Origin of the sequence: Undibacterium sp. Rencai35W (assembly GCF_049340185.1) — a bacterium.
Taxonomy (GTDB): Bacteria; Pseudomonadota; Gammaproteobacteria; order Burkholderiales; family Burkholderiaceae_D; genus Undibacterium.
This window is the reverse complement of record NZ_JBMPPC010000001.1, coordinates 403,701-461,371: the sequence shown is the minus strand read 5'-3', so window position 1 is coordinate 461,371 and position 57,671 is coordinate 403,701. Positions and strand designations below refer to the sequence as shown.

The following is a 57,671-nucleotide window of genomic DNA, read 5'->3' as shown; positions in this document are numbered from 1 at the left end:
ATGAAGTGGGACAAAAATGGCACCAAGAAATGTAAGGCAAATCAGATCGAGAAAAACAACAGACACAACGTGAACTCACTCCACTCGTGTTGATGAAATGAGTTCTATTTTATATCCGACGCCTTTTTAACTGACTTGGTTGGCGCCGTATTAGCAGAGGCACTCGCGACAGCCACCATTTCGAGTACAAAATCTTTGACTACCTTGCCATCATCAGATTGCCATTTACCGCGCAATACCTTGCCCTCAAGCTTGCCATCCCATTGCCCCGAGACATCAACGCCATCCTCAGATTCCTCCATACTTAAAACATCACCGGTGACTTCACCCGCCAATAAAATTTTGTTACCTTTATTACGGCTGCTGCCAATGACAAGATAATCCCCCTCAACACTATCTATATCCTCAACTTTGGGCTGAAGACGCATTTGCACGGTGTCATCCCCCAATTTGCCGCGCCATTGATGCGCTTGCTTGAGAATAGAAACGGCAGCAGTCTTAACTGGCTGAGCTTGTGCCAGGGCTGTCGGAGATAGGACAATACACATCAGAGCGACGATGATGCCGCTCATGCTAAATCGGAGTTGTTGCATCTGACTATACCGCCTCGCCCCATAAATCATGCGCATCTGCTGCGGTGATGAGAACGTCGGCAAATTCACCGACTTTCAACTTACGATGGGGTTCAAATGGTGGTTTTACATACACAACACCATCAATCTCAGGGGCATCTGCAGCAGAACGGCCAACACCACCGCTACGATCGATTTCGTCAATCAGCACGCGAACGGTTTTACCGATTTTGGCTTGCAGGCGCTTTTTAGAAATACCTTCCTGCAACTCCATGACGCGACGACGACGATCTTCGCGAACCTCATCGGGGACAGGATTCGCCAGTTCATTCGCAGTAGCGCCTTCGACCGGAGAGTACGCGAAACAGCCTAAACGATCGATTTCAGCTTCTTTCAAAAAGTCGAGCAGATACTCAAATTCCTCTTCTGTTTCGCCAGGAAATCCTGCGATAAAAGTAGAACGGATCGTGATCTCTGGGCACATTTCGCGCCATGCCCGGATACGCTCAATATTTTTTTCGCCACTGGCAGGACGCTTCATGCGTTTCAGGACATCTGGATGCGCATGCTGCAATGGCACATCCAGGTAAGGCAAGACGTGACCATTGTTCATGAAAGGAATGATCTGATCCACATGCGGATACGGATAAACATAATGCAAACGCACCCAGGCGTTATGTTGTTTAGCCAAGTCACCTAAGGCTTCAACCAGCTGCGTCATATGAGTTTTCACCGGCTTGCCATTCCAGAATCCCATACGGAATTTCACGTCGACACCATAGGCACTGGTGTCTTGTGAAATTACCAGGAGTTCTTTCACGCCAGCTTTGAATAAATTTTCCGCCTCAAGCATGATGTCAGCGATGGGACGCGATACCAGATCGCCACGCATAGACGGAATAATACAAAAGCTACAGCGATGATTGCAGCCTTCAGAAATTTTCAGATAGGCAAAATGCTTCGGCGTCAGCTTAACGCCCTGTGCCGGTACCAGATCGATGAACGGTTCATGTGGTTTTGGCAAATGCACATGCACCGCATCCATGACCTCGCCCAACGCATGCGGCCCGGTCACTGCCAGCACTTTCGGATGAATGGACATAATCATGTCATCACCATTGGCATCTTTTTTCGCACCCAGACAACCAGTCACGATTACTTTGCCATTTTCTGCCAACGCCTCACCAATCGCATCAAGGGATTCCTGAACCGCGGCATCGATAAAGCCACAAGTATTCACGATCACCAGATCCGCTCCCTCGTAAGACTTGGCGGTATCGTAGCCCTCAGCACGCAACTGCGTCAGGATTTGCTCAGAGTCGACAAGGGCTTTGGGGCAACCGAGGGAAACGAAACCAACCTTGGGATTAGTAGCCGATGGAGTAATCGTCTGAATGGGAGTAGTAATGGACATAATGAAAAAGAGGTACAAAGCAATCCGCTATTGTACCTCTTCCCAGAGACATCTTATTTCTACTGTGATCTATTTCGACTTGTCGTCAGCCCCAAATGGGAAAACACCAAACATATTTTTAGTCTGGTTTTGCATTTGCTCTTGCATTTGTACAAACAGATTTTTGCTTTGCTCGATGTAATTCCCCATCATGCCCTGCATCATCGGTCCCTGTACATTCATAAACTGCGCCCACATCTCAGGACTAAACGGCTTACCTTCGTAGACACCTTTAGAATTTTCGGCAAGCTTATTTTGAATATCGATAAATGCCTGAATATTTTTTTCCAGATAATTCCCCATCATGCCCTGCATCGCGTGGCCATAATAACGAATGATCTGTGCCAGCGCGACACTGGAGAACATCGGCGTGCCGCCAGCTTCTTCCTCAAGAATAATCTGCAGCAAAATACTGCGGGTCAAATCTTCTCCCGTTTTTGCGTCAATGACGGCAAAGTCATCATTCTCAAGAACAAATTGTTTGACATCAACCAAGGTAATGTAGCTACTGGTTTGTGTATCGTAAAGACGACGATTTGGATATTTTTTAATCAAATGCTGCGTCGATTTTTTTGCACTATTCATTGAATTCTCAATTAATAAATCGTTAAGCTGATAAGAAGCAAGGATGGTTTCGCCCTGCTTACGCTAACGCACAATCTAAGCAAACAAATGATGTATTTTTATAAATAAAATAAAAATACGAGATCTGTTTGTCCCCTGTTTTTAATAGTACAACTTTTTTTCTTATAAATGACAAGCCCATCGAAATCTGTCGATTCCGATGGGCATTATTTTACCGCAATGCGACAAATCTCCGTCAGGAAATTAGCCCATATGCAAGCCACCGTTGATAGAGAAGTCGGAACCTGTTGCATATCCGCCATCATCAGAAGCGATCCAGGCAACGATGGAGGCAATTTCGCTAGGTTCTGCCAGACGCTTCACTGGAATACCAGAGACGATTTTCTCAAGCACATCTGGACGAATTGCACGAACCATGTCAGTACCGACGTAACCTGGAGAAACAGTATTAACCGTTACCCCCTTGGTTGCAACCTCTTGCGCCAATGCCATGGTAAATCCGTGAATACCAGCTTTTGCTGTGGAGTAATTGGTTTGACCAAACTGACCTTTTTGACCGTTGACTGAAGAAATATTGATAATACGTCCCCAACCACGATCTGCCATTCCGTCAATCACCTGTTTGGTGACATTGAACAAAGAGTTCAGATTGGTATCCATAACGGCATCCCAATCGGCTTTACTCATTTTACGGAACTGGCCATCCCGTGTAATGCCGGCATTATTCACCAGCACATCAACCTCACCGATCTCCGCTTTGACTTTTTCAAATGCTGCTTTGGTCGATTCCCAATCAGAGACATTGCCTTCAGATGCATGAATATCGTAGCCTTCAGCACGCATATCTGCCAGCCATTTATCTTTACGCGGTGAATTAGGACCGCAACCAGCAACGACAGTGTAGCCATCCTGGCATAAGCGCCTGCAAATTGGAGTCCCGATACCCCCCATACCACCAGTTACATACGCTATACGTTTTGACATTTTTATCTCCGATATTATTAATGAACGACTGAACTGACTAATCTGCTCTTACTTTGACATATCGCCCAGGTGCAGGCTCTATTGCCTTGTAACTTGCATTTCCGGGTTTCGCGGGAGCCTTCACCATTTTGCCACCATGCTCCCCCAAAAAACCTGCCCACTCTGGCCACCAGCTACCAGGATGTTCCGTTGCGCCATCAAACCATTTTTGCGGTTCGGCATCAAGTTTGCTATTGGTCCAATAGCTCCTTTTCTTTTTTGCAGGCGGATTGACGACTCCGGCAATATGTCCTGAAGCACCAAGAATGAACTGATTACGCGTTTTTTTCTTAGGATTCAGCAAAGCCGTTGAGGCATATGCGGCCTGCCAGGGGACGATATGATCTTCACGCGATCCATAGACAAATACGGGGGCATCAATTTTACCCAGATCGATGTGATTCCCCGCCACGGTCAGCTTACCCGGCTGTTTCAAGTTATTCTCAAGATAGGTATTGCGCAGATACCAGCAAAACATAGGGCCTGGCAAATTGGTACTGTCTGCGTTCCAATACAAAAGATCGAATGGCGGCGGGCTCTCGCCTTTGAGGTAATTCGATTGTACGTAATTCCACACCAAATCATTCGCCCGCAAGCTAGAAAAGGTACTGGCGAGATCGCGACCGGGCATCAGACCACCCTGACTTAAGGTCTGCTCGCGCATGCTGACCTGCATTTCATCGACGAACACATCCAGAATGCCGGTATCAGAGAAATCCAGCAACGTGGTCAACAGCGTCAGGCTGCTGGCCAGTTGCTCTCCACGGTCAGCCAGAGCTGCCAATGCGGTTGAAACAATGGTGCCACCGACACAAAAACCAAACACATTGATCTGGTCTTGCTTACTGATGCCTTGTACGACGCGGATTGCGGTGATGGCGCCTTCTTCGATGTAATCATCCCAGGTCACATGAGATAAAGATTCATGCGGATTTGCCCAAGACACGAGAAAAACTGTATGCCCCTGCTCTACAGCGTAACGCACGACTGAATTCTCAGGCTGCAGATCCAGAATGTAGAATTTATTGATGCAGGGAGGAACCATGAGCAAGGGGCGCTGATGGACAGTTTTGGTAAGCGGAGTATATTGAATTAGCTGGAACAGACGATTCTCAAAAACAACGGTTCCCTCGGTGGTGGCGACATTTTTTCCCACTTCAAATGCCGATTCATCGGTTTGTGAAATACGGCCTTTTTGCATATCCGCGAGCATGTGGCTAATACCTTTTGCCAGGCTCTCGCCTTTGCTCTCAATTAATTTCGCCTGCGCTTCAGGGTTGGTAACAAGAAAATTTGCCGGCGACATCGCATCGATCATTTGCTGCACCGCAAAACGAATTTTTTGTTTTACTTTTTCTGATGCATCGACAGATTCTGCCATCGCCATCAAAAAGCGCGCATTCAGCAAATAGGAGGCGGCACTGTAAGCATGCATTGCATGATTGTGCCAATCGGGGGACGAGAAACGCTTATCGCTGAAATCCGGAACTTTGGAGACAAAAAAATCTTGCCAAAGCTTCCCAAATTCTCGCATGTAATCGCCTTGAAGTTGGCTCATGACAGCAGGATCAATCTTTGCTCCCACCTCCTTCAACGCATCCAGCATCGGCAAATGGTTCATCGCCGCGGCAGGCGTCATCCACTCCTGCCATTTATCTTGATTCACTAGCTGTGACATCCAATCGGAGTACATAGCTTGAGGATCATAAGTCTTCATGCGTGCCTCCTGTTTTTCGCGTATTGTTGCGGTTACTGTATGGCTTTACAACGGCTTACTTATTTTCGTGCTTTGTGCTGACTACATGTTGTGGATGAACATAAGTTTATCTACAAATTCTTCTCGCTAACTCTGTTTTACTTATTGAATGAAATATTGGACTACGTAGTATGTATATTATTGCGATTGCCTGGATCTATGTTGTGCTCATGATGTCAATCACTGAGCAGACACCTGTTGCTGGAATTATGACGTTTTTAATGTACTGTGTGTTGCCTTTAGCATTATTTTTATATCTATGGCGCACGCCTGCCCGCAAAAAACAAAGAGAACGCGATGTTCAACTCATGAAAGCGGCATTAGCCAGAGATAAAACCAATGCGGACGACGCGCAATCTGAACAAAATAAACCGGTCAGCGAATAAAACAATTCACGGCGAAATCCAGATCAGGCTCGCCATACGACCAGTAACACCGTCACGCCGGTACGAATAGAATTGCCCTTTTTCTGTCACTGTACAACGATCTCCGCCGTGGACCTGATCCACACCGGCCTTGGCTAACACATAGCGTGCAAGTCCGTAAATATCTGCCAGATATTTTCCTTCTTCTGCTTTTTGTTTAAAAAATTTTTCCGAGGTACGCGCTCGTAATTGAAATGCATCAACCACATCCTGTCCCACTTCGAACTCATCAGGACCAATCGCTGGTCCCATCCAGGCAATAATGTTGTCTGCACCGGCATCCCGCATTTTGATTATCGTGTTTTGCAATACGCCAGCAGCCAGCCCACGCCAACCGGCATGAGCGGCAGCCACCACCTTGCCTTTATCGTCAGAAAACAAAACAGGCAAACAATCTGCAGTCAATACGGCACAGACCGTATTTGGTACGGTAGTGATTACAGCATCCCCCGAATCACCCGCATGCAATGTCGCCGCATCCAAGATAATTGTGCCATGTACTTGTGATAAGAATGTGACATCACCGGGCAAAAATCGATTTAGCATATGTCGATTACGGGCAACAGATTCCGGTAAGTCGCCAACATGATCACCGAGATTGTTGCCACCGCCTCCCTGTCCATCATCGTAGGGCACCTTGCTAAAACCACCCATGCGCGTTGTACAAAATCCCTGTACATGCAAAGGAACACCTTCCCAATCCGGATGAATGATGGGAAGGCTCATCAAGTCATTTACAGATTGCTTGATCGATTGGCTTGCTTGATCTGAAAAACTCATGATGCCCGTATCGACGTAATCCCCGCTTGCAATAGCAACTCAGAGAAATCATCCGCCAGATTTACCTCCCACTCCACGTGCTCATGGGTCTCAGGATGAATCAAGCCCAATTTACGCGCCTGTAAAGCCTGACGAGGGAAAAAGCGTGCCAGATGCTGCTTGCCATATAAAGTGTCGCCTACCAATGGAAAGCCCAAAGAATGCATATGTACGCGAATCTGGTGCGTACGCCCGGTTTCCAGCTGACAAGCAACCAGGCTCACCGGAAAACGCTCCAGCATACCGGCAGCGATTCTTTGATAGTGGGTGACAGCAGGTTTAGCCAGCATGCTCTCTGAAACCGCCATCTTGATTCTATCTTTTGGATGTCTGGCCATTGCGGCATCAACCGTACCAGAAGGTTTAGGCGTACCCCAGACCAATGCATAGTATTCGCGGCTAACCGTCCTGGCCTGTAATTGCCTGACCAGTTCTGTCTGCGCAATCAATGTCTTAGCCACGACCATTAATCCGGAAGTATCTTTATCCAGCCGGTGCACGATACCCGCTCGCGGCACACCTGCCAGCGCAGGAAAACGATGCAACAAGCCATTTAACAACGTACCGGACCAGTTACCCGCAGCAGGATGAACAACTAAACCGGCTGGCTTATTCAGTACAAGCAGGGAATCATCCTCATAAATAATATCCAGATGCATTGCCTCCGGCTTATAAGCACCTTCATCCGGCGCCGCTTGTGGCTGGATGATGATATCCTCGTCGCCGAGCACGGTGGTCTTACCTCGTACTATCTGACCATCCATGCTTACAAAACCCGCCTCTATCCATTGCTGAATACGGCTTCTTGAATATTGCGGAACCAGTTTAGACAAAGTCTTGTCCAAACGCTCGCCACAATCTGCAGGACTTAATTTCAAGGTGATTGTTTCGATTTGGGACGGTAAATCGTCAGGTTCTTCACCATCTTCAAGCTCGACAAAGCCTCCTTCAAGCTGAGTATCGGAGAAAATCGTTGCTTCAGTTGGTATCACATTAATTGCCATCGGCTATAATCCGTAAATTGTTTTCATGCACACGCAAAAATCTATGCAAATTAAATCTATAAAATTGTTTGGCCTCATCCTCGCTATGTCACTGGCAGGTTGCGGAGTATTCGGTGAAAAGACAGATGAAACCAAAACATGGAATGCTGCAAAATTATACGCTGAAGCAAAAGATGAATTGAATAATGGTGGTTATGAAAAGGCTGTTCAGTATTTTGAACGTCTAGAATCACGTTTTCCTTTCGGTACGTATGCCCAGCAAGCGCAGATGGAAATTGCCTACGCTTACTACAAACAAGGTGATCAGGCGCAAGCACTAGCCGCAGTTGAACGTTTTATCAAACTGCACCCTAATCACGAAAGCGTCGATTACATGTATTACCTGCGCGGCCTGATCAATTTTAACGATCAGCTCGGCATCATGAATTTCCTGGCGAACCAGGACATTACCGAACGTGATCCAAAAGCGTCTCGCGACTCATTTGATGCTTTCAAGCAATTAGCAGTGCAATTCCCTGATAGCAAATATACGCCAGATGCGATTGCCCGCATGAAGTATCTGGTTAATGCATTGGCACAATATGATGTACACGTTGGCAACTACTATCTGCGTCGTGGTGCTTACCTCGCTGCTGCCAACCGGGCACAGTCCGCCATTACCGAGTACCCGGATGCACCGGCAACGGAAGAAGCGATGTCGATTCTGGTCCGTTCTTATGATGCAATGGGTATGACAGAGCTGCGTGACGACGCTAATCGTGTGTTTATCAAAAATTTCCCGAACAGCCCTTATCTGAGCGGAAAAGGTAACAAAAAAACTGCATGGTGGAAGCTCTGGTAAGTCGCTCAGACGAGCAACAGATCAGCTGATCTCAGCCCAGCTAAAGTTAAAAGCCTCCTATACAGAGGCTTTTTTTACACCACAACGCGAAGAGAACACACTTAATCCACTAACTTGCGTCGAAAAATCCAGCGCTGCTGGTCTGACTCTTCCGGGTAGTAGGCGTAACCCTCAAGATCGAATTCTTTTAATTTCTCGGGATTGCTGATTTTATGCAGTGCGCAATAGCGCGCCATCAGGCCGCGGGCGCGTTTTGCATAAAAAGAAATGATTTTGTATTGCCCGTTTTTATAGTCTTTAAAAATCGGCGTGATCACGGATCCAGGCAATAGCCTCGGCTTCACTACTTTAAAATATTCTTCAGAAGCCAGATTGACCAGTATTTTATTTTTTTGCTGCGCCAATAGTTGACTCAAAACCTCTGTAACTTTATCTCCCCAAAACGAGTACAAGGTAGTTCCTTGAGCCGTTTGCAAGCGGGTTCCCATTTCCAGACGATATGCCTGCATCAGGTCATACGGTTTTAATACACCATATAAGCCAGATAAAATTCGTACATGATCTTGCAGATAATTCGACTGCGCCACCGTCAACAAAGGCGCTTGCAAACCTTCATAAACATCGCCATTAAATGCCAGCACTGCCTGCTTGACCTTATCACTCTTTGGTGTAGGCGACCAGGCGTGAAACCGCTCCACATTTAACTCGGCAAGACTGGGGGAAATATCCATCAGCGCCGATAACTGATCTGCCTTCAAGGTTTTTGCAATTTTGATCAACTTGGCAGCGTCATCCATTAATTCGGGATGACTCGCTATTTTTGTTTTTGCAGGTGTTTCGTAATTTAGACTCTTCGCAGGCGATAATACAATCAGCATAATATTTTCAAGAAAGATGACAGCCTCAATGATACCTAAGCGTGTGGTGCTTGACACCAATGTATGTCTGGATTTATTTGTATTTCGTGATCCGCGCTGGATTCTGCTCATGAATGGCCTCAATGAAGGCAGCATTAAGGCCATCACCCGTGACGACTGCCGGCAAGAATGGCTGGCCGTTCTTAATTATCCTCATTTGCCGGTTCAAACAGAGCAGAAAGAAAATATCATTCAAGAATTTGATCGTCTGATCGAGGTACAGACTCCACCAGAACCACTAGCCATCAAATTGCCTGTCTGCAGCGACAAGGATGATCAGAAATTTCTGGAAATAACAAGGGATACCAAAGCCGACGTACTCGTCACAAAAGATAAAGCCCTTTTAAAACTCGCGAGAAAAACCCGTCAACTTGGTCTGTATGAAATCGAGACTCCCGAGAAATTTATACTCAGGCTCACTCAATTCGCTCATGGAGTGTTGTAACTGGTGCGACAAGTCAGCATCAACTGACAAAGTCTTGAATAAATAGATGACAAATTTTATTTCCCGGGGTTATTCTAAGAGCATGCAAGTCCTGTTACCATGGAGTGAAATTACAAGACCCCGTGCTCCGGACAATCTAGTAAGATTAATCTGTATGAAATACCATGATGTTTGTGGACAAATTCACAAAATTATCACAGCGATTATGGAGAATAGAGAACTATGACCGATTCAGCAGATGATTTGGACGCATTATTCGAAGAGATGGCCAATCAGCGTGTCGAGGCAGCGGTTCCGCCTTCAGTTGCTACTGAGCCAGTTGCGGCCGCTCAAGACATTCCCCCACCTGCCAAATTAAATTTACACAGCAGCACTGAAGGCGACTCTAGCAAGCCCATGTTTGATCGCTTAGGCGGACTTGTCAGGATGATGCACGATTCTATGCGTGAACTGGGTTATGACCGTTCACTATCAGACGTCGCATCACAAATTTCAGATGCGCAAGGACGACTTGAATATGTCGCCTCCCTGACAGAACAGGCCGCCAACAAAGTATTGAACGCAACTGATGCCGGTATGCCAGAACAAGATGCCTTAGCAAAAAGTGCAAAGGACTTGGACAGCCGCTGGAGCAATGTGTTTGCCGGCACAATGAGTGTCGATGATTTCAAAACACTCGCAACAGACTCAAAACAATTTACACATACCGTGGTCGCCTCCACAGACGCAGAAAAAGCCCGGCTGTTAGACATTATGATGGCGCAAGATTTCCAGGATCTGACTGGCCAGCTCATCAAAAAAGTGCTGATTATTACCCAGGCAGTTGAACGGGAACTCGCACAAATTCTCATTGACAACGCACCTACCGAATTGAAAGAAAAAGCCATCGAATTGATGGAGGGTCCTTCCGTTCCAAATGCTGCACTAGAACAGGACGACGTAGACAACCTACTTGATAGTCTGGGCTTCTAATGGATGACATGCTAAAAGAATTTGTTGTCGAGGCTTTGGACTTGGCGACAAACGTAGAAGAGCATCTGCTGACTCTGGAGCGGAATCCGGGCGACATGAACACATTGAATGCCGTGTTCAGGTCGTTCCATACGATCAAGGGTGGTGCCGGATTTATGAATCTAACTGCCATGGTCTCGGCATGTCATTTAACAGAAAACCTGTTCGATGCGCTCAGGACCGGTCAGGCACCGGTAACACCCATTGCAATTGAAGCCGCACTGGAAGCCAGTGGTTTTGTGGCAGATCAACTGACGGCTTTATCCAATGGCACACACCCGGATCAGTTATCTACCATGCCCAAATCCTTGGAGCAGGTATTGACTGATGCCATTGAAGGCAAGATCACCTCCAGAAAAAAATCCAATGCTGTACCCGCCGCACCAGAAAAAGTAGTCGAGGTTGCACAGACGGCAGTCGCAAGCAAGGAGCCAGGCAGCGATGGCGTCAACTGGGAAGCGTATTTCCGTGCAATCACACCACCGGGCACTTTGCCAGAGCCGGCAGCAGCAGAACCGGTCAAGATCAGTGAAGAACACGAGGCGGTCAAAACCTCACTCGCTACGGCAGAAACAGTCAAACAAAACGCACCGGCTAAAGAAGAAAGCATCCGTATTGATGCGGTAAAACTGGATGTCTTACTGGAAGTCGCGGGCGAATCTGTGCAAGCGGCAAACCAAGCCGCCGTTCTGCTGGAAAAACTATCTCAATTCAAATTCGACGGTCAGGCAGCGCCGCTGATGTCGGCACTTACAGAAACCCTGACCCGCGCCTCACGTTACTCAACCGAATTGCAGCGCGCCACGCTGGCTACCCGCATGCAACCGGTGGGTCGGTTGTTCCAAAAATTCCCGCGGCTGATTCGTGAACTTGCACGTGACCTTGGCAAAGATGTCGATCTGAATATTTCGGGTGCAGAAACAGAAGTGGATCGCGTTGTGGTTGATAGCCTTTACGATCCTTTGGTCCATATGCTGCGCAATGCGCTTGATCACGGCATAGAAACGGCAGAAGAACGCACAGCAACGAAGAAATCACCGCGCGCCACGATTTCCCTGAAAGCCTGGCAAGAAGCAAGCAGTGTAATGATAGAAGTAACGGATGACGGAAAAGGTATGGATGCCCAACGTCTTCGTGACAAAGCAGTATCAAAAGGCCTGATCAATGCACATGATGCGCGCACTGATGACGAAGCCTTCCAGCTCGTCTTCCTGCCGGGTTTCTCCACTAAGGAAGTTGCCTCCAGCGTATCCGGTCGTGGTGTCGGCATGGATGTGGTCAAAACGGCCGTAGAGCGTCATCGCGGTGCCATTCGTATTTCGTCGAATCTCGGCACTGGTACTACGTTCCTGATTCGTTTGCCGATTGAACTGTCGATCGTACCGACGATGCTGGTACGTACCGACGGTGCTTCACTGGCATTGCCAATGGCCACGGTGCAAAGGGTCGTCGAATTGCCGGAAACCTTTGAAAGCGTTGGCGGTCATCCGGTGTTACGTGATTTAGGAAGACCATTACCGGTGCGCTCGCTCGGACAAATTCTGGGTTATGAAAAGAGTTCAGAGAGAGTTGGCATTGTGATTGCCGCGCCAAATCCGTACATCTTATCGGTCGATTCTGTCGATGGCACTGCCGATCTTGTTATTAAGCCACTGACCTGCATTACGACACCAGGCATCACCGGCACCGCCCGCTCTGCCGAAGGTGAACTGGTTCTGGTAACCAGCCTGTCATTTTTGCTCGACGGATGCAAAGTCGGCGAAAGACTCAGCGCGTAATCTATTTAGCGGCGCACTAAGCACTTCCTGGCTCTTGTGTTGATGAAAATCACAAGAGCCAGAAAATCTTAATTTACCGTATCAAACTCCTGTACAAACACATACTCCCCCACATAAATAGAAAAACATGCCTCACTCCGCATATTTTTCTAAGATGTTGAAAATATACTCAGATGGGGTATATAAAAACACACGCTATCCCCAGTTTATTTTGCAGATAAAAAGTCGCCAAACTGTGTGAACTCAACGAAGTTCGCCTTAGTCTGTCAAAATGGCAGCACTTTCCATGCATCTGCCCTCTCACGACTATTCAGCAATGTCCGACCACACCGATATGACCGCAATAACGCCAGTAACCGAACATGCCGAACTGACTAAACTCAGTCTTGCCAATCAATTCGCCCAACTACCCGCTGCTTTTTTCACTGAATTACAAGCAACGTCGCTACCTGAACCTTATCTCGTCGGCGCAAGTGCCAAAGTAGCGGATATTATCGGCTTGTCATCTGCTGTGTTTGACGACGGATTATTCACAGAACTGTTCACTGGGAATCAGATAATCGATGGCAGCAAACCCTTGTCGGCCGTGTATTCGGGACATCAGTTTGGTGTCTGGGCTGGTCAGCTGGGCGACGGACGAGCGATCTTGCTGGGGGATATTGCGGCAAAAAATATAGCTGATTCGGCAAACGGCAGGATAGAAATCCAACTCAAAGGCGCGGGCATGACGCCCTACTCTCGCATGGGCGATGGCCGCGCTGTCTTGCGCTCATCAATTCGAGAATTTTTATGCTCGGAAGCCATGGCTGGCCTGGGCATACCTACTTCCCGCGCGTTGAGCGTCACAGGTTCCGATCAGTATGTGATGCGCGAAACGCCCGAAACAGCGGCGGTCGTGACTCGTCTGGCACCTAGTTTTATTCGCTTCGGATCGTTCGAACACTGGTACTACAATAACGCGCCGGAACATCTGCAAACACTGGCAGATTTTGTACTCAACAATTACTACCCCGCATTACTCAAACAAGACAATCCGTACCAGGCGTTATTGCAAGAAGTCACACAGCGCACGGCAAAACTGATGGCGCAGTGGCAGGCCGTTGGCTTCATGCATGGGGTAATGAATACGGACAATATGTCGATACTGGGCTTGACGCTCGATTACGGCCCGTTCGGCTTTATGGAAGCATTTAATCCGAATCACATTTGTAACCACACCGATACGCAGGGTCGCTACTCCTACCGCATGCAACCTAAAATCGGCCACTGGAATTGCCATGCACTGGCGCAGGCACTTTTGCCATTAATCGGCACCGTGGACGATACACAAGCTGCGCTATCCGCCTATCAACCAGCATATCAAGAGGCACTAGATCATTTATTACACCTGAAGTTTGGTCTGACTCCTCTCTCCGGGCATGCCAGTGCTGACGGTAAACTATTCGATCAGTTTTTCGATCTGATGCAGAAAAACGGTGCTGATTTCACGCATAGTTTCCGGCATCTCAGTCACATCAACATCGACAAATCCGCACTGGATGATCAACTCCGGGATGGCTTCCTTGACCGTTCGGCTCTGGATCTCTGGCTGGAGCAATATCGCCAGCGCTTACAGGCAGAGCAAAGCAATGACCAGACACGTCAACATGCCATGCAAAAGGTCAATCCTAAATATATACTGCGCAACTACCTCGCACAGATTGCGATTGAAAAAGCACAGAAAAAAGACTACTCCGAAGTGGCGACCTTATTACAAATTTTAGAAAACCCCTTTGATGAACAAGCCGAGCATGACGACTATGCCGCCCTTCCACCCGACTGGGCTCGCGAATTAGAAGTCAGTTGCTCATCCTAATAAAGGAAACACCATGTCAAAAGTCACCAAAACCGATAAAGAATGGCGCTCCATGCTCACAGACATGGAATATGAAGTTACCCGCCACGCAGCGACAGAACGGGCCTTCACCGGCAAATTCTGGGATCACCACGAAGCGGGCATTTATACCTGCGTATGCTGCAACACACCTTTATTCGAATCAGACGCCAAGTTTGATTCTGGCTGTGGCTGGCCAAGTTATTTCAAAGCTCTCAATCCCGCCAACGTACTAGAAAAAGTAGATCGTACTCACGGCATGACGCGCACCGAGATATTGTGTAATATCTGCGACGCCCATCTAGGGCATGTGTTTCCCGACGGTCCGCCACCAACGGGATTGCGTTATTGCATCAATTCCGCGTCCCTGCGATTTGAGCCTAAAGCATAATCAGGCTGATTAAATCCTTGTTTTGAAAAGTTGCTATGAAATTTTTGTTTGATATTTTTCCGGTACTCCTGTTCTTCATCAGCTTCAAGCTTGGAGAGCGCAATCCGGAAATCGCACAGAGTCTGGTAGATCAATACCTGTCCGGATTTATCTCCGGAGGCAAACCAGTAGCGGATCTGGCTCCCATATTAATGGCCACGGCTATCGCCATCATCGGCTCCGCTCTGCAATTTAGCTACCTTGTCATCCGGCGCATAAAAATTGATGCATTGCTATGGATCTCTTTTATCGTCATCGTTGGCTTCGGCAGCGCAACGATCTATTTTCATAGTGAAACTTTTATTAAATGGAAACCGACCGTCATCTACTGGTGCTACGCCATTGCATTTTTGCTAGGACAATTTTTATTCAAAGCCAATTTACTTAAAGCAACAATGGGAACACAAATTACGCTGCCCGAGGATGTCTGGTTTAAATTGAGCCTCGCATGGATCGCGTATTTCAGCTTGATGGGCATCCTCAATTTATATGTTGCCTTCTCTTACCCGACGACGACCTGGGTCAATTTTAAACTCTACTCCGTTGGTGCCTTACCGGTATTTATTGTCGTCCAAAGCCTGTTTTTGGCAAAATACATGGAAGAACCGACATGAGCGATCGCCCGAACCGTATTGAAAAACGCCTCAAAGAAACTTTGCAGCCCCTCAGCTGTCAATTACAAGACGACTCTGCCGCACACCATGGCCACGCCGGCGCCGCCTCCGGTGCCGGTCATTTCAGTGTAAAAATAGTTTGTTACCAATTTGAGGGGCTAAATCGTATATCTCGACATCGACTAGTGTATGATGCCGTTGGCGATATGATGCACACGGAAATTCATGCACTTGTAATTGTTGCGCTGGCTCCGTCAGAGATACCGACCTAACCACTTTGTTTTTACTTACTTTGTTATTTTAGGAACAGATAATGACCTTTAAACCTGCTCATTTGCTGGTAGTACTTCTCGCAACTGCCTTGCCTGCAATGGCTCAAAATCTCGCCGTAGTTAACGGTAAAGCTATCCCGTCCAGCCGCGTTGACGCTATGGTCAAACAATTGGCAGAACAAGGCCAAAAAGATTCTCCAGAACTGCGCGCGATGGTAAAACAAGAATTGATCAACCGCGAAGTCCTGATGCAAGAAGCGGACAAAGCTGCCGTAGCGGCAAACCCAGATGTCAAAACACAACTGGAAGTAGCGCGTCAATCGATATTGATCCGTGCACTGATGATCGACTTCGTCAAAAAGAATCCGGTCACTGATGCTGATATCAAAGCTGAATACGACAAAGCAAAGTCTCAGGCTGGCGACAAGGAATACCACGCTTACCATATCCTGGTAGAAAAAGAAGACGAAGCAAAAGCAATCATCCTGAAATTGAAAGCTGGCGCAAAATTTGACGAACTGGCAAAACAATCCAAAGACCCTGGCTCAGCAGCCAAAGGTGGCGATCTGGATTGGGCATCACCAGCAAGCTATGTAGCACCATTCTCACAAGCTCTGGTCGCACTGCAAAAAGGTCAATTCACTGAAACGCCTGTCAAAACAGAATTCGGCTTCCACATCATCAAACTTGACGATGTACGTACTGCTAAATTCCCAACGATGGAAGAAGTAAAACCACAGATCGTGAACAACCTGCAACAGCAAAAAGTTCAGGCTTACCAACAGTCTCTGTTGAAAAAAGCAAAAATCCAATAATTGACGCTGATTAATCTACAATGATTAATCGACGCCAATGAATGGTTTGCTTCAATAAAAAAGACGCTTCGGCGTCTTTTTTTATTTTGTCGTCGCCATTCAGAGGCATGATTAAAAAATTTAAAGAAATTTAAAAAATATAAATAAAATCTATGTTCGAACTGTTCATCAGAGGCGATTGACGCTCCAGTTTTATCGATCAATTTTGTCGCTCAAGATAGCTGTTCAAACCTTGTAGTATCAGCCACTCTCAAAATATACTCCCTTCGCACCCATCTCCCACTGCCTATCACGGCGCTTCCTGCACTCAAAAGTTATATCCAAACTTATTTTTCTTCATAGGAAAAATATGCATAAACACATCTAAATATCTTCGTGTACGGAATAAAAACGCAATGTAATACTCGCTTCACATTCGTTTTTTTCAGGTCTTAGCATGACTCCAGTACTCAATCGATTGCCATATCCGGCGCAATCTTCAACACCAGCTTTTGCTCCGCTCTCCAAACCCGTATCAGCAGATTCACATGCAGGATCAAACGATGCCATCATCATCGCCCGGCATCTTGCCGAACGACTCGCCACCACCGCATCAGAACGCGATCAGATTGGTGGGCACGCAGCTAAAGAGCGCGAATGGATCAGAGAATCCGGTCTGCTGACGCTCTCAATCCCCAAGGAATTTGGTGGCCAGGGTGCCGACTGGTCGACCGTATATCAAGTGATTCGCATCCTTGCCAAAGCCGATAGCGCGCTCGCACATATTTTTGGCTTCCATCATTTGCAGCTCGCCGGCATTCAGCTCTATGGCAACACACAGCAACAGCGCCGCCTCCTCACCGCATCGGCAGAACAGCAATTTTTTTGGGGGAATGCACTCAATCCATTAGACAAGCGCACCATCGCGTCCCCTGGCAAAGGTGGCTACATTCTCAATGGAGTAAAAAGCTTCTCCTCAGGATCGGTCGGTTCAGACTGGCTCACGATCTCAGCCTGGGATGAGACAACACAAAGCGCGCTCGTTGCGGCCATTCCGACAAACCAGCCGGGTATTACCGTGCAGGCAGACTGGGATGCCTTTGGACAAAAACAAACCGATAGCGGCAATGTTCATTTCGCTCACGTGTTTTTACCAGACGAATGGGTATTGCAAGGCCCTGCACAAACGCCGACACCACAGGCAACGCTACGATCACAAATCGCACAATTAGTCATGGTGAATCTCTACCTTGGCATTGGTCTGGGCGCATTCGACGCTGCGCGCAACTACACCAACGATGAGGCAAAAGCCTGGTTTGCCTCAGGCGTCAATGCGTCTGCTGAGGACCCGTTCATTCAACACCGCTATGGCCAGCTATGGATGCTGTTGCGCCCGGCAATTGCGCTAGCGGATCAGGCAGCAGCGACTCTCGACCAAGTGTTCGATAAAGGCGTATTAGTCACGGCCAATGACCGTGGAGAGCTCGCGATTGCTATCGCAGAAGCCAAATATCTTGCGCATCAGGCTGGCATTGAAGTCAGTTCGCAAATGTTTGAACTGACCGGAGCACGTTCCACCTCGTCCCGGCACGGCTACGACCGGTTCTGGCGTAATGCACGTGTGCACACTCTGCATGATCCCATCGACTACAAATTGCGTGATCTTGGTCGCTATGTACTCGATGGACGGTTGCCTGAACCAACGCCATATTCTTAAGAAAACGAAAAAAGACATGAGCAAACCCATCATACAAATACGATCCGCAGCGAAGGTGTATGCACTGCCGGGCGGCGAGACTTTTCATGCAGTACAGAACGTCAGCCTGGATATTGCAGAAGGCGATATTTTTGGTCTGATAGGTAAAAGCGGCGCAGGCAAATCTACCTTGCTGCGTCTGATCAATTTATTAGAACGTCCAGATGAGGGCAGCATCACTGTCGCTCAGAGAGAGTTGACTGCACTGAATAAGAAACAGTTACGTGAAGCACGTCAGGACATCGGTATGATCTTCCAGCAATTTAATTTACTACAGAACGCAACCGTCTTCGAGAACATCGCTTTTCCATTAAAAATCCATGGCCTGTTGAGTAAAAAAGAGATTGCGGATCGCGTCACAGACTGCCTGAAAATCGTTGGACTCAGTAATAAAACCAGCAGCTATCCGGCGCAATTATCAGGCGGACAAAAACAACGCGTCGCGATTGCCCGCGCCTTGGCCAGTCGCCCGCATGTTTTACTCTGCGATGAACCTACCTCGGCGCTAGATGCAGAAACTACACGCGAGGTGTTAGAAACACTACGCGAAATCAATCAAGAACTTGGAGTCACCATTGTGATCGTCAGTCACGAACTATCTGTGCTCAGCACTATCTGCAATAAAGCTGCCGTCATCGAAGACGGCAAAATCGCCGAAATCTTTGCCCTCGCAGATACCAGTCTGGTGCGCAAGACGGCTCTGGGCAGAGAACTTGCGTATTACTGCAACGAAGAAAATCATGCGGAACATTGGAAAGATCTTGCCCATGTTTGAGAATCTGATGTCACTGCTACCCGAACTTGGCACCGCTATCGTGCAGACGCTCACCATGCTGGCGATAGGATTATCGGCCGCCATATTGATCGGTGGCCCTTTAGGTATTGTGCTTTTTTTAGTGGCGGATGGACAGTCATTACAACACCGCCCACTCTCACTCGCGCTGGGCTGGCTGGTGAATACCGTGCGTTCATTCCCCTTCATTATTTTACTGGTCGCGCTGGTGCCTTTTACGCGCTGGATTGTTGGCACATCGATCGGGCCACTCGCTGCCGCAGTCCCCCTCTCTTTCGCCGCTATCCCCTACTTCGCCCGTCTGGTAGAGCAAAGCTGCAAAGACGTTCCGCGCGGCGTCATTGAGGCCGCACATGCAATGGGTGCGAGCGAATTGCAAATCGTGTTCCGTGTACTACTGGTCGAAGCACGATCTGGTCTGGTGCTGGCGCTGACCGTGTTAGCAATCAGCTTCTTGTCCTACTCCGCCGTCGCTGGCGTTGTGGGTGGCGGTGGCATCGGGGATCTGGCGATTCGTTATGGCTATTACCGCTTCCAGACAGACATCATGTTCTTCACCGTTGCCGTTCTGATTCTGCTGGTCCAGCTTATTCAGTTCACCGGCAACTATGTCGCAAAACGTTTGGATAAGCGTTAAAAAAACATCCTAAATATGTAGCACTCACTGCACCACTCATTACTCATTTTGCTCATTCATTAGTCACCCATTGGCGCAGTCAGCCCCAAGACATCCATATTTTAAAAAGGAAATTTTATGCTACGCTGTCGTCTCATTTTTAGCCTCATTGCGAGCTTCTCACTGACAGCCACCAACATCAGCCTCGCCAAAGATCCCAAAGAACTGGTCATCGGTACCAGCGCTGGCCCTTATGCGGATCAGGTCAAACTCGGGATTAAACCTATCCTCGAAAAACAGGGTTATAAAGTCAAAGTTGTTGAATTCAATGACTATATTCAACCAAATTTCGCGCTGGCAGAAGGCTCACTCGATGCAAATGCATTTCAACACATCATTTACCTGACGAAATTTGCAACGGAAAACAAGCTCGCTTTAAGCGAACTCATCAAGGTACCAACTGCGCCTATCGCGATTTACAGCAAAAAACACAACTCATTAAACGAGGTCAAAGAAGGGAGCACGGTCGCGCTGCCCAACGATCCTACCAATCAAGCCCGCGCCCTGGTTTTATTGGATCAGCTAGGCTGGATCAAGCTGAGGGCGAATATTGATCCGATTCGCGCATCTGAAAAAGATGTAGCGGACAATATCAAAAAAATTAAACTCGTCCCGCTGGAGGCTGCGCAATTGCCGCGCTCGCTCCAAGACACGGATTACTCCTTTGTGAATGGAAATTTCGCACTGGCCTCAGGCCTGAAATTGAACGACGCCCTGGCACGCGAAAAGATTTCGGCCAATTACCAAAATATGGTGGCAATACGGACGGAGGATAAAGCCAAGCCTTGGGTCAAAGATCTCGAAGCAGCCTATCGCTCCAGGGAATTTTTAGCGGTGACCAATAAACACTTTGCCGGGTTTGCCAAACCGGATTACCAACAAGCACTCGAAGTCGCTGCGAAATAATCATCGTCATGAGCAAACTCATCCGCTTTAACGCGTTCCAGATGAATACGGTCGGGCATCAGTCACCAGGATTGTGGCGTCACCCGCGCGATCACAGCGATCAATACACGAGCGCCGAACACTGGACGGAGCTGGCACGCCTGCTGGAATACGGCTTATTCGATGCCGTGTTTTTGGCCGATGTGCTAGGAGTCTACGATGTCTATGAGGGCAATGCGGACGCTGCCTTGCGCCATGCGGTTCAAGTGCCTCTCAACGATCCTCTGGCATTGGTTCCCTTAATGGCAAACGTGACCAGACATCTGGGCTTTGGCGTGACCTGCGCCCTCACTTATGAACACCCCTATACCTTTGCCCGTCGTATGTCGACGCTTGATCATCTGACCAAGGGGCGCATAGGCTGGAATATCGTTACCGGTTACCTCGATAGTGCCGCACGCAATCTGGGATTGCAGCAGCAACTCAGTCATGACGAGCGCTATGACCTCGCCGATGAATATCTGGACGTGGTGTATAAACTTTGGGAAAAAAGTTGGGACAAGCAGGCCGTCGTCAAAGATAAAGTACGCGGCATTTATACCAATCCTGCCCATGTGCATCCAATCAGACATGAAGGACGTTATTTCAACGTACCTGGCATCCATTTATCAGAACCCTCACCGCAAAGAACGCCACTATTATTTCAAGCAGGTACTTCGGCACGCGGCACGGCATTTGCGGCACGTCATGCCGAATGTACGTTTGTCAGCGGGCCAAGCAAAAAAATCGTCAAACGCTACGCCGACGACATCCGTGCTGCGGTTGTCAACGCAGGTCGTCAGCCGGAACAGATTTTGATTTATGCGCAAGCGCTGATCATCACGGCAGACACCACAGAACAAGCGCAGGAAAAATACCAGGACTATCTGCGCTATCTCGACATTGATGCCTCACTCACCTTGCTATCCGGATGGACGGGCGTAGATTTTTCTGCCTTACCGCTGGATGCGACGATCGATTACATAGAATCAGAAGCCGGTCGCAGCGCACTTGCCTCATTCAGTGCAGCAGATCCGGATAAACGATGGACCGTCAGGGAAGCGGCAAGCTTCATCGCCTTAGGTGGCCGCGGCCCGGTATTTGTGGGCAGCGCCGCAGAGATCACAGATCAGCTTGAGAGCTGGGTGGACGATACCGGGATTGATGGCTTCAACCTCGCTTTTGCGATCGCACATGAAACCATGCGCGACGTTGTTAATCTCGTCGTGCCGGAGCTGCAACAACGTGGGCGCTATAAAACGCAGTACAGCACGGGCACCCTTCGACAACAATTGTTTGGACAAGGAGATTACCTGCCATCTAACCATGCAGGACAACAAGTCGAGATTGTTGTGCCATTGGCTACAGCTGCCTGAAATCGCTTTTTTTACACATTGCCTGCACTTTACTTTTTACACCTTACTTCAGTATTAAAGGTTCACTATGAAACGCCGACATTTTTTAGAAATCGCCTCCGCAGGCGCAGCAATCGCCGTACTGCCAACGCTGGCAAAAGCAGCCTCACCCTCATCATCATTACAGACATCAGCGCAGTCATCGCCATCGCAACTCAAGGAATTACGCCTGGATTATGCGTATTATTCACCCACCAGTTTAGTCTTGCGTCGCTTTGGCTGGCTGGAGGATGAATTTAAGGCGGATGGCACCAACATTAAATGGGTGCTTAGTGCTGGCAGCAATCGTGCGCTGGAATATCTGAATGCAAATAGCATTGATATCGGCTCCAGCGCCGGACTCGCTGCCTTGCTGTCAAAAGCAAATGGCAATCCCATCAAAACACCTTATATTTTTTCCCGTCCTGAGTGGACGGCTTTAGTAGTCCGCAAAAATTCGCCGATTCGCAGCATTGCCGACTTAAAAGGCAAAAAGGTTGCTGCCACCAAAGGAACTGATCCTTATTTATTCCTGTTACGGGCGTTAAAAACTGCTGGCTTAAAAAGAAGCGACATTGAGCACGTCAACTTACAACATGCCGACGGGCGCATCGCGCTGGAGCAAGGCAAAGTCGACGCCTGGGCAGGACTAGATCCTCACATGGCAGCAAGTGAACTCGAAGCGAATTCAACATTAATCTACCGTAATGTCGCGTTCAACACGTATGGTTTTTTAAATGTCAGGGAAGAGTTTTTAAACAATCATGCGTCCGAGCTGAATCGTGTCATCCGCTCTTATGAGCGGGCACGCGCCTGGATACGTAGCAATCCTAGCGACGCTGCAAAAATACTGTCGGAGGAAGCGAAGGTTAGCTTGCCCGTGGCCTTATTGCAGATTAAGTTGCGCAGTGATTTCAGTCAGCCTTTACCAGGCACTGAGCACCTGCAAGCACTGCAAGTCGCGGCGCCGATACTGCTCGATGAGGGTTTAGTCAAACCGGGTACCGATCTGGCAAAGACCATCACCGATTTGATTGATGTGCGTTTTGCTCAACACTTAATCATACGCACCTGACAATCCGTATCTGAAAAACTGTACCTGAAATAAATACGCCATGACACGTATCCAGCACACTCAACAACTATGAACTCACCCAGCATTACTATTCAGCCCAAAAAACTGGACGCATTCAATCGCCCGGTCAAAGCGGCGAAGGGCATTCCACGCGTCGTCACCGGAATGCTGCTACCGCTTGCGTTAATCGCCTTTGCCGAAATCGGTGTACGCACCGGCCTGATCCCTGCGCACCAGCTGCCCCCACCGTCAGAGATTGTGAAAACCTTGTCCTTTCTCGGTGAACATGGTCTGCTAAATCACATCGCGATGAGCAGTGCACGAGTCGCTGCAGGTTTTATCTTTGGCGCTGGTCTGGCAATAATGATCGGTGTGCTGGTCGCGCTAAGCCAGCGGCTGGACGCTCTGCTGGATCCGAGTTTTCAGGCATTACGCGCGATCCCGTCGTTGGCTTGGGTACCGCTGCTGCTGTTATGGCTGGGTATTGATGAGGCGCCCAAACTGGTATTGATTGCCATTGGCACTTTCTTTCCCGTGTATATGGGCGTGGTATCGGGTATTCGTGGCGTCGATCGGCGATTGGTTGAAGTGGGCAGGCTATATCGGCTCACGCCGTTTGCCTTAGCGCGCCGGATTCTTCTTCCAGCGGCGTTACCGGCAATCATCACGGGACTACGGAATGGTTTGAGCCTAGCGTGGATGTTTATGGTCGCAGCAGAACTGATCGCTGCCAGTCGGGGATTGGGATATTTATTAACCGACGGACGCGAGACCAGTCGCGCCGATATTGTGCTGGCTGCGATTGTCTTGTTAGCGGTGTTGGGCAAAGTCAGTGACTGGGGCATGCAATTGCTAGAACGACACCTGCTGGCCTGGCGTGACAACTTTACATCAGAAAGTCAGCCCGCATGAGTGCGTTCTTGAGCGTACGGATTGATGAAAAGCGATATGGCGAGGATCAGATATTGCAGCGTCTGCGACTCGATGTGAGGCAAGGCGAGATTGTCAGCCTGATCGGTGCCAGTGGTTGCGGCAAGAGCACTTTGCTCTCCATCATCGCGGGTCTGGATCCGCACTATCAAGGCAAAATTCAGCTTGCTGGCAAGGACATCACAGGCACCAGCAAGGAGATTGGTTTCATATTTCAGGAGCCACGTTTATTTCCTTGGCTCAGTGTCGCTGAAAATATCGCCTTTGATTTCACTCAATCAGGCGATCATGAAGCAGCAGTTCAGCAATTGCTAAAGGAAGTTGGCCTCGGCAGCTATGGCAAGGCCTTACCAAAGCAATTGTCAGGCGGACAGGCGCAACGGGTCGCCATTGCCCGCGGCCTGTTCAGCCGCCCTCGCCTGTTGTTACTGGATGAACCATTTTCAGCGGTTGATGCATTCACGAGAATGAAGCTACAGGACTTGCTGGTAAGGATCGCGAAGGAACACGCGTTAACCGTCGTCATGGTCACGCATGATATTGATGAGGCTCTCTATCTGAGTGACAGAATTGTGCTGCTCGATCATCGCGCCGGACCGGTACGTGCAACATTTGCACTCTCCTTGCCATGGCCGCGCAACCGAGCAGAGGCGACGCTATCACCGGTGAAAGCAGAAATCCTGGAATGTCTGCACGCGGCACATACTTTTTAAAGGTCAATGGCCTTGGTGATTCAGGTGAACTCAAAGGAAAAATTACATACTCCTACTAAGTATATTTTCAATCACTAGGTAAATATTGCGGAAATCGATCTATTTCCATTAACTATAGGGGGAGTATATGCATTTCATACAAGCGCATGATTGCTGAAGTTCCATAAAAAATGCCACAGATATCTGTGGCATTTTTCATTCAAAGTAGCGCTCAGTAAGCAGCAAATGATCTCCGCATCAGGCAACCCATTGACGTGCATTACGGAACATACGCATCCACGGCGAATCCTCACCCCAGCCTTCCGGGTGCCATGAATGCAGTACAGAGCGGAATACACGCTCTGCATGCGGCATCATGACAGTGAAGCGGCCATCAGCATTGGTGACCGACGTAATACCTTGCGGCGAACCGTTCGGATTGTATGGATAGGCTTCGGTGGCAACGCCAGCGTTGTTCACGAAGCGCATGGCAACCTGCGCTGCAGTGATATCGCCCGTGATAGAGAAATCAGCAAACCCTTCGCCATGAGCAACCGCGATCGGCGTCTGCGTACCGGCCATTCCCTGGAAGAAAATCGATGCCGACTCTTGTACTTCAACCATGGCAAAACGGCCTTCAAATTGTTCCGATTTGTTCTTGGTGAATTTCGGCCAGGCTTGAGCGCCCGGAATAATCGATTTCAGATTACTCATCATCTGGCAACCATTACAGATACCTAACCCAAACGTATCTGTACGATGGAAAAAGTCGGAGAACTGTTCGGCCATCATCGCATTGAACAAAATCGTTTTCGCCCATCCCTCGCCAGCACCGAGCACGTCGCCGTACGAGAAGCCACCGACCGCAATCAGACCTTTAAAATCGGCCAGACGGGCGCGACCGGCGATCAGATCGCTCATATGCACGTCCACCGCGGTGAAGCCGGATTTATGCATAACATACGCCGTCTCAATATGCGAATTCACGCCCTGCTCACGCAAGATCGCGACCTTAGGACGCACACCAGTGTTGATGAAAGGTGCGGCGATATCTTGTTGCGGATCAAAAGTGAGTGCAGGCGTCATACCTGGATCGTTCAGGTCAAGAATGCGCGCATATTCCGCGTCAGCACAGGCAGGATTGTCGCGCAGACGAGCGATTTGCCAGCTAGTTTTACTCCACAACTGATGCAATACCGTTCGTGGCTGGCTATAGATTTGTTTAGCGTCACGGGTGAATTCAATCACATTGCTAGTATTCACCTTACCGATGATATGGCTGCAAGCACCGAGATTGTGTGCGCGTAATACATCCATGACCGCAGTGCGTTGCTCAGTACGAACCTGAATCACTGCACCCAATTCTTCGCTAAATAAAGCACGCAAAGTCAGGTCATTACGACGTTCAGCAACCTGTCCGGCCCAGTTCTTCGCATCGCCCCAATCCGCCGCCTCATCCATCGTCAGGATGTCGAGATTGATCGACAAACCTGTGCGACCAGCGAACGCCATTTCACATAAGGTCGCATACAAACCGCCATCGGAACGGTCGTGATACGCCAGCAAATGATCTTCACGATTCAGTTGCTGAATCGCCGCAAAGAAGGCTTTCAAATCATCGGCGCTATCCACATCCGGCGTCTGATCGCCAAGTTTTTGCATGACTTGAGCAAAGCAGGATGCACCCAGACGATTTTTGCCGCGTCCCAAATCGATCAGGATCAGGCTGGTGTCGCCAGCGTCCAGGCGCAATTGCGGCGTCAGGGACTTACGTACATCGAATACAGGTGCAAACGCAGAAATAATCAGTGACACCGGTGACGTGACGGATTTAGATTCGCCCTCGTCTTTCCATGTGGTGCGCATGGACAAAGAGTCTTTGCCGACAGGAATGCTGATGCCGAGCGCGGGGCACAGCTCCATGCCGATGGCCTTGACTGTATCGAACAGTGCGGCATCCTGACCAGGCTGACCGCAAGCGGCCATCCAGTTAGCGGACAACTTGATATCAGAAATATCGTTGATCGGTGCTGCAGCGATATTTGTGATCGATTCACCAATCGCCATACGGCCAGATGCCGCAGCATTGATTACGGCCAACGGTGTACGTTCACCCATGGACATGGCTTCACCGAGGTAACCTTCAAGACTCATGGTGGTCACGGCGCAATCGGCGACCGGCACTTGCCACGGGCCGACCATCTGGTCACGTACCGATGTCGCACCGACAGTACGGTCACCGATGGTGATCAGGAAGGATTTATCCGCAACCGTAGGCAAGCTCAGAATACGTTGCGCGACCTCTTGCAAGTCCATGCCGGTCAGATCAATTGCAGGAAAAGTGTGCGTGACATGTGTGACATCACGATGCATCTTAGGCGGCTTGCCCAAGAGTACGTTCATCGGCATATCAACCGGCGTATTACCCTGTTCAGGGTCGATTACCTTGAGCTGACGCTCTTCAGTTGCTGTACCGACGACGGCAAACGGACAACGCTCGCGCTCGCAAAAATACTGGAACAAAGCCAGGCTGTCCGGTGCGATACCCAACACATAACGCTCTTGCGACTCGTTACTCCAGATCTCTTTCGGCGCCATGCCGCTTTCTTCAAGATGTATTTTACGCAAATCAAAGATCGCGCCACGCTTGGCATCATTGGTGATTTCCGGGAAGGCATTGGATAAACCACCGGCACCAACGTCATGAATCGACAAAATCGGATTGTCGTCGCCCAACTGCCAGCAGGAATTAATCACCTCCTGAGCACGACGTTCCATCTCAGGATTGCCACGCTGAACAGAATCAAAATCCAGATCGGCGGTGTTAGTACCCGTCGCCATTGATGAGGCTGCGCTGCCGCCCATGCCGATACGCATGCCAGGACCACCTAGCTGTATCAACAGACTACCAACCGGCAGATCGTCTTTTTTGGTGTGTTTATCGGAGATATTGCCGATACCGCCAGCGATCATGATGGGCTTGTGATAGCCGTACACAGTGCCGCCCACATTTTGTTCAAAGGTACGGAAATAACCACCCAGATTCGGCCGGCCGAATTCATTATTGAACGCAGCACCGCCTAAAGGGCCGTCAATCATGATTTGTAATGCCGAAGCGATACGGTCGGGCTTGCCATAAGCTTGCGCTGAAGACTGACTTGCAATCGTGTTGGCAATCGTGTCGCTGGCGTTTTCCCAGGGCTGCACGGCGCCTGGCAACATCAGGTTGGATACCGTAAAACCCGTCAGTCCAGCTTTTGGTTTGGCACCACGGCCCGTCGCTCCTTCATCACGGATCTCACCGCCAGCACCTGTCGACGCACCAGGGAACGGAGAAATCGCAGTCGGATGATTATGCGTCTCTACCTTCATCAAGGTGTGAGTGAGTTCTGTTGTAGAGGTATATTCATTACCGTTCGCAGCACCGTTAGGATAGAAGCGCGTAACGGTTGCTCCCTCCATGATCGACGAATTATCGCTATAGGCAACGATGGTGCCCTTCGGTTGCAGCAAGTGCGTATTCTTGATCATGCCGAACAGAGAAATATCCTGTGCGACGCCATCAATTGTCCAGTCAGCATTAAAGATTTTATGACGGCAGTGTTCGCTATTGGCTTGCGCAAACATCATTAATTCGACGTCAGTCGGGTTACGACCGGCAGCGACAAAGGCGTCAACCAGATAATCAATCTCATCACCGGACAAGGCGAGACCTAATTCACTATTTGCCTGCAACAGAGCTTGCTTACCACCGCCAAGGACATCAACGGACGCCAGAGGTTTCGCATCGAGTTCGGAGAATAATGCGCTGGCTTCCTGCACATCTGCCAGTACCATTTCTGTCATGCGATCATGAAGTAAAGCAGCAACTGCCTGACGTGATTCCTCGGCTAATTTTTTTGCGCCGCCGAGCAAACCTGATTTAACTTGCACCGTGTAACGGATGCCACGCTCAATCCGCTTGATGTGCTGCATGCCGCAATTATGTGCGATGTCAGTTGCCTTGCTGGCCCACGGAGAGATCGTGCCGAAGCGCGGGATAACAACGAAACTATCGCCCTCTTCCTTGCCAGTAAAGGCGTCGCCGTAAGTCAGCATCGCATTGAGCCGGGCAGCATCGTCATCCGACAAACTGTGTGCCGCATCAACAAAATGGGTAAAGCGACCGCTAATACCGACAATATGCGGGTCAGCAGCTTGCAATTTGCATAATAGACCTTGGGTACGAAAAGCAGACAAGGCATTAGAGCCTGGCAATATCAACATGGCGAGAGAGTAGTTGAAGCAACGCGCCCGGAGTTCAGAAATGACAGCGGCGACATCACAGGTTGGAACGGAAAGCGAGATTATACCTTGATGCCCGCGCACACTCCAGCCAGAAGCGGACTTCGCTGGCAATCTAAAGCAAAAACAGGTGATAAAAAAAGATAAGAAAAGATTTAACAGAAGATAAAAGAATGGGACTTACCTAAAATCCAAGACTGCTCACCACAAAGATATCGAGACCCGGGAGACGTATAGGAAAGACGGGAGTAGAGGGAGTAAGTGGCTCAACGAAATATCGGTTAAAAGTTTTATATATTCCCAAAAATCAATCCGTAAGCGGAATGCGGCTGCTGGCACGAAATGTCTTTGAAAGCCGCATCCAGCCTGCGTGTTTCCTTTGACGGATGCTTAACAATTGTCGTTTTTAGCAAGTCGTGAAGAATAGATAACTTGCCAAACAACAGCGATCAGTCTCAATCAGACTAAGGGGGGAGGATCAATCGGCTCACAGCAAGTTAATTGACAAAAATACTCGCATTCGCAAACTGTCTGACCAGCTTCATGGACGCTGCATAGCTTTTTTTCCTAAAAAGCGGAATGTCACGATTCATCACAACGATGGCGATGGGCTCCGCGGCGACCAGGACATCCAACTCCGAAGCGCTGAGTACGATATCGTTATTATGCAGTTTGTCACCCCAAAACAAATCATTGCTGCGGCTTTCAACCACATACACAGGTTTTTTCAGGTAAAAAGTCAGGGACGACTGATCTTCAAACACTTGAAATAACATGATTTTTTGAGCTGCATGTTCTTGCTTCAACACATCAGCAATCGGCCGGGTGGAACTCCATTCCGCCGAGACATGCAACACATTCAGCAGAATAAACAAGGTCATTATTGGCAATGGCAGATAGGCCAGCACGCCAATTTTTGGCATACGCCAGGACAGCAACGTCGCCATCACGGCAAGTGCAGTCAGGCACCATAGTGCATAACAGAGGAACAACTGCGCCCCGATACCCACAATCTGCAAGCTTTGCAATTTCTCCTGCGGATGAGTGGAGACAAACCAGGCCAGCACAGCAAACAGTGCTGACAAACCCAGGCCCGTGAACATCCGCCCCCACCTGCCACCATATTGTCTGTCCTCAAGCCAAATCGCCAGTTGCAAACTGGCAAGCGGCATGACGGCGACCAGATAATAATTAGCCTTGGCGCTAGAGCTGGAAAAAAATAATACGGGCATGATCCAGGCAAAGCTCAGGAACCATTGCAAAGGACGGGACGCTCTGTTAACTCTTTTGGCAAAAAAAGCACCTAGCAATAAGAATGACCACGGAAACAGGTAAATCACCATTCTTGGCAGGTAATACCACCATGCTCCGGCGTAGTAGTCGTGCGGCTCACGCTTGCCAAGAAACCGTAATACATGCTCATTAATGAAATAAAACCAGGCAAAAATCGGCTCAGTCAAACTGGCGACAATATGCCAGGGCAAGGCGATGAGCAAAAATACGCTGATTGCTTTTTTATCCCAGAATTGCCACAAGTTACTCAAAAATTGCCTGATTGTTGATGACTGAGTCAGGACAAAACTCCCTGTTACCGCACAAAATAAAACTCCGGCAACAAAGCCTTTTGCCAACACAGCCAGCGCCAGAAATGCATACGAGTAGCAAAGCGCACGCTGCTCTTTCAGCACCACAAAAAAATACATCCACATCAGAGACGCGGTCAGCAATGCTGTTAGCAACATGTCGAACATCAGGGTTCGCGACATGGCCGTTACGCCAAGGCCCGAGACAAACATCACCGCCGCCAGCCGTGCCGTCTGCACGCGTTGTAAGCGTCCGCCGAACCAGAGCATCAAGCCCACACAAGATAAAGAGGATAAGGCCGGAATGAACCTGGCTGCCCATTCGGATTCTCCGAATATGCCAAAGGATAAGGCCGTCAGCCAATACAACAACGGCGGCTTTTCCATGTACACCAGACCGTTCAGGTGAGGAATAACCCATTGCCGCCAGTCGCCAGATTGCAGCATTTCCCGCGATATCTCGGCGTAAAGACCCTCGTTATTATCCAGAATGGCGTAACTACCTAAACCCGCACCGGTAAAGATCAGCGCCACGATCCAGACCAACCATAGAGGGATGCACAAAACTGTAGCGTCTTGATCGGATTGCTGGGATGGTGTCGGTCGGGATTGCTGCATTCAGTGACGTGGTTAAGTGTGTGTTGAAGTGGCGTATTACATTAAGTTACGTGTTTAATTAAGTTCAGCGATTTAAAAGCTTCGTTTGGTGCTCAGCCTGGTGACCTGAGAACGAAAGGCAACAACAAAAGACAACGGCATGCTATACGCGCTGCATTTAAATCACGTTGTGATGCAGCTAAATCAAATAAACTAAGCAAACTATTTTTATCTCTCCAGCAAGGTTCTTATTTTCGCATGAAGCTCCCTAATTCCAAATCAATAAACTCGCCAATCTTGCAATCACGTCTAGCTTATGTCGAGGCAAGTCTTGAAGTAGCGAAACAGAGCCAGTCAATTTTCACCCGACTTTATCCGGAATCGGCGATCGCTGCAGCAACTTATGCGGATACGCTGCGTGCGCAAAAGATGACTCCACTGTCACCGATTGCAGGCTTACCCATATCGATCAAAGACTTGCTTGATGTCGCAGGAGAACCGACCCTGGCAGGGTCTACTGTGCTACGTCAGACGCAGCCAGCAAAACAAGATGCCCCCGTGGTTACGCGACTCCGGCAGGCAGGTGCTGCGATCATAGGCAAAACGAATATGACGGAATTTGCCTATTCCGGCGTTGGCATTAATCCGCATTATGGCACTGCACCGAACCCTGCTGACACAGCAATAGCCAGAATACCCGGCGGTTCGTCATCCGGTGCGGCGGTATCCGTCGCAACTGGTTTATGTGTCGCAGCGATCGGCTCAGATACCGGTGGCTCTATCCGTATCCCCGCCGCTCTTTGCGGATTAACCGGTTTTAAACCAACCGCGTCCCGGGTTTCCAAAGCAGGCACGGTGCCACTGTCCTTCACCTTAGATACGATTTGTGCGTTGGCACATACCGTCGATGATTGCATCACGATGGACAGTATCATCGCTGAAAACTTGCTCTCCATCACAGCATTGCCACTAAAAAGTTTGCGTCTAGCAGTACCGCAAACCCTGTTTCTGGAGGATATGGATCAGCATGTATCAAGTGCCTTCAGTAAAGCATTGACCTGCTTGTCGGCTGCGGGTGCCTCCATTATTGAAACACCGATGCAGTTGCTGGCTGAGTATCGGTCGATGGCGATGTTTTCTGCACCTGAGGCGTATTCCTGGCACAGACACTTGTTAGCAGAAAATTTTGAAGAATACGATCCACGGGTTGCCCAACGCATCCAGCTTGGAGCGCATGTATCCGCTGCTGATTATATCGATATGCATACTGCACGCGCAGAGTGGATTACCCGTATGGGAGCGCTGCTAGCCCCGTTCGATGCGATTTTGATGCCAACCGTGCCTATCGTTGCACCTGAGATTGCCCCATTAATCGCATCGGATGACGCCTTCTTTCACGCTAACGGTCTGTTATTGAGGAACACCGCGTCAATCAATATTCTGGATGGTTGCGCCATATCAATCCCCTGCCATGAAACGGGAAGTTTACCTGTGGGTTTAAGTATTGCGGGAGCTGCTGGAACTGACGCGCGGATTCTGGCGATTGCCAGAGTAGTAGAGAGTGCTTTATCAGCGATCAGAAGAATGTAGGTTGTCTCTGATCGCCGACAAGAATTAGTTAATGTAATTAAACAACGATAACGCCGAGGTTTTGACAAAAGATTGCTGAGCCGCCTGCAGAGTGACTTGCTGCTGGTTCAATTCAGTAATTGCTTTTGCATAGTCAAGATCACTAATCTCAGAAATAGCTTGTTTATATACTAGGCCAACGCTGTCTCCGGCGCTGTTAAGATCATCAATTTCTTTTAAGCTGGTGCCAAGCGTAGCTCTGGACGTCAAAACATTGGACAATGATTTGTCGAGATTATTGTTAGCCTGCGTCAAGCCTGCAGTGAGATCCAGTCTGGCGGCAGAGGTATTGGCAGGCGTTTTTAAGATATTGATTAAATCTGTCAAGGTCTCAAAAATATTTTGATTACCAGGCTGGATAGAAAATTTATCTCCGGGCCCAGGTGCTCCAGGTGTATTGGTCAGAGTAGTTGTGATGCCATCAAAAGTCACCGATTGAGGACTGACATATGGTGTAGACGGAACAACTGTTGTATTCGTGGTTTTATTGACGATAGTAAAATTGGCAGCGGTATTATCAAAGACAACTTCGTAATTATTCCCTGTCAATGCATTCGCAGTTGCGGGATCAATTACTGCAGTAGCAACTAACTGTCCGGCATTTGATGGGTTAGCGACAACATTGAACTGACCATTAGATGTTTTAATATTGCCAAATATTGCTGGCCCAATATCGCTGACGGCTAACTGTCTTGATGTATCCACTTGCAAATAGCGCTGTCCCTGGTCACCGCTATAGGCTGCACCGCCTGCCGTTTTTGTATAAGGCGCTGTCGTGTTTGAAAATCCCGCAAACAAATAATTCCCGGTGCCATCGGTCGCATTAGCATAAGTCAACAGGTCATCCAGATTACCTTGCAATTCAGTCGCGATATACCCTCTATCGACATCAGACAGAACACCGTTACCTGCATTAATGATCAGAGTTTTTACATTGTGCAGCGTCGTTGTAACGCTTTGCAATGACGTCTCTGCCGTGCTCAGACTATTTTTAGCATTCTGACGATTGACCGCATATTGATCATTAATTGCGCTTGACTGCTGCAATACCAAAGCCCTGGCTGCACCCACAGGATCATCTGACGGCGTCAAGATACGGGTTCCGGCAGAAATCTGCTGCTGTGTTTTATTCAAACTAGATTGCAAATCACTGATTCTGGTGCCGCCAGTTTCATAAATAGTGCTGGTACTGATACGCATGATTATTCCTTACTACTTAATAGACAGCAGGACGTCAAACAATTGACTCGCTATTTGCATGAGCTTTCCTGCAGCCTGATAGGCTTGCTGGTAACGCAATAAATTTGCAGCCTCTTCATCAAGGTTGACGCCGGACTCTGACTGCTGTGCCTGTACAGACTGCGCTAACAACTTGGTCTCGGATGCGCTCGTCACCTCAAGTTCATGTGTCTTGTTCCCGACCAGACTAACGAATTGGGCGTAAGCGCCTTGATAACTGGTTGTACCGCCAGCGACGGTATTCGCAGTTTGCAAAGCAGCAAGAGAAACCGCATTTCTGCTATCACCTGTACCACTCGTATTTTGGGTAACTGTGAACGTATCACCATTTTGCGGTGTTCCGGTAACGCTAAAACTTACTCCGCTAAAACTGATCGTCGCACCGCTTGTGTAAGCAACTGGCGTGTTGGCAACATAAGGTGAATAAGATGTCGTGACACCGTTATTTGTTACGGTAACGTTTGAGCCGACAGGGAATCCCGTAAATGCGCCGCCGGTATATGATAATTTGACCGGAGTTGCGAGGCTAGCCAAGGTATACGTCGAATCGACTGTGCCTGCACTAATCTTACCGGATCCGGTATTTGTGCTGGGCGCAGCCGTAGTTGCGGGTCCAGCCGCCGCTATTTTTGTAATGTCAGAGATCGCCACACTCAGGCCGCCAGCACCGTTGACGGTAGGCTGAATCAAAAATTCATCTCCGGCGGCTGGCACTGCCGCAGCTGGCGGAGGAGTCAGCTGAAATGTGACGCCATCAATCACCAGCGGCAAGGTAGCAGAAGTCTGCGCAGCGCCATCCGACAAACGGGTGATTTTATAATTCGTACCGTCAAATTGCAGACGATAATCACTGGTAGTCAAAGCACTGGCGTTGGTAATCGTTGCATTGATACCGGCAGTGCTCGTATTCAGGCTACTAGGAGTACTGACTGGAGTCGCTACATTGAAAAAATTACCACCCAACTGACCATTCAGGTCTTGCCCTAATTTATGTTGGTCATTAAAAGTCGTCGCGAGAGTAGTCGCGACACGACCAAGTGAGTTTTGTGCGACATCTAAGGTATTGCTTCTGAAATCGAATAATCCACCCAATTTACCGCCGGGCAGACTACTTTCAGACAACAAGACTGATTTACCGTTCGCAACATAAGCAACATCCAGACGAGAAGGATCGGTAAGCGAGGGCGTGGCAGACAAACTATTTACGGTATCGCCAACGACAAGTGGCTGACCGCTACCAATATAAATATTGTACTTAGATCCCTGCTGAATAACTGAGACCTTGGTCAACTTGCTCAGGTCTGTGACCAGCTGATCGCGCTGATCCAGTAAATCGTTTGGCCCAGCACCATTAGAAACGCTTTGTGCCTTTTCTATCGTGTCATTGAGCTCAGATATTTGGGTGGCATAGCTATTGATCGTACCGACCGTAGTCTGTATTTCACTATTTACTCCGCTGCGGATTTCAGTAATACGGTTTTGCAAACCAGTAAAACGCGAGACCAGCGCTTGAGCTGACGATAAGGCAGACTGTCTGGCTGCGGATCCGGCTGTTCCATTCGGACTGGTCGCCAGATTCTGTACCGATTTAAAGAAGTCCTGCAAGGCAGGAGATACGCCGGCGGATGAGTCTGCAACCAGATTATTAATCTGGGAAATTTGTGAATAATATGTACTGATTTGATTGCTGCTGGATTGCGAATTATTCACTTGCTGCGCAAGGAATTCGTTATACACGCGAGCAATTTGATTGACTTGCGTCCCCTGCCCAACAAAATTACCACCGAGATTTTGCGGTGCGGCCGCACTTTGAAACAACACTTGCCGGTTGTAACCAACCGTGGAGGCATTCGCAATATTGTGTCCGGTAGTGGCAATGCCCAATTGCGCAGCAGCTAATGCGCTTTGTCCAATGCCTAAAATATTTGAACCCATGATTGATCCTGCTAAGTGTGGTTGCTGCTCTTTTGAGCGGTGTCAGTCTTGTTTTCGGAGAAATTCAGCAAAACTTTAATCAGTTGCTATAAAGACTATTTTGCAAAACAACTGGTAAACCTGGTCATTTCTCATGCCCTTACTAGAACAACCAGCAATATCCGTTGGCAGTCATTAAAGTCTGTTTTGCTCAGGTAGATAAAGTCTGATTAATAATCTTAGACAGTTTGTTCGCATATTGAGGGTCAGTTGCGTAGCCGGCTTTTTGCAGGCCGTAGGCAAAGCTAGTCGCATCTTTAGCATTGGCGATCACATTTTCATAGCGAGGATTTTTTGTCAAAAGCTTTGCGTAGTCTTTAAAAGCTTCGCCGTAGGAGTCGTAAGCTTTGAATTTCTCAAGCTTACGGTAAGCGACACCATTCACGTACTCAGTGGTGACAGCATCGACCGTCTTGCCTTTCCATTGGCTCGTCGCCTTCATGCCGAAAATATTGTGGCTAGGGGTACCGTCAACAGACTTGATCTCTTTTTTACCCCAGCCACTCTCAAGCGCAGCCTGTCCCAACATGAATTTAGCGGGGATGCCAGTTTCAGCACTGGCCTGCTCAGCGTGAGCGGCTAACTTCTGTTGAAACTCTTTGACATGCGTTGCGTTGCTACCGGATGTTTTTCCTTGTGCAACAGCTTGCTGTCCCAGTTTCATACTATCCAGATAAGATTCGATTCCACGAACACTACTTTGCGTTGATAACCCGGATTGACTGGCACTATCACTCTGTAACACCTGATTGACCTGATTACTCGACAACTGCCTAACCAGCGCATCAGCCAAGCCCATACCGCGATTTGCCATGTTCTGTGACAGCTGCTGATCCAGCATCGATGTGTACATCTTGCTTTGCTCGTTATCAAATGGCCCATCCTGACCGCCCGCCTGACGCATCGATTTCAGCATCATATTCATAAACAAGGCTTCGAATTGTTTGGCCGCCGCTTTGAGCGCCTCGGGAGAATTGTCCTTTGAGGATTGCTTAAGTCCATCCAGGCTTTTAGAATCAAAAGCCAGTTTGTCCGTGAGATCAGTGCGTCCTATCATGGGGAATCCCTAGATGATTTCAAGCTCAGCACGCATGGCGCCAGACGCTTTCATTGCCTGCAAAATAGCGAGTAAATCTTGTGGGGTCGCACCAATCGCGTTAAGTGCCTTTACAACATCACTCAAATTTGTACCGGCTTTTAAAGTCACTAACTGACCTGCGTCTTTAGTAATACTGATATCAGATTTTTGCGTGACAGCGGTCTGCCCTCCAGACAATGCGTTCGGCTGGCTAACTGTCGTATCGTTATTGATGACGACAGATAAATTACCATGAGCGATTGCACAGGTATCCAGAGTAACTGCTTGATTCATGACGATGGAACCTGTTCTCGCATTCAGAATCACTTTGGCAGCAATTTGTGCAGGTGTAACGTCGATACTTTCCAAGTTCCCTAAAAAAGCAACGCGCTGATCGCTGCCCAGCGGAGAACGTACTTGTATCACGCGACCATCCATGGCGGCGGCAGTTCCTGCACCAAATTTTTTGTTGATTGCATCAACAACCTTGGCTGCGGTGGAAAAATCCGAGGTATTCAGTTCAAGATGAATAACCCCATCTTGTCCTAATAAAGAAGCAACGGCTTTTTCTACGGTTGCGCCTGAGGAAATGCGCCCGACACTCAAATGATTCACCTGCACCTTGCTCCCGCCCGATGCAGCGCCGACACCACCCACCAGGACATTACCTTGTGCCATGGCGTAGATCTGATTGTCAGCGCCTTTTAGCGGCGTCATCAATAAGGTCCCGCCTCGCAAGCTTTTTGCATTGCCTATCGAAGACACCGTGATATCTAGCGTCTGTCCAGGTTGTGCAAAAGGAGGCAACGATGCGGTCACCATTACCGCCGCCACATTTTTTAATTGCAAACTTGTGCCCACGGGAATACTGACACCAAGTTGCTGCATCATGCTGATAATGCTTTGAACAGTAAATGGTGTCTGCGTTGTCTGATCGCCGCTTCCATCCAGGCCCACCACGAGACCATAACCCAGCAACTGATTTTGACGAACGCCTTGAATACCTGCGATATCTTTGAGGCGCTCGGCGTCACAAACTTGTGACGTCATTACAGTCAGCAGGCACAGAATGGTCAGGCAAAATTTAATCCTATGTAATTTCATCATGGTCTCACCTGCCAATACTCATCAATCATCATAACGGGATAAAACTCAGGAAGAACCTGGTCAGCAAGGAATTTGCTTCTGCTCTGTCGATTCTTGCGGTTGAGCGATATTCAAAACGTGCATCGGCAACCTGCGTCGAAGGAACAACATTCGCAGCGGTAATCGTTGTTGGATTGACGATGCCGGAGAACCGTACATATTCTGCACCTTTATCAAAGGCAAGCTGCTTCTCTCCACTCACCAGCAAATTGCCGTTTGGCAGAACATCAATCACCGTCACCGAGATCGTTCCTGTGAAATTATTACTGGCTGTCTGAGCACCACTCTCATCAAATTTATTGGCCGATGTTGATGACAGGCCTGCATTGCTGGTGACGGCAGAAGACAATCCTAAAAATGAAGGCACATTAAAACTCGTGCTGCCACTTTTATTGGCAGAGCTTGCGACGGTTTTACCGGCACTGGTTTTTTCACTGATTGTGATCGTCAGGATGTCCCCTAACAATCGCGCCTTCTGGTCTTCAAACAGAGGGCGATAAGAAGCTGATTGATAGATTGCACCATTCAGTTCTTTTTGCGGCTTCGCTGACGCAGGGGATACGCTCATCGGCTGATGCACAATCGCCGGCGGTACAACAGCACAACCTGTCACCATCAAGACGCCAATCAACATTGAGAAAAAACCGGATTTCATACTAACCTCACAGTTGCGCTAATTTTTGCAGCATTTGGTCTGCGGTGGTGATTGCTTTACTGTTGATCTCATATGCACGCTGGGTCTGTATCATATTGACCAGTTCTTCAGCTACATTCACGTTCGACGTTTCAATAAAAGCTTGACTCAACAGACCGGCACCATTCGTGCCGGGGGTATTAGTGCCAGGATTGCCTGAAGCCGCTGTCTCTACATACAAGTTCTCACCCATCGACATCAGTCCGGCCGGATTAATGAAGGTAGCCAGTTGAATTGACCCTACCTGTACAGGCGCGGCCGAACCCGGCTGGGTAACAGATACTGTGCCGTCACGACCAACCGTAATCGTTTGTGCATTCGCCGGAATCGAAATAGCGGGTTGAATGACAAATCCACTTGACGTCACCATCTGGCCTTGACTATCTACCTGAAAAGAACCGTCCCTGGTATATGCAGTCGAACCATCTGGCAGCAAGACCTGAAAAAATCCTTGCCCTTGAATCGCGAGGTCTTTGCTATTTCCGGTTTGCTGGAGATTACCTTGCGTGAATATTTTCTCGGTAGCGACAGGACGTACGCCGACACCAAGCTGCAAGCCCGATGGCAGTTGCGTCTGCTGGGAGCTTTGCGCACCAGGCTGACGAATTGTTTGATAAAGCAAATCTTCAAATATCGCTCTGGAGCGTTTAAAACCCGTTGTACTGACGTTGGCCAGATTATTGGTAATTACATCCATTTGCGTTTGCTGCGCATCCAGACCTGTTTTTGCTATCCACAGTGAACGTATCATGTCATTTCTCCCTGATCTAACGAATGCGCAATTTCTATAACGCTTACAATTTTCACATCTACCTGTTTATCAATATTGTGTCGTATTCAAACTCAACTCAATGACAAGATCTGACTGGCTTTTGTTGCGTTACTCTCGGCGTTTTGTAGCAATTTCATATGCATATCAAACTGACGAGCCTGAGTAATCATCGTCACCATTGACTCAACGACGTTAACATTACTGCCTTCAAGCATGCCACCTGCCACACCCACGGCGGGATCTGCGTCTACGGCACTACCATCCTTGGTTTTAAAGAGCCCGTCATCACCACGTACTAGATTTTCTTCAGGAGGATTGACCAGTTTTAACCTGCCGATAACTTGTACGCCGTTCGGCTTGCTACCAGTCGGGATTGTGGAGACTGTACCGTCTTTAGCAATCGCGACCGAGACCTCAGGTGGAATGGTGATGATGCCGCCATCGCCTACCACATTGAGCCCGGCCTGCGTTTGCAAAACACCGTTTTCATTGAGTTTTAAACTGCCATGACGTGTTAACGCTTCACTGCCATCTTCTCGCTGTACAACCAGCCATCCCTTACCCTGCACGGCAACATCTAATTCTCGTCCGGTCATTTGCAAGGACCCGGTGGAATAATCCGTCCCTACCGTTGCGTCAACGACATAGGTTCTGGTCGGAAGACCATCACTGATAACGGGAACGGCACGAAAAGAGTCGAGCTGCGCACGAAATCCTGTTGTAGTCGCATTAGCCAGGTTATGTGCTGTCGTTGCCTGCTGCTCCAGCACATGTTTTGCACCTGTCATCGCTGTGTAGATCAACCGATCCATTGCCAACCCCTGTTAAATAACTAAGCACTAAGAAATACTGCGCACATGCAATACCGGACTAGAATTAACGCAAGTTGACCAGCGTTTGCAGTACCTGATCTTGCGTTTTAATCGTCTGGGCATTGGCCTGATAAACACGTTGCGCCGTAATCATATTGACCAGCTCACCCGTCAGATCGGTATTGGAGTCCTCGACTGCCGATGATGTTAATAGCCCCAGTCCACCAGCCCCTGCATCTCCAACCAATGCCGGACCGGAAGTGGCTGTCTCTGTCCACTGGTTGTCACCTAATGATTGCAAACCATTTGGATTAGTGAAATTTGCCAATACGACTTGACCTAGTACGGCTGTTTTACCATTGGTATAGCTACCAACAATCGTGCCATCTTTTGCAGTATTAAATTTTGATAATTTCCCTGAAGTGTAGCCGTCTTGTTTTAACGAACTGACACTAAAATCAGAGCCAAATTGCGTACTGCCAGTCATATCCAGTTTGATACTTAACGGGGTCGAAATCGGCGTAACAGCGCCGGTCGTGACCGGGATTGTGACTTTCAATGCCTTAGGATCCGTGACAGCAAATGCCGGCGTTGCCGCTACCAGTTTGCCAAGATTATCGAACCCTAATTTACCGAGAGGTACGGCTGCCGCAGGTGGTACATATCCGATCGGTACACCGTCACTCGTTGCAAACACATTCCATTCAGACGTCGATGGCGCAGTAGGAGGCGTCACAGCCGGGTCGATTTTTACGAAGAATGTTTGCAGTACGTGTGAGTTGCCAAGGCTGTCGAAAACTGCAACCGAAGTTGCCTTATTGTAGGATGTAGGATCGGTAGCAGAAAAAGCGATTGGCGTAGCGCCACCCGGCACGGTATTTCTGGAATCCAGATTTAATACAGCATTGACAGCAGCTGTCTGCGCAGGTGCGATGTCAGAAGTGTTGATATTGATGGCTGTTGCTGCACCGGTAGCCAGCACACCACTGGCATTGGCAACGTAACCAGTTAATTGCGCGCCCTGCGCATTCACCATATAACCGTTTTTATCTAACTGAAACTGGCCATTCCTTGTGTAGGTAACGGCGCCGTTAGTCGACATCCGAAAAAAACCGTTACCGTTAATCGCGATATCCAGTGGATTATTAGTTGATGTGATATTGCCCTGCGAAAATTGCTGTGCGATGTTTGCGACACGGGTACCAATACCAACCTGAGCTCCGCCAGCACCATTTAATGAATTCGCAAATACGTCGGCAAACTGCACTTGTGCCTGCTTAAAACCCACGGTACTCGCATTGGAAATATTATTACCAATCACGTCCAATGATTTGGATGCTGCATTCAAGCCACTTAAACCTTGTTGAAAACCCATGATATTTCTCCTTTTACTGGAAATTAATTAGCTTGCTCGCGAATTAGTAGATTTTTTTCACGTCGGCCAGACCGATATCGCCAACATTTGCTACATTCAACTTAACCCCTTGCGCATTCGACGTAACACTGGAAACCATCCCAAAACTTAATGCGGTGGCATCAATCGCCTTACCTGCAACGCTAGCGCTGACCTCAATCTGATACTGTCCATCAGCGGCGACGCCACCTTGATCATTCGTACCATCCCATGTCAACGCGTTGATACCACTTTCCATTGCACCAAGACTCAGTTTTTTCACCACGGCACCAGACGCATCTTTAATCGTGACATCAACTTTGTCTGCACCTTGAGCAAGCTCAACGCCATAGACACCCTTACTTTGAGAAAGACCTAATTTATTTCCTGCGGCAACCACACCGTGACCAATCATATTGGCTGCTTGCAAATTTTGAGCTGACAGGAAATTGGCATTCAGGGACGTCACGGTAGCATTCAACTTATCAATTCCCGTTACTGTGGACAATTGCGCTAACTGACTCGTCACCTGAGCGTTATCCATAGGATTTAGGGGATCCTGATTTTTCATCTGCGTTACCAGCAGGGTCATAAAGCGATCTTGCGCCTCCTGCGTGCTCGATTTTGCGGCAGTACCGCCATTCATCGTGGTCAGCAAGCTTGGGTCAACGGTATTAGTCTGTACGGTAGTCATTTCAATTTTCCTTTAACTTCTAACGAAGATCATTGACCCAGCGTGAGCGTTTTTAACAGCATGGTCTTTGCAGCGTTCATCGTTTCGACATTGGTTTGATAAGAACGGGATGCGGAGATCATATTCACCATCTCTTCAACGACATTGACGTTTGGCATCGCCACATAGCCCTTTTCGTCCGCCAGCGGATGCTTAGGGTCGTACATCAGTTTAGGCGGGTTATTGTCTTCCACAACCTCTTTTACCCTTACCGCCGTAGAGACGGAATCAGCAACAGGCACCGCGCTGAAAACAACTTGCTTTGCTTTGTATGGCTGACCATTTGAGCTAGTGACACTATCCGCATTAGCCAGATTGCTCGACACAACATTAAGCCGTTGCGCTTGTGCGCTCATTGCAGAACCAGCTACATTAAAAATATTGAAAAGAGACATAATCTATTACCCCTGAATCGCCGACAGCATATTGCGTATCTGCATATTAAGAATCGTCAAACTCGCCTCGTATCGCAACGCGTTGTCTGTAAATTGATTACGCTCCACATCCATATCGACAGTATTACCATCAATATTTCCCTGGACCGTTGTCCGGTAAAGTTGCGGACTACCGCCAACGGCTCCTTGCGTGTCGAGATGCTGGGGAGCTGTTTTTGCGAGTTCAGATGGCGCCTGACCAGCATTTCTTTGCAAGACGTTATTCATCGCGGTAGAAAAATCAATATCATGCGCTTTATAATTCGGTGTATCTGCATTGGCAATATTGGAGGCGATCATCTGCTGGCGCTGTCCTCTGATGGACAATACAGCCTCATGGAATCGCAAATAATCATCGACTTTGCTACTCATCACCCCTCCCTCACCTGCTCCACAACATCTACGGTAACCAAAACGGTTTTTGATGTTTTGCATCTTATCTCTGCAAAAGCAAGAACAATCATTTGAGAAGAACAGGAAAAAGCCTTCTATTCCCCGATTAGCTAAGGGAGAAATTGACTACACTCCAATGACACGTTTTCAGTTGAGTTCCGATGAAAAAGCTAATTGTTTTATTGTTACTATGTCAGTTGATGCCGGCCGTAGCTTTTGCACAGCCGGAGGATCCGCAGCGGATTCGACAAGCAGCTGAGGATTTTTTGAGGAAGCAAAGTGCGGGATTCAGTGGTGAGCCACAGATTACTGTAGGTGCTGTCGACAATCGCCTTAATCTGGCTACATGCACAAATATTGAACCATTCTTACCTCCAGGTAGCAAACCATGGGGCAAAATTACGATGGGTGTGCGCTGCAGCAGCCCTGTAGCATGGGTCGTGTACTTGTCTGCCAGTATCAAAGTATCAGGCGACTATTATGTTACTTCAGGCAACATAGTCCAAGGACAAACAATCACAGCCAATGATTTAATGAAAGTGACCGGGGAACTATCGAATCTGCCATCCGGAACCATCACCAATCCGAATCAGGCAATAGGCAAGTCATTTAACGTGTCTGTCACGTCGGGTACCGTAATAAAGAGCGATAGTCTAAAGAGTCCGATGGTCGTTCAACAAGGACAGTCGGTTCGCGTCACCAGTACTGGCAAGGGATTTCAGGTAGCAACTGATGGGCAGGCTTTAAACAATGCTAGCGAGGGACAAGTTGCCAAAGTTAAAATTTTATCAGGACAGGTCGTTAGCGGAATTGCGAAAGCAGGCGGCGTTATTGAGATCACTTATTAATCAGGTAATTTCTCAGCAGCACAATATTTCCGCAAATGAAGTTAAAGTTTAAAATATCGCAGCCGATATACATAATGTAGATGTATAAAAATCCCAACATAGAGGGTGATGCTGTGAAAATTAATGATGCACTAAAGAGTACCACTGGACTGCCAGCGGGGCCGCAACAGGTTCGCACCGACCAGCAGGCAGAGAAAACAGAAGTGTCGTCGACGCCCTCTGCGAAGGTACAGATTTCGCCTTTGTCGACGCAACTACAGGCCCTACAGAACACACAAGCAAGTAGCGCTGTATTTGAGGCAAAGAAGGTAGAAGAAATTAAGCTGGCCATTTCTGAGGGACGCTTCCAGGTCAATTCGGAAAAAGTCGCAGATGGCTTATTAGAAACCGTCAAAGATTTATTAAACGCAAGAAAACGATAATCATGAATCTCGTCAGCGCAAAATTGCCTCAATTGAATCAATCTCTGCAGAATGAATTGTCAGCAATGACATCACTGACTGAGATATTGAAATTAGAGCAAGCTGCGTTGATTGAAGGCCATGTCAATGACCTGAATGAATTCACTAAGCGCAAGGGTCAATGTATTGCCCAAGTTGCAGAATTGGAAAAAATTCGCAGCACGCATCTTGAAGAAATGGGGTTCTCAAGTGACTTGAACGGAATCAATGCGTTCCTGGCGCAAGCACCTGCTGAAACAACGATTGCAGATAACTGGACTCAGCTTCTGGCAATCGCTGAAAAAGCAAAAGAAATTAATCGCACCAACGGTATCCTGATCAACCGTCAGCTAATGCGCAATCAAGGCGCACTCAATGTTCTCCAGCAGAGCAATCCGGCAGGTGCGATGTATGGCCCAAATGGACAGGCTAAAATACAAAACATTACAGGACGCGGCCTGGTTATCGGCTAACAACCCACTGATAGTCCGAACGAAATATTTATTTCTTTTCGGCATTTACTGCACTAGCTGAATTCGCCAAGGGTACATCAATAACAGGTTCCGGCAAAATAGCCAGGATAGTAACTGTCACCCGCCGGTTCCTTGCTCTTCCCTCGACAGTAACATTCGATCCTACAGGTAATTTTGGCCCCTGACCGATAGCGGTCATTCTGTTTTCATCGACGCCATTTTCAGTAAATAAACGCACTACCGTGCTTGCACGAACAGCAGATAATTCCCAATTAGACGGAAAACTGGAATTCTTAATTGGTAAATTATCAGTATGCCCCTCAACCTGAATTGCATGATTATCTGCCTTGAGCACCGACGCTATCGCTTTTAACGCCTGATATGAATCAAGGTTCAATTTCGCCTCACCCGGCGCGAACAAAACACTCGCGTTGATCTCAATCGTAATACCGCGGCTGGTCTGACTGACACTCACCTTACCTTCGCGCACCAAAGGCTCAAGGACACTCAAAATATCACGCGCCATACCCGTCATCTGCTCACGTTCTTTGTGCAAAGTTTCGAGATTTTTTTGCTTAACGGGACGAATAGGATCAAGTTTGATTGCAGGCTCTACATCACTGTTGGCAGAATGCATCACCATCGCCTGACCAAATGCACCTGTGAGCGAATTAGATAAGACACGATATTTGCCTTCATTCAAAGAAGATATCGCATACATCACAACAAAAAAAGCGAATAGCAAGGTAATAAAATCAGCATACGACACCAGCCAGCGATCATGATTATCACTCTCATCATGATATTTTTTCCTGGCCATGGCGGGCTTATTTTTTGTGGTTGGCAAGGCGCTCTTCCACGACCCGGGGACTATCACCCAAGGCAATGCTGTAAAAAATATCCGATAACATTTCACGTCGCGTTACTTCACTGCTAATGATTTCCTTTAACTTATTACTGACCGGCAGAAAAAATAAGTTGGCTAGTCCTACACCGTAGATCGTTGCGACAAAAGCGACTGCAATCCCGCTACCTAATTTACTCGGATCGGACAGATTTTCCATCACATGGATCAGACCAAGAACTGCCCCCAGAATACCGATAGTTGGAGAGTAACCCCCAGCGGCATCCCATATTTTGACAGCCTGACGCTGTTCAATTTCATATAAAGAAATATCAACATCCAAGATTTCTTTTAAACGAACAGGATCAATTCCATCGATGACTAAGCGCAAACCTTTGCTGATGAAAGGATCTTTACTTGCCCCCATATAACGCTCTAAGCTAAGAAACCCCTCGCGGCGAGCAACAACGCTCCAGATCAGCGCCTCTTGTATCGTTTTTTTACTCGTGTCGATTGGCATGGATACGATCCATTTCAACATTTTGACGCCACGGATAAACGTAGGCATCCGGCTCTGCAACAGCACTGCCCCAATTGTGCCAATGACGACAATCACGAATGCGGCGGGCTGCACTAATGATGACAGGCGTCCGCCCTCGATGAGCTGCCCAGAGAAAATTCCGGTGATAACTAATACAAGCCCAATTATGCTAGCCCAGTCCACGCTTTCTCCCTTAAAGATGCTCTTAATCGAGCTACTGCCTGGCTGTGTAGTTGGGAAACCCGCGATTCAGATACCCCCATTACCGCGCCGATTTCTTTTAAATTCAATTCTTGTTCGTAGTACAGCCCCATTAAGAGCTTCTCTCTCTCGGGAAGGCTGTCAATTGCAAAGATAACCGCATCACGAAAATCTCCATGCAACAAATCCTGCAGAGGATCACCCGACTGATCGGTACAATAATGATCCAGAAAATGTTCTTTGGTATCGGCGTCATGAAAGTCTTCATAGTAGACCAATTGGTGTCCACCACTTTCACTCAAAACATCCTGATATTCAGCCAGGCTTAACTTCAATTGTTTGGCAACTTCCGTTTCTAGCGGAGGTCTGCCTAACTTTTGTTGAAGCGTGTTCATTGCCGTCTCAATCTTACGCATATTCTGACGGACTCCACGTGGCAACCAGTCACTATTCCTCAACTCGTCAAGCATCGCGCCGCGTATGCGCTGTACGGCATAAGTCTCAAATTGAGCACCATGATTATCTTCATAGCGGTTGACCGCGTCGAGCAAACCTATCATGCCGGCCTGAACAAGATCATCCACCTCGACACTGGGGGGTAAGCGCGCCTTTAATTGATAGGCAAGTCGTTTTACCAGAGGAGCATGCTCTGTAAGTAGAGAATTTTTGTCTGACTTTCCGCTGGCAGTGTACATAATTTCTTTTAAATTCCGATGCCCACACCCAACTCAGGCAAGCCACGCAACCCCAGTGTTGACTGAGCAGCTGTTGCCAACTGTTCAGCCAATTTGGAGAAGGCAATTGATGCTCCAGCCAACGGAAAAGCATCAATTACGGCACGACCCAAATGAGCAGCTTGTTTCATGTGATCGTCTTCAGGTACATAACCTACAAAATGTAATGGAACGGCTAAGTAACGGCTCGCCGCCTGAGCCATATTGGCATATACCAGTCGCGCTGATTGTTCAGTTGCCCCAGAGACTAAAATACCGTAAGAACGACGACCAAGGCGACTATTAACTCGTTTAATCAAACCATATGCGTTTTTAATAGTGACGGGATTTGCCGATACTTGTATCACAACATCAGACTCCTCAAACGACGCAAGAGGAAACGCATCATTACTATCGATTTCACTATCGACGATCACTAAGTCGGCCGCATTTGCCGCAACATCAAAAACCCGGGATAATTTTCGCGAATTTTCGGCTGGCAACCGCGTTGAATTCATCGCATATTTGGATAGCATGGACACCGATAAATTTGATGAGACTATTTTAATCGCCTCTTTCATTGTACGCTGTTGTCGCGCTACATCCAACAGGGTGCTCTCGGAATCGCTGCCCAACCACGATCCTATACTATGGCTTGAGCAGCGCGCATCAATCATCAAAACTCGTTGACCTTGCCTGGCAAGCGAAACACCAAGATTGACCAACATGCTGCTCTTCTCATCATCACGCAAAGCAGACAAAAACGTTAATACGCGCGGCTTTGGCGCCTCAAGCATACGGCGCAATCCTTCTGCCTGATCAAAACTAGCCAAGAGACACCTCCCGCAAAGCACCGGGATTAATCGCGTTTGCCATTGCAGCATTTGCCATCACCATCGGGAGCTCATCATCCTGCAAACTAAAAGCGGAAGTCTCGCGTTTTAATTTAAACGCACGATCAACCAGATACTGCTTGTTAGCGACATGCAAATCTTCAGGCACACGCTGGCCGCTGGCAACATAATAGATATTCAGTTTCTGACGCACAGCAATATCTAGTACACCACCAATCGTTGCTGCTTCATCGAGCTTCGTCAAAATACAACCAGCTAAATCGCCTTTACCCTGATAAGCCCTGACTACCTCACTTAAGGTTTCACCGGTAGAGGTCGCATTTAGACATAAAAGTCGCTTCACATTACTATCGGCGCCTGACAACATCGCAATCTGCTCTGCCACCATCTTGTCACGTTGGCTCACACCGACCGTATCAATCAACACCGTATGCTTATTCTTGAGTTCAGACAAAGCGATGCGTAAGTCGGACTCGTCTTTAACAGAATGCACCATGACGCCGAGAATTTTGCCATAAATACGTAATTGTTCGTAGCCGCCAATACGATAACCATCTGTCGTGATCAAGGCCAGCTTAGCCGGCCCATGGCGCATCACACAGCGCGCTGCCAACTTGGCAGTCGTCGTGGTTTTACCCACGCCAGTAGGACCGATTAATGCATACACACCACCTTTTTCTAATATCTCGCTTTCATTTGAAATAGTAGACAGATTCTTGTTCAGTATCGCTTTAATCCAATCAAGACTGCTGACGACGTCATCTGATTCAGGCATTTTTTCGATCAGAAAGCGGGACAAACTCGCGCTAAATCCGGTTGCCAGCATTTCCCGTAAAATTTCAGCTTTCTTAGGCTGGCGCTTTTGTGTATTTGTCCAGGAGAGTTCTGCCAATTGCGCTTCCAGCATCCCTCTCATCGACCTGATCTCATTCATGACGGCAGATATCTCACCCGGACTAACCTGTGGAGTCGTCTCGCTATCAAAGCGACTGATACTGTTCGCAGTATATTGCTGAGAACTATCGTCCGACGTGAAGCGAGGAGTGAACCTAGGGACATCCGCCACCATTATTTTTTTATGTTCTGGCGTCACCAGTGAGCTTACCATCTCATCAGCCATCGCCAAGATCTCTACCCGGCCGTCAACATTGCGATTCGATAAAATCACTGCATCCGAACCTAGCGCATCTCGAACCAGGCGAATCGCTTCACGTGAGGTATTTGCCGAAAATTTTCTGACGTTCATAATTGCCCTCCAACGAGGCTGGTAACTCTAATAGTTTTAGTTTCAGGTAGTTCTGCTTGCGATAAGACTTTTAATTGAGGCAAGGTTCTTCTGAGGAAGCGAGACAATAAAGCTCTTAATGGACCCGGCACCAGCAGCACTGGGGTCAATCCCATTTGTTCCTGATGCTGTGCTGCTGCCTCTGTCTGACTTGCTAAAGTATCGGCAAGACCGGGCTCAATCCCTGCACCGTCGGCACCATTCGTCTGCAATGCCTGCATCAATAGCCGCTCCAGGCGATTGTCCAGAGTCATCACCGTCAATTCATTCGTAGAAGGGAATATTTGCTGAACAATCGCACGACCAAGCGAAATACGAACATAGGTCGTCAATTCATTCGCGTCTTGTGTGTGCATAGAATGCTCTGAGAGCGTTTCGATAATGGTTCGCATATCACGGATATGCACCCCCTCGATGAGCAGGTTTTGTAAGACTTTTTGCAGTATCGAGAGTGGTAATAATTTAGGAACTAATTCCTCCACGAGCTTAGGTGACTCTTTTGCCAGATGATCCATAAGCTGCTGCACTTCCTGACGACCAAGCAACTCCGCAGCATGCGATGTAATCAGATGATTTAAATGGGTTGCAATCACAGTGCCAGCATCAACAACGGTATACCCCATCCCTTGCGCCTGTTCTCGCATCGCCGCATCAATCCAGACTGCAGGTAATCCAAACGCAGGATCCGTCGTGACAGCACCTGGTAAATTTCCCGTAACCATCCCAGGATTAATTGCTAGATATTGTCCGGTCAACGCCTCACCAGTCCCGACCTCGACTCCTTTTAAAGTAATTCTGTAAGCCGATGGTTTCAACTCGAGATTGTCACGAATATGTACCGGAGGCGACAAGAAGCCAACCTCCTGAGCAAATTTTTTACGAATCCCTTTAATTCGTCTGAGTAGCTCACCGCCCTGCCCTTTGTCAACCAGAGGAATGAGTCGATAACCGACTTCTAATCCCAAGGTATCTACCGGCAAAATATCTTGCCAGGTCGCCTCTTCTATTTCGGGAGCGGTTGCTTGCGGTGGCGCTTGTTCCTCGGCTGTGGCAACAATTTCAGATTTTTTCGTTAATAAATATCCGCCTCCAATTAGCACACCCGCTAGAAGAAGAAATGCTACATGGGGCATACCAGGAATAATTCCCATGCCACCAACGATACCGCCGGTGATATACAGTACTTGAGGTTTGGCAAATAGCTGACCAATCAACTGGCCACCGATATCCTGGTCACTGGCAACGCGGGATACGACAACACCCGCAGCAGTCGAGATAATTAATGAAGGAATTTGCGCAACCAATCCGTCGCCAATTGCCAGTAAAGTGTAGTTTTTTAAGGCTGTTGCGAAGTCCAGATCATGCTGCACCATACCGACGATTAAACCACCGACAATATTAATAATCGTCACCATGATGCCAGCAACAGCATCGCCACGAACGTATTTAGAGGCACCGTCCATCGCGCCATAAAACTCCGCCTCCTGTGCTACTTCTGTGCGGCGGCGACGAGCTTCTTGCTCAGCGATCAATCCTGCATTCAGATCTGCATCAATCGCCATTTGCTTACCTGGCATCGCATCCAACGCAAAACGGGCACCGACCTCGGCAATACGACCGGCACCTTTTGTTACGACGGTAAAGTTAATGATGGTCAAAATCACGAATACGACGATACCAACCGTATAGTTACCGCCAATCAAAAAATGCCCGAATGCTTCAATGACCTTACCAGCCGCATCTGGACCAGTATGGCCCTCAGTCAATACTACACGGGTAGAAGCGACATTCAGCGATAGACGTAACATCGTACTAACCAACAGTACCGTTGGAAAAACCATAAAATCGAGTGGTTTTACCGTGTACAGGCTGGTCAATAAAACGATAATTGCCAGAGCAATATTAAAACTAAAAAATACGTCCAGAACAAACGCAGGCAGTGGCAACACCATCATCGCCAGCATCATAATAATCAAGACGGGTGCAGCAATCGCCTTGTTAGTAAATATGCTCATCCAGGCGGGCAATTTCAGACTATTCATTCATAAGCTCCGATTAAAGGAGACTGTTGTGGTAATTCGTTATTAGGATCCAACTCGGGGGGCACGTCGATTTCTGTCGGTAAAATCGGCTTTAAACCACCATGCTGACGGAAAGTTTTCAGTTGAAATACATAAGCAAGCACTTCGGCCACAGCGGCATACAGCTTCTCCGGGATTTCATCTCCCAACTCCGTGTGCTTGTATAAAGCCCGCGCTAAAGGGGGAGCTTCTAACAAGGGGACATTATTTTCACCTGCAATTTCACGAATTCTCGCGGCAACTGCGTCAGCACCTTTAGCAACGACTCTCGGCGCGCCATTACCACCATCGGTGTATTTCAGCGCAACGGCAAAATGCGTAGGATTCGTTACGATAACGTCTGCCGTCGGAATCTCTGCCATCATGCGACGACGTGCCATTTCTCTTTGCTGAGCTCTGATTTTTGCTTTGATTTGCGGATTACCGTTAGCCTCTTTCGACTCCTGAATCACTTCCTGATGTGTCATCTTCAACTTGTTAGCGTAATGCCACATTTGATAAGGAGCGTCTATTGCAGCGATAAAAACAAGCGCACCAACAATCGATAAAAAACAAGCTGCAAGCAAATTACCCATATGAGCACTGCCTTGTGCAAGCGGCTCAAGAACCAAGCCAAAAATTGCATTTTTTTGACTCATTACAACTATCAGAGCAACACTACCAACAAGAATCGTTTTGATAATGGCCTTGACGAGTTCTACCCCGGCCCGAGTTGAAATCATATTTGCCAAACCAGACAAAGGATTCATGCGAGAGAAATTAGGTTGTAAGGCCTTCCCGCTAAACAACCAGCCGCCAATCAACAAGGGAGATCCGATTGCCACAATAACTAACAATCCGGCAATCGGCGCAAATGCAATCAACACATCCATCAGACCGACAGCAATACTTGAAAACAATAAATTGATATCAAATGCCAGGCTACGATCCAGCGATAAACCATTCATCAACATATGACTTAACTGACGTATTAAACCGCCTCCAAAGATCCAAAGTGCACTCCCCGCAGCCAATAAAATAGTGCAGGTCGACAGCTCTCTTGAACGTGGGACATCACCCTCCTCCCTGGCCTGCTCCAGACGTTTGGGTGAGGCTGGTTCGGTTCTTTCGAGATCGCTTTCTTCGGCCATCGCCGACTCCCATTCTTTTCTGAAATGCAAGCCAGCTAATGCCAGCACATTTCTACAGTTAAGATTATTCGCGAAATTAGAAAAGTGACATACGAGGAATAAGTGATGAATTACCCCTCATTTCACAGGAAGTGTTAACTCAGACCTTACGAGCAATAACAATTTGAAGTGACACTAAAAATTACTCCACGATAGTGAGCAAAAATTTCGCTTGTTTAAGGTGGAGGAACAAATGAAAAATGCGCCAGAGCGGCGCATTTTTTAAAAAGAAGTAAAACAAAAATACAATGCTTATGTAGCAGCGATATTTTTTGCCCAAACTAAAGCGGACAGATGTGCGGCATTAACCTCATTCGGTTTTATGCGTAACGACTCTGATAAAGATCCTACTAACATGCTATTCAACTCACAAGCTTCTGCAAGCGCAAGGTAAGGACCATAAGCACCACCTCTCGAAATTAAGGCTTCAGTAACGGCCTCTGGCAACTGAATCGTTGACAAAACCTCTTCCATTGAAATTCCAAGCAGGCGATCTAACAAAGAGAACATTCCGGCAACAAACAGATTTTCCGCCTCAGCTTTAGACATGTAAGGCTGACCTAAGAGCTCCGCAAAACGTCCGCGAACAATCGCCGTTTCCAATAAAACCGGTGAATATCCACTGGTACTCGCTGTCGCAAGCAAAAGGGACAACCAGCGATACAAGGGGCTATAACCAAGAATTTGTACTGCATGTTTCAACGACTGCACTTCGGTTCTCAAACCAAAACCTGCAGAATTTATATATCGCAATAATTTATAAGCAAGCGTGGCATCTCTTTTTACGACGGCCTCAAGCTGCTGAATATCTGCGTTCTTCCTGATCATTTCCATCAACTGCAGAATAGTCGTCTGCGCAGTATTTAAACCTTTTTTCTCAGCACTCGGTCTCGGCGTCAAATGTAACTTACCAACAAAGGAATCAAGTCCTAAAGCAGAGCAAGCATCAAAATCCTGCCAACTGAGGACGTTTCTCGCAACCATCCGAACCGAAGATTGCTTGAGCGCCGCATAGACCTTGGCCTGTGATGCCAGATTGGCTGGATTTAACTGAACTTCTATGTGGGAAATTTGCGAGAAAAAAGATCTTTCCAGTGTGCTCAGATCAGCGCCACGCATGCAGATTCCGTAGCCCAATTGACGTAGTTCTTTGATTGACTCAAGTGTCTCAGGATTTGTAAAGTCACGCTTTGATAATACCAAAACGGTATTTTTGGGCGGTAACAGTTTTAAGCCCTCAGCCTTCAATAGTTCTGGAACAGCATCCATAAATAAGATACTGTCACCCAACAAAAAGCCCGTATCCTCATCATTAAGCTTTTCGGCAACAAATTCCATCAGGGAATTCAAATCATCAACACTGAACTCCGCCGCTTGGCTTGAATTTTGCCATGATAATTGAAAACCAATAACACGCTGCTTAGGATCAAGCAAAGGCTCTCTAACAATGAAGTTAGTTTCGTTCATATTAAATTATAAGTAATAACTTTATTTAGGCGAAAGGATTAGCTAAAAACCAAGACTGTCAAGCAAATCATCTACTTGCCCTTGATTTGAAACTACATCGACATTGCCGTCAGGATTAATTTGCGGCCCATTCATCAGACCGTCTCCAACATCTCGCTTGATTTCGTCAGGAGAATAGTCGATCAACAATTGCACAAGCTGTTGCTCAAGATTCTGAGCAATATCAGTTACTCTCTTTATTACTTGCCCGGTTAAGTCTTGAAAATCCTGCGCCATCATAATATTCATCAGATGGGATTTTGTCTCTTTACTGTTGGCAGCAACTAGTTTTAGGTAGGCAAGTGTTTCTTGTGCAGTTTGCTGATATTGTTCCAATGTTGTGGAACTAGATATCAATCTTTCAAAATCTACAGAAATTTTCCTGGCGCCGTCGTCAAGGGATTCCTGCAGCGGAATTGCCTCGTCAGTTGCATTAAGAACACGCTGCGCCGCCTGCTCCGACATTTTTGCCACATAATCAAGTCGGTCACGGGCATCAGGAATGTCTTCTGCCGCTCTTTCAAGTAACTTATCTAAACCCAAACCTCGCAAATTATCGTGCAACAGCCGCGTCATTTGGCCTACTCGCGAAAGCAGGTCATCATGTTGCTCGTTGTCATTCATCTCGTCACTCATCGTAGCTCCCTGACAGGTTGCTCTTTGCTACGCAGGTTTTCCTAATTTTTCAAAAATTTTTGACAGCTTTTCATCCAAAGTTGCGGCAGTAAATGGTTTTACCACATAGCCGTTTGCACCAGCCTGAGCAGCAGCAATGATATTTTCTTTCTTTGCTTCTGCAGTTACCATCAGAACCGGCATTTTTGCTAATGCGGGATCAGCACGAATGTGCTGCAGCATTGTCAGACCATCCATATTTGGCATATTCCAGTCCGAAATAACAAAGTCAAAATCGCCACTCTTCAGTTTGGCCAGTCCCATAGCACCGTCTTCGGCTTCATCTACATTGGAATAGCCAAGTTCTTTGAGCAAGTTTCTAACGATACGGCGCATCGTTGAAAAGTCATCTACAACTAAAAACTTCAGGTTCTGATCGGCCATGAATTACTCCATTGTTTCTTTAAAGATAGTTAATAACATTATCGGTCAGTTTAATACAAAGTGCTGCTAATAATTAATAACAATTTTGAATTGTCGGATCTAAACACGTAAAGCACGACTTCCATGCAAGGCTAAGTAATGCAGCACCAACGAAGGCAGCTCATTTAAAGGACCAACCTCATGGGTAGCACCAACCGCAATTGCCTCACGTGGCATACCAAATACTACACAAGTTGCTTCATCTTGGGCAAAATTGTATGCCCCTGCATTCTTCATTTCCAGCATACCATTAGCGCCATCTTTCCCCATCCCAGTAAGGATAACGCCAACCGCATTTTTGCCAGCATAAGTTGCTGCAGACCGAAATAATACGTCTACCGACGGTCGATGCCTGTTAACCGGAGGCCCATCATCTAGCTTAGTCACATAATTAGCCCCACTTCTGGCTAACAACAGATGTGAATGACCAGGCGCGATGTAAGCATGTCCCGGCAAAACACGTTCACCACCGGCAGCTTCACTTACCGAAATTTTACATAAACCGTCAAGCCGCTTAGCGAAAGACCTGGTAAAGCCCTCTGGCATATGCTGCGTAATTAAAATTCCGGGACAGTCTGAGGGCATTTGAACTAAAAAATTTTTAATGGCTTCAGTACCACCAGTTGAAGCACCAATGATGATAAGTTTCTCACTACTTGTCAGTGGGTTTTTCACCAAAGGCAATGCTGTTAAGGCAGCTTTATCGGCATCAGTTGAATGAAGAGTTCTTGGCCGGATACGCGCTTTTGATGCAGCGCGGATTTTATCTGCGATCAGTTCCGAGTATTCCAACATACCGCTCTGAATTGACAGCTTAGGTTTGGTGACAAAATCAACTGCCCCCAGCTCAAGGGCTCGCATCGTAATTTCTGATCCACGCTCCGTCAAAGACGATACCATGATGACAGGCATTGGCCTCAGCCGCATTAATTTCTCTAAAAAATCCAACCCATCCATTTTTGGCATTTCAACATCAAGTGTTAAAACATCTGGATTTGTTTGTTTGATCAGATCTCTGGCAACCAAAGGATCAGGAGCAACGCCAACAACTTCCATATCCGGCTGGCGGCCAATGATTTCACTCAACACACTACGTATCAGTGCGGAGTCATCTACGATCAATACTTTAATTTTCATAAAAATATCCCGCATCAACGCTAGATTTCATACGATTGTATTTAAAACAAATCAATATCGCCGCCAACTGGTACCGTTTTAAGGCGACTAGCATAGTCTTGCTCGCGTTTTCTCAATGTATCGTTATGCTCAACCTTCAATTTTTTTACTAAAACTTTTCCAGTTTTTGGAAAAAAATATACTTTTCGAGGATAGATATCATTCAAATCCTCTGCAATCACACGCATTCTCTCAGCACGCAAATAATCGAGTACAAATTTTGCATTCCGCTCGCCAACATTAATCGCTGTGAACCCCCGCAAGACATTTCCGCCACCAAAAACTTTGGCTTCCATATTCTCGCGTTTAGCTCCTGCTTTTAATAGCTCGTTAATTAATACTTCCATTGCATAAGTACCATATCGCATAGATGCGGACACGGGGTTATCTGTATCAGCCCCTCCGTCGGGAAGCATAAAATGATTCATCCCGCCGACACCTGAGACACGATCTCGGATACACGCTGAAACGCAAGAACCAAGGACTGTGACAATCAACATATCTTTTCCTGTGAAATAAAATTCACCAGGTAAAATTTTTGCGGCATCACAATCAAAAGTACGATCGTAATAAATGTTCGTCGCAAAATGCTCTTCACTTAATTGGCTCATGACTTAACCTTTGTTTGTATGATTCGAAACAGTCTTACGGCGTGACTCGTGCATACCCGCAAGTTCGTAGACTGTTTTACCTCTTAATTTGAAGTCATCAGAAACATACAGAAAATTTTCAGAATGTCCGGCAAAAAGTAACCCATCAGGTTTCATAAGCGGAACAAATTTCTTTAAAATTTTCCCCTGAGTTGGCTTGTCAAAATAGATCATTACGT

The 57,671-nt window shown here is 47.8% G+C and carries 56 protein-coding genes (1 of these 56 only partly in view); 22 read left to right on the top strand and 34 right to left on the bottom strand.

Annotated features, from left to right (window positions below):
* Positions 1 to 104 precede the first annotated feature (104 nt).
* The 5 genes from ACO0K3_RS02080 to phaC form a co-directional block, all read right to left on the bottom strand.
* Positions 105 to 593 (bottom strand): hypothetical protein, encoded by a 489-nt coding sequence (locus ACO0K3_RS02080; RefSeq protein WP_422981423.1) that lies wholly within the window; start codon positions 591 to 593, stop codon positions 105 to 107.
* A 4-nt stretch (positions 594 to 597) separates the two neighbouring features.
* Positions 598 to 1,986, bottom strand: a complete 1,389-nt coding sequence (rimO, locus tag ACO0K3_RS02075; RefSeq protein WP_422981421.1) for a 30S ribosomal protein S12 methylthiotransferase RimO — start codon at positions 1,984 to 1,986, stop codon at positions 598 to 600.
* Positions 1,987 to 2,055: 69 nt separating this feature from the next.
* Positions 2,056 to 2,610 carry a polyhydroxyalkanoate synthesis repressor PhaR gene (gene phaR, locus ACO0K3_RS02070; protein WP_422981419.1) on the bottom strand — a complete coding sequence of 185 codons (555 nt, stop codon included), beginning with the start codon at positions 2,608 to 2,610 and terminating at the stop codon, positions 2,056 to 2,058.
* 243 nt (positions 2,611 to 2,853) lie between these two features.
* Positions 2,854 to 3,594, bottom strand: a complete 741-nt coding sequence (locus tag ACO0K3_RS02065) for a 3-ketoacyl-ACP reductase (RefSeq protein ID WP_422956899.1) — start codon at positions 3,592 to 3,594, stop codon at positions 2,854 to 2,856.
* A gap of 37 nt (positions 3,595 to 3,631) precedes the next feature.
* Complete coding sequence (gene phaC, locus ACO0K3_RS02060) at positions 3,632 to 5,350, bottom strand: class I poly(R)-hydroxyalkanoic acid synthase (RefSeq protein WP_422981417.1); 1,719 nt, start codon at positions 5,348 to 5,350, stop codon at positions 3,632 to 3,634.
* 170 nt (positions 5,351 to 5,520) lie between these two features.
* Between phaC and ACO0K3_RS02055 the strand changes: the two genes are divergently transcribed.
* Entirely contained in the window at positions 5,521 to 5,775 is a 255-nt protein-coding gene (locus tag ACO0K3_RS02055; protein WP_422981415.1) for a hypothetical protein, read from the top strand.
* A 6-nt stretch (positions 5,776 to 5,781) separates the two neighbouring features.
* Here ACO0K3_RS02055 and pgeF read toward each other — a convergent pair whose 3' ends face one another.
* A complete protein-coding gene (pgeF, locus tag ACO0K3_RS02050) occupies positions 5,782 to 6,540 on the bottom strand; it encodes a peptidoglycan editing factor PgeF (RefSeq protein WP_422981413.1) in 759 nt (252 codons plus the stop codon).
* A gap of 50 nt (positions 6,541 to 6,590) precedes the next feature.
* Positions 6,591 to 7,637, bottom strand: coding sequence for an RluA family pseudouridine synthase (locus tag ACO0K3_RS02045; protein WP_422981411.1), 1,047 nt, complete (start codon positions 7,635 to 7,637; stop codon positions 6,591 to 6,593).
* 43 nt (positions 7,638 to 7,680) lie between these two features.
* Between ACO0K3_RS02045 and ACO0K3_RS02040 the strand changes: the two genes are divergently transcribed.
* Positions 7,681 to 8,478 carry an outer membrane protein assembly factor BamD gene (locus ACO0K3_RS02040; RefSeq protein ID WP_422981409.1) on the top strand — a complete coding sequence of 266 codons (798 nt, stop codon included), beginning with the start codon at positions 7,681 to 7,683 and terminating at the stop codon, positions 8,476 to 8,478.
* A gap of 101 nt (positions 8,479 to 8,579) precedes the next feature.
* Here ACO0K3_RS02040 and yaaA read toward each other — a convergent pair whose 3' ends face one another.
* Complete coding sequence (yaaA, locus tag ACO0K3_RS02035) at positions 8,580 to 9,356, bottom strand: peroxide stress protein YaaA (RefSeq protein ID WP_422981407.1); 777 nt, start codon at positions 9,354 to 9,356, stop codon at positions 8,580 to 8,582.
* 16 nt (positions 9,357 to 9,372) lie between these two features.
* Here yaaA and ACO0K3_RS02030 point away from each other — a divergent pair, with 16 nt between their 5' ends.
* The 16 genes from ACO0K3_RS02030 (at position 9,373) to ACO0K3_RS01955 (ending at position 24,873) form a co-directional block, all read left to right on the top strand.
* Positions 9,373 to 9,840, top strand: coding sequence for a putative toxin-antitoxin system toxin component, PIN family (locus ACO0K3_RS02030; protein ID WP_422981405.1), 468 nt, complete (start codon positions 9,373 to 9,375; stop codon positions 9,838 to 9,840).
* 222 nt (positions 9,841 to 10,062) lie between these two features.
* Positions 10,063 to 10,812 (top strand): protein phosphatase CheZ, encoded by a 750-nt coding sequence (locus ACO0K3_RS02025; protein WP_422981403.1) that lies wholly within the window; start codon positions 10,063 to 10,065, stop codon positions 10,810 to 10,812.
* Positions 10,812 to 12,629 (top strand): chemotaxis protein CheA, encoded by a 1,818-nt coding sequence (locus ACO0K3_RS02020; protein ID WP_422981401.1) that lies wholly within the window; start codon positions 10,812 to 10,814, stop codon positions 12,627 to 12,629. The genes ACO0K3_RS02025 and ACO0K3_RS02020 overlap by 1 nt, the downstream gene beginning before the upstream one ends.
* A 334-nt stretch (positions 12,630 to 12,963) precedes the next feature.
* Complete coding sequence (locus ACO0K3_RS02015) at positions 12,964 to 14,484, top strand: protein adenylyltransferase SelO (RefSeq protein WP_422982093.1); 1,521 nt, start codon at positions 12,964 to 12,966, stop codon at positions 14,482 to 14,484.
* Between the two features lie 13 nt (positions 14,485 to 14,497).
* Positions 14,498 to 14,893 (top strand): peptide-methionine (R)-S-oxide reductase MsrB, encoded by a 396-nt coding sequence (gene msrB, locus ACO0K3_RS02010; protein WP_422981399.1) that lies wholly within the window; start codon positions 14,498 to 14,500, stop codon positions 14,891 to 14,893.
* A 35-nt stretch (positions 14,894 to 14,928) separates the two neighbouring features.
* Positions 14,929 to 15,546, top strand: coding sequence for a septation protein A (locus ACO0K3_RS02005; protein WP_422981397.1), 618 nt, complete (start codon positions 14,929 to 14,931; stop codon positions 15,544 to 15,546).
* Positions 15,543 to 15,818, top strand: a complete 276-nt coding sequence (locus ACO0K3_RS02000) for a BolA family protein (protein ID WP_422981395.1) — start codon at positions 15,543 to 15,545, stop codon at positions 15,816 to 15,818. Before ACO0K3_RS02005 ends, ACO0K3_RS02000 begins: the two co-directional genes overlap by 4 nt.
* Before the next feature lie 41 nt (positions 15,819 to 15,859).
* Positions 15,860 to 16,633 carry a peptidylprolyl isomerase gene (locus tag ACO0K3_RS01995; RefSeq protein ID WP_422981393.1) on the top strand — a complete coding sequence of 258 codons (774 nt, stop codon included), beginning with the start codon at positions 15,860 to 15,862 and terminating at the stop codon, positions 16,631 to 16,633.
* Positions 16,634 to 17,069: 436 nt separating this feature from the next.
* Positions 17,070 to 18,329 carry an acyl-CoA dehydrogenase family protein gene (locus tag ACO0K3_RS01990; protein ID WP_422981391.1) on the top strand — a complete coding sequence of 420 codons (1,260 nt, stop codon included), beginning with the start codon at positions 17,070 to 17,072 and terminating at the stop codon, positions 18,327 to 18,329.
* A 16-nt stretch (positions 18,330 to 18,345) separates the two neighbouring features.
* A complete protein-coding gene (locus ACO0K3_RS01985; RefSeq protein WP_422981389.1) occupies positions 18,346 to 19,143 on the top strand; it encodes a methionine ABC transporter ATP-binding protein in 798 nt (265 codons plus the stop codon).
* The gene (locus ACO0K3_RS01980; RefSeq protein ID WP_422981387.1) at positions 19,136 to 19,798 is read left to right on the top strand and encodes a methionine ABC transporter permease; all 663 of its coding nucleotides are present in this window, start codon (positions 19,136 to 19,138) and stop codon (positions 19,796 to 19,798) included. The genes ACO0K3_RS01985 and ACO0K3_RS01980 overlap by 8 nt, the downstream gene beginning before the upstream one ends.
* A gap of 117 nt (positions 19,799 to 19,915) precedes the next feature.
* Positions 19,916 to 20,743 carry a MetQ/NlpA family ABC transporter substrate-binding protein gene (locus tag ACO0K3_RS01975; RefSeq protein WP_422981385.1) on the top strand — a complete coding sequence of 276 codons (828 nt, stop codon included), beginning with the start codon at positions 19,916 to 19,918 and terminating at the stop codon, positions 20,741 to 20,743.
* Between the two features lie 8 nt (positions 20,744 to 20,751).
* Complete coding sequence (locus ACO0K3_RS01970) at positions 20,752 to 22,137, top strand: LLM class flavin-dependent oxidoreductase (protein WP_422981383.1); 1,386 nt, start codon at positions 20,752 to 20,754, stop codon at positions 22,135 to 22,137.
* A gap of 67 nt (positions 22,138 to 22,204) precedes the next feature.
* Complete coding sequence (locus ACO0K3_RS01965; protein WP_422981381.1) at positions 22,205 to 23,230, top strand: aliphatic sulfonate ABC transporter substrate-binding protein; 1,026 nt, start codon at positions 22,205 to 22,207, stop codon at positions 23,228 to 23,230.
* 69 nt (positions 23,231 to 23,299) lie between these two features.
* Positions 23,300 to 24,142 carry an ABC transporter permease gene (locus ACO0K3_RS01960; protein ID WP_422981379.1) on the top strand — a complete coding sequence of 281 codons (843 nt, stop codon included), beginning with the start codon at positions 23,300 to 23,302 and terminating at the stop codon, positions 24,140 to 24,142.
* The gene (locus ACO0K3_RS01955) at positions 24,139 to 24,873 is read left to right on the top strand and encodes an ABC transporter ATP-binding protein (RefSeq protein WP_422981377.1); all 735 of its coding nucleotides are present in this window, start codon (positions 24,139 to 24,141) and stop codon (positions 24,871 to 24,873) included. Before ACO0K3_RS01960 ends, ACO0K3_RS01955 begins: the two co-directional genes overlap by 4 nt.
* Before the next feature lie 237 nt (positions 24,874 to 25,110).
* Here ACO0K3_RS01955 and purL read toward each other — a convergent pair whose 3' ends face one another.
* Together purL and ACO0K3_RS01945 are read right to left on the bottom strand one after the other, a co-directional pair.
* Entirely contained in the window at positions 25,111 to 29,118 is a 4,008-nt protein-coding gene (purL, locus tag ACO0K3_RS01950) for a phosphoribosylformylglycinamidine synthase (RefSeq protein ID WP_422981375.1), read from the bottom strand.
* Between the two features lie 515 nt (positions 29,119 to 29,633).
* Positions 29,634 to 31,337 (bottom strand): glycosyltransferase family 39 protein, encoded by a 1,704-nt coding sequence (locus tag ACO0K3_RS01945; RefSeq protein ID WP_422981373.1) that lies wholly within the window; start codon positions 31,335 to 31,337, stop codon positions 29,634 to 29,636.
* A 276-nt stretch (positions 31,338 to 31,613) separates the two neighbouring features.
* Here ACO0K3_RS01945 and ACO0K3_RS01940 point away from each other — a divergent pair, with 276 nt between their 5' ends.
* The gene (locus tag ACO0K3_RS01940) at positions 31,614 to 32,906 is read left to right on the top strand and encodes an amidase (protein ID WP_422981371.1); all 1,293 of its coding nucleotides are present in this window, start codon (positions 31,614 to 31,616) and stop codon (positions 32,904 to 32,906) included.
* A gap of 24 nt (positions 32,907 to 32,930) precedes the next feature.
* Here ACO0K3_RS01940 and flgL read toward each other — a convergent pair whose 3' ends face one another.
* The 11 genes from flgL to flgB all read right to left on the bottom strand — a co-directional run bounded on the left by flgL (position 32,931) and on the right by flgB (position 43,592).
* Positions 32,931 to 34,145 (bottom strand): flagellar hook-associated protein FlgL, encoded by a 1,215-nt coding sequence (gene flgL, locus ACO0K3_RS01935; protein ID WP_422981369.1) that lies wholly within the window; start codon positions 34,143 to 34,145, stop codon positions 32,931 to 32,933.
* Between the two features lie 12 nt (positions 34,146 to 34,157).
* Positions 34,158 to 36,119: a flagellar hook-associated protein FlgK gene (gene flgK, locus ACO0K3_RS01930; RefSeq protein ID WP_422981367.1), complete on the bottom strand. Its 1,962-nt coding sequence runs from the start codon at positions 36,117 to 36,119 to the stop codon at positions 34,158 to 34,160.
* Positions 36,120 to 36,309: 190 nt separating this feature from the next.
* Positions 36,310 to 37,215, bottom strand: coding sequence for a flagellar assembly peptidoglycan hydrolase FlgJ (gene flgJ / locus ACO0K3_RS01925; protein ID WP_422981365.1), 906 nt, complete (start codon positions 37,213 to 37,215; stop codon positions 36,310 to 36,312).
* 9 nt (positions 37,216 to 37,224) lie between these two features.
* Positions 37,225 to 38,340 carry a flagellar basal body P-ring protein FlgI gene (locus ACO0K3_RS01920; RefSeq protein ID WP_422982091.1) on the bottom strand — a complete coding sequence of 372 codons (1,116 nt, stop codon included), beginning with the start codon at positions 38,338 to 38,340 and terminating at the stop codon, positions 37,225 to 37,227.
* 31 nt (positions 38,341 to 38,371) lie between these two features.
* Positions 38,372 to 39,037: a flagellar basal body L-ring protein FlgH gene (locus ACO0K3_RS01915; protein ID WP_422981363.1), complete on the bottom strand. Its 666-nt coding sequence runs from the start codon at positions 39,035 to 39,037 to the stop codon at positions 38,372 to 38,374.
* A gap of 7 nt (positions 39,038 to 39,044) precedes the next feature.
* Positions 39,045 to 39,827 carry a flagellar basal-body rod protein FlgG gene (flgG, locus tag ACO0K3_RS01910; RefSeq protein ID WP_422956930.1) on the bottom strand — a complete coding sequence of 261 codons (783 nt, stop codon included), beginning with the start codon at positions 39,825 to 39,827 and terminating at the stop codon, positions 39,045 to 39,047.
* Between the two features lie 92 nt (positions 39,828 to 39,919).
* The gene (gene flgF, locus ACO0K3_RS01905; protein ID WP_422981361.1) at positions 39,920 to 40,660 is read right to left on the bottom strand and encodes a flagellar basal-body rod protein FlgF; all 741 of its coding nucleotides are present in this window, start codon (positions 40,658 to 40,660) and stop codon (positions 39,920 to 39,922) included.
* Between the two features lie 64 nt (positions 40,661 to 40,724).
* Complete coding sequence (gene flgE / locus ACO0K3_RS01900) at positions 40,725 to 42,035, bottom strand: flagellar hook protein FlgE (protein ID WP_422981359.1); 1,311 nt, start codon at positions 42,033 to 42,035, stop codon at positions 40,725 to 40,727.
* 43 nt (positions 42,036 to 42,078) lie between these two features.
* Complete coding sequence (locus ACO0K3_RS01895) at positions 42,079 to 42,747, bottom strand: flagellar hook assembly protein FlgD (RefSeq protein WP_422981357.1); 669 nt, start codon at positions 42,745 to 42,747, stop codon at positions 42,079 to 42,081.
* A gap of 29 nt (positions 42,748 to 42,776) precedes the next feature.
* Entirely contained in the window at positions 42,777 to 43,181 is a 405-nt protein-coding gene (gene flgC, locus ACO0K3_RS01890) for a flagellar basal body rod protein FlgC (protein ID WP_422958463.1), read from the bottom strand.
* 6 nt (positions 43,182 to 43,187) lie between these two features.
* Positions 43,188 to 43,592, bottom strand: a complete 405-nt coding sequence (flgB, locus tag ACO0K3_RS01885) for a flagellar basal body rod protein FlgB (protein ID WP_422981355.1) — start codon at positions 43,590 to 43,592, stop codon at positions 43,188 to 43,190.
* 182 nt (positions 43,593 to 43,774) lie between these two features.
* Between flgB and flgA the strand changes: the two genes are divergently transcribed.
* The 3 genes from flgA (at position 43,775) to ACO0K3_RS01870 (ending at position 45,374) form a co-directional block, all read left to right on the top strand.
* Complete coding sequence (flgA, locus tag ACO0K3_RS01880) at positions 43,775 to 44,461, top strand: flagellar basal body P-ring formation chaperone FlgA (RefSeq protein ID WP_422981353.1); 687 nt, start codon at positions 43,775 to 43,777, stop codon at positions 44,459 to 44,461.
* Between the two features lie 113 nt (positions 44,462 to 44,574).
* Positions 44,575 to 44,883: a flagellar biosynthesis anti-sigma factor FlgM gene (gene flgM, locus ACO0K3_RS01875; RefSeq protein ID WP_422956936.1), complete on the top strand. Its 309-nt coding sequence runs from the start codon at positions 44,575 to 44,577 to the stop codon at positions 44,881 to 44,883.
* Between the two features lie 2 nt (positions 44,884 to 44,885).
* On the top strand, positions 44,886 to 45,374 hold the full coding sequence (locus ACO0K3_RS01870) for a flagella synthesis protein FlgN (protein ID WP_422981351.1): 489 nt from the start codon (positions 44,886 to 44,888) through the stop codon (positions 45,372 to 45,374).
* Between the two features lie 28 nt (positions 45,375 to 45,402).
* Here the strand turns inward: ACO0K3_RS01870 and motD are convergent, their stop codons facing one another.
* The 13 genes from motD to ACO0K3_RS01805 form a co-directional block, all read right to left on the bottom strand.
* Positions 45,403 to 46,194 (bottom strand): flagellar motor protein MotD, encoded by a 792-nt coding sequence (gene motD, locus ACO0K3_RS01865; RefSeq protein WP_422981349.1) that lies wholly within the window; start codon positions 46,192 to 46,194, stop codon positions 45,403 to 45,405.
* Between the two features lie 7 nt (positions 46,195 to 46,201).
* Positions 46,202 to 46,942 carry a flagellar motor protein gene (locus ACO0K3_RS01860; RefSeq protein ID WP_422981347.1) on the bottom strand — a complete coding sequence of 247 codons (741 nt, stop codon included), beginning with the start codon at positions 46,940 to 46,942 and terminating at the stop codon, positions 46,202 to 46,204.
* Positions 46,924 to 47,655 carry an RNA polymerase sigma factor FliA gene (locus ACO0K3_RS01855; RefSeq protein WP_422981345.1) on the bottom strand — a complete coding sequence of 244 codons (732 nt, stop codon included), beginning with the start codon at positions 47,653 to 47,655 and terminating at the stop codon, positions 46,924 to 46,926. Before ACO0K3_RS01855 ends, ACO0K3_RS01860 begins: the two co-directional genes overlap by 19 nt.
* Before the next feature lie 8 nt (positions 47,656 to 47,663).
* The gene (locus ACO0K3_RS01850; protein ID WP_422981343.1) at positions 47,664 to 48,506 is read right to left on the bottom strand and encodes a MinD/ParA family ATP-binding protein; all 843 of its coding nucleotides are present in this window, start codon (positions 48,504 to 48,506) and stop codon (positions 47,664 to 47,666) included.
* A complete protein-coding gene (gene flhF / locus ACO0K3_RS01845) occupies positions 48,499 to 49,773 on the bottom strand; it encodes a flagellar biosynthesis protein FlhF (protein WP_422981341.1) in 1,275 nt (424 codons plus the stop codon). The genes ACO0K3_RS01850 and flhF overlap by 8 nt, the downstream gene beginning before the upstream one ends.
* On the bottom strand, positions 49,770 to 51,854 hold the full coding sequence (flhA, locus tag ACO0K3_RS01840) for a flagellar biosynthesis protein FlhA (RefSeq protein ID WP_422981339.1): 2,085 nt from the start codon (positions 51,852 to 51,854) through the stop codon (positions 49,770 to 49,772). The genes flhF and flhA overlap by 4 nt, the downstream gene beginning before the upstream one ends.
* On the bottom strand, positions 51,851 to 53,023 hold the full coding sequence (flhB, locus tag ACO0K3_RS01835; RefSeq protein WP_422981337.1) for a flagellar biosynthesis protein FlhB: 1,173 nt from the start codon (positions 53,021 to 53,023) through the stop codon (positions 51,851 to 51,853). Before flhB ends, flhA begins: the two co-directional genes overlap by 4 nt.
* 291 nt (positions 53,024 to 53,314) lie before the next feature.
* Complete coding sequence (locus ACO0K3_RS01830) at positions 53,315 to 54,529, bottom strand: EAL and HDOD domain-containing protein (protein ID WP_422981335.1); 1,215 nt, start codon at positions 54,527 to 54,529, stop codon at positions 53,315 to 53,317.
* 42 nt (positions 54,530 to 54,571) lie between these two features.
* Positions 54,572 to 55,204: a protein phosphatase CheZ gene (gene cheZ / locus ACO0K3_RS01825; RefSeq protein ID WP_422981333.1), complete on the bottom strand. Its 633-nt coding sequence runs from the start codon at positions 55,202 to 55,204 to the stop codon at positions 54,572 to 54,574.
* Positions 55,205 to 55,231: 27 nt separating this feature from the next.
* Positions 55,232 to 55,627 (bottom strand): chemotaxis response regulator CheY, encoded by a 396-nt coding sequence (gene cheY / locus ACO0K3_RS01820; RefSeq protein ID WP_262836013.1) that lies wholly within the window; start codon positions 55,625 to 55,627, stop codon positions 55,232 to 55,234.
* Between the two features lie 99 nt (positions 55,628 to 55,726).
* Positions 55,727 to 56,803, bottom strand: a complete 1,077-nt coding sequence (locus tag ACO0K3_RS01815) for a protein-glutamate methylesterase/protein-glutamine glutaminase (protein WP_422981331.1) — start codon at positions 56,801 to 56,803, stop codon at positions 55,727 to 55,729.
* 41 nt (positions 56,804 to 56,844) lie between these two features.
* Positions 56,845 to 57,453: a chemoreceptor glutamine deamidase CheD gene (gene cheD / locus ACO0K3_RS01810; RefSeq protein ID WP_422956948.1), complete on the bottom strand. Its 609-nt coding sequence runs from the start codon at positions 57,451 to 57,453 to the stop codon at positions 56,845 to 56,847.
* 3 nt (positions 57,454 to 57,456) lie between these two features.
* On the bottom strand, positions 57,457 to 57,671 hold the end of the coding sequence (locus tag ACO0K3_RS01805) for a CheR family methyltransferase (protein WP_422981329.1). It continues 679 nt past the right edge of the window; 215 of the gene's 894 nt are visible here — the last part of the coding sequence; its start codon lies beyond the right edge, outside the window; the stop codon is at positions 57,457 to 57,459.

What these genes read in the sequence shown, in the direction of transcription:
- ACO0K3_RS01985 (WP_422981389.1), top strand. Translation starts at nt 18,346, where the DNA reads ATGAGCAAACCCATCATACAAATACGATCCGCAGCGAAGGTGTATGCA.
- flgA (WP_422981353.1), top strand. Translation starts at nt 43,775, where the DNA reads ATGAAAAAGCTAATTGTTTTATTGTTACTATGTCAGTTGATGCCGGCC.
- ACO0K3_RS01915 (WP_422981363.1), bottom strand. Translation starts at nt 39,037, where the DNA reads ATGAAATCCGGTTTTTTCTCAATGTTGATTGGCGTCTTGATGGTGACA.
- ACO0K3_RS01960 (WP_422981379.1), top strand. Translation starts at nt 23,300, where the DNA reads ATGAACTCACCCAGCATTACTATTCAGCCCAAAAAACTGGACGCATTC.
- msrB (WP_422981399.1), top strand. Translation starts at nt 14,498, where the DNA reads ATGTCAAAAGTCACCAAAACCGATAAAGAATGGCGCTCCATGCTCACA.
- ACO0K3_RS01990 (WP_422981391.1), top strand. Translation starts at nt 17,070, where the DNA reads ATGACTCCAGTACTCAATCGATTGCCATATCCGGCGCAATCTTCAACA.
- ACO0K3_RS02030 (WP_422981405.1), top strand. Translation starts at nt 9,373, where the DNA reads ATGACAGCCTCAATGATACCTAAGCGTGTGGTGCTTGACACCAATGTA.
- yaaA (WP_422981407.1), bottom strand. Translation starts at nt 9,356, where the DNA reads ATGCTGATTGTATTATCGCCTGCGAAGAGTCTAAATTACGAAACACCT.
- flgL (WP_422981369.1), bottom strand. Translation starts at nt 34,145, where the DNA reads ATGCGTATCAGTACCAGCACTATTTATGAAACTGGCGGCACCAGAATC.
- ACO0K3_RS02055 (WP_422981415.1), top strand. Translation starts at nt 5,521, where the DNA reads ATGTATATTATTGCGATTGCCTGGATCTATGTTGTGCTCATGATGTCA.
- ACO0K3_RS01870 (WP_422981351.1), top strand. Translation starts at nt 44,886, where the DNA reads ATGAATCTCGTCAGCGCAAAATTGCCTCAATTGAATCAATCTCTGCAG.
- flgC (WP_422958463.1), bottom strand. Translation starts at nt 43,181, where the DNA reads ATGTCTCTTTTCAATATTTTTAATGTAGCTGGTTCTGCAATGAGCGCA.
- flgK (WP_422981367.1), bottom strand. Translation starts at nt 36,119, where the DNA reads ATGGGTTCAAATATTTTAGGCATTGGACAAAGCGCATTAGCTGCTGCG.
- ACO0K3_RS02020 (WP_422981401.1), top strand. Translation starts at nt 10,812, where the DNA reads ATGGATGACATGCTAAAAGAATTTGTTGTCGAGGCTTTGGACTTGGCG.
- ACO0K3_RS01975 (WP_422981385.1), top strand. Translation starts at nt 19,916, where the DNA reads ATGCTACGCTGTCGTCTCATTTTTAGCCTCATTGCGAGCTTCTCACTG.
- rimO (WP_422981421.1), bottom strand. Translation starts at nt 1,986, where the DNA reads ATGTCCATTACTACTCCCATTCAGACGATTACTCCATCGGCTACTAAT.
- pgeF (WP_422981413.1), bottom strand. Translation starts at nt 6,540, where the DNA reads ATGAGCCTTCCCATCATTCATCCGGATTGGGAAGGTGTTCCTTTGCAT.
- flgG (WP_422956930.1), bottom strand. Translation starts at nt 39,827, where the DNA reads ATGATACGTTCACTGTGGATAGCAAAAACAGGTCTGGATGCGCAGCAA.
- ACO0K3_RS02000 (WP_422981395.1), top strand. Translation starts at nt 15,543, where the DNA reads ATGAGCGATCGCCCGAACCGTATTGAAAAACGCCTCAAAGAAACTTTG.
- ACO0K3_RS01965 (WP_422981381.1), top strand. Translation starts at nt 22,205, where the DNA reads ATGAAACGCCGACATTTTTTAGAAATCGCCTCCGCAGGCGCAGCAATC.
- ACO0K3_RS02080 (WP_422981423.1), bottom strand. Translation starts at nt 593, where the DNA reads ATGCAACAACTCCGATTTAGCATGAGCGGCATCATCGTCGCTCTGATG.
- ACO0K3_RS02040 (WP_422981409.1), top strand. Translation starts at nt 7,681, where the DNA reads ATGCAAATTAAATCTATAAAATTGTTTGGCCTCATCCTCGCTATGTCA.
- ACO0K3_RS01955 (WP_422981377.1), top strand. Translation starts at nt 24,139, where the DNA reads ATGAGTGCGTTCTTGAGCGTACGGATTGATGAAAAGCGATATGGCGAG.
- phaC (WP_422981417.1), bottom strand. Translation starts at nt 5,350, where the DNA reads ATGAAGACTTATGATCCTCAAGCTATGTACTCCGATTGGATGTCACAG.
- ACO0K3_RS01995 (WP_422981393.1), top strand. Translation starts at nt 15,860, where the DNA reads ATGACCTTTAAACCTGCTCATTTGCTGGTAGTACTTCTCGCAACTGCC.
- cheD (WP_422956948.1), bottom strand. Translation starts at nt 57,453, where the DNA reads ATGAGCCAATTAAGTGAAGAGCATTTTGCGACGAACATTTATTACGAT.
- ACO0K3_RS01980 (WP_422981387.1), top strand. Translation starts at nt 19,136, where the DNA reads ATGTTTGAGAATCTGATGTCACTGCTACCCGAACTTGGCACCGCTATC.
- flhF (WP_422981341.1), bottom strand. Translation starts at nt 49,773, where the DNA reads ATGAACGTCAGAAAATTTTCGGCAAATACCTCACGTGAAGCGATTCGC.
- ACO0K3_RS01855 (WP_422981345.1), bottom strand. Translation starts at nt 47,655, where the DNA reads ATGTACACTGCCAGCGGAAAGTCAGACAAAAATTCTCTACTTACAGAG.
- ACO0K3_RS02025 (WP_422981403.1), top strand. Translation starts at nt 10,063, where the DNA reads ATGACCGATTCAGCAGATGATTTGGACGCATTATTCGAAGAGATGGCC.
- ACO0K3_RS01895 (WP_422981357.1), bottom strand. Translation starts at nt 42,747, where the DNA reads ATGACTACCGTACAGACTAATACCGTTGACCCAAGCTTGCTGACCACG.
- ACO0K3_RS01920 (WP_422982091.1), bottom strand. Translation starts at nt 38,340, where the DNA reads ATGAAATTACATAGGATTAAATTTTGCCTGACCATTCTGTGCCTGCTG.
- ACO0K3_RS01815 (WP_422981331.1), bottom strand. Translation starts at nt 56,803, where the DNA reads ATGAAAATTAAAGTATTGATCGTAGATGACTCCGCACTGATACGTAGT.
- ACO0K3_RS01830 (WP_422981335.1), bottom strand. Translation starts at nt 54,529, where the DNA reads ATGAACGAAACTAACTTCATTGTTAGAGAGCCTTTGCTTGATCCTAAG.
- flhB (WP_422981337.1), bottom strand. Translation starts at nt 53,023, where the DNA reads ATGGCCGAAGAAAGCGATCTCGAAAGAACCGAACCAGCCTCACCCAAA.
- flgE (WP_422981359.1), bottom strand. Translation starts at nt 42,035, where the DNA reads ATGGGTTTTCAACAAGGTTTAAGTGGCTTGAATGCAGCATCCAAATCA.
- motD (WP_422981349.1), bottom strand. Translation starts at nt 46,194, where the DNA reads ATGGCCAGGAAAAAATATCATGATGAGAGTGATAATCATGATCGCTGG.
- flgF (WP_422981361.1), bottom strand. Translation starts at nt 40,660, where the DNA reads ATGGATCGGTTGATCTACACAGCGATGACAGGTGCAAAACATGTGCTG.
- ACO0K3_RS02065 (WP_422956899.1), bottom strand. Translation starts at nt 3,594, where the DNA reads ATGTCAAAACGTATAGCGTATGTAACTGGTGGTATGGGGGGTATCGGG.
- phaR (WP_422981419.1), bottom strand. Translation starts at nt 2,610, where the DNA reads ATGAATAGTGCAAAAAAATCGACGCAGCATTTGATTAAAAAATATCCA.
- ACO0K3_RS02045 (WP_422981411.1), bottom strand. Translation starts at nt 7,637, where the DNA reads ATGGCAATTAATGTGATACCAACTGAAGCAACGATTTTCTCCGATACT.
- cheY (WP_262836013.1), bottom strand. Translation starts at nt 55,627, where the DNA reads ATGGCCGATCAGAACCTGAAGTTTTTAGTTGTAGATGACTTTTCAACG.
- purL (WP_422981375.1), bottom strand. Translation starts at nt 29,118, where the DNA reads ATGTTGATATTGCCAGGCTCTAATGCCTTGTCTGCTTTTCGTACCCAA.
- flgJ (WP_422981365.1), bottom strand. Translation starts at nt 37,215, where the DNA reads ATGATAGGACGCACTGATCTCACGGACAAACTGGCTTTTGATTCTAAA.
- ACO0K3_RS02015 (WP_422982093.1), top strand. Translation starts at nt 12,964, where the DNA reads ATGACCGCAATAACGCCAGTAACCGAACATGCCGAACTGACTAAACTC.
- ACO0K3_RS02005 (WP_422981397.1), top strand. Translation starts at nt 14,929, where the DNA reads ATGAAATTTTTGTTTGATATTTTTCCGGTACTCCTGTTCTTCATCAGC.
- cheZ (WP_422981333.1), bottom strand. Translation starts at nt 55,204, where the DNA reads ATGAGTGACGAGATGAATGACAACGAGCAACATGATGACCTGCTTTCG.
- ACO0K3_RS01945 (WP_422981373.1), bottom strand. Translation starts at nt 31,337, where the DNA reads ATGCAGCAATCCCGACCGACACCATCCCAGCAATCCGATCAAGACGCT.
- flhA (WP_422981339.1), bottom strand. Translation starts at nt 51,854, where the DNA reads ATGAATAGTCTGAAATTGCCCGCCTGGATGAGCATATTTACTAACAAG.
- ACO0K3_RS01970 (WP_422981383.1), top strand. Translation starts at nt 20,752, where the DNA reads ATGAGCAAACTCATCCGCTTTAACGCGTTCCAGATGAATACGGTCGGG.
- flgB (WP_422981355.1), bottom strand. Translation starts at nt 43,592, where the DNA reads ATGAGTAGCAAAGTCGATGATTATTTGCGATTCCATGAGGCTGTATTG.